The sequence below is a fragment of the Acidovorax sp. GW101-3H11 genome, from assembly GCF_001633105.1.
Lineage (GTDB): Bacteria > Pseudomonadota > Gammaproteobacteria > Burkholderiales > Burkholderiaceae_C > Acidovorax.
In genome coordinates this window covers 170,150-213,580 of record NZ_LUKZ01000013.1, presented here as the reverse complement: position 1 = coordinate 213,580, position 43,431 = coordinate 170,150, and the positions used below count along the sequence as shown (strand labels likewise).

The 43,431-nt window shown below is 68.0% G+C and carries 35 protein-coding genes (1 of these 35 running past the window's edge); 26 read left to right on the top strand and 9 right to left on the bottom strand.

The features are described from left to right. Positions 1–343 precede the first annotated feature (343 nt). The 4 genes from yajC to A1D30_RS15200 all read left to right on the top strand — a co-directional run bounded on the left by yajC (position 344) and on the right by A1D30_RS15200 (position 6,032). Entirely contained in the window at positions 344–679 is a 336-nt protein-coding gene (yajC, locus tag A1D30_RS15215; protein ID WP_063461563.1) for a preprotein translocase subunit YajC, read from the top strand. A 134-nt stretch (positions 680–813) separates the two neighbouring features. Further along, complete coding sequence (secD, locus tag A1D30_RS15210) at positions 814–2,697, top strand: protein translocase subunit SecD (protein ID WP_063461562.1); 1,884 nt, start codon at positions 814–816, stop codon at positions 2,695–2,697. 12 nt (positions 2,698–2,709) lie between these two features. After that, entirely contained in the window at positions 2,710–3,660 is a 951-nt protein-coding gene (gene secF, locus A1D30_RS15205) for a protein translocase subunit SecF (protein ID WP_063461561.1), read from the top strand. Positions 3,661–3,677: 17 nt separating this feature from the next. Beyond that, positions 3,678–6,032: a DUF1631 domain-containing protein gene (locus A1D30_RS15200; protein ID WP_063461560.1), complete on the top strand. Its 2,355-nt coding sequence runs from the start codon at positions 3,678–3,680 to the stop codon at positions 6,030–6,032. Between the two features lie 64 nt (positions 6,033–6,096). On the opposite strand, the gene dprA is transcribed toward A1D30_RS15200, so the two are convergent. Both dprA and A1D30_RS15190 read right to left on the bottom strand, forming a co-directional pair. Then, entirely contained in the window at positions 6,097–7,275 is a 1,179-nt protein-coding gene (gene dprA / locus A1D30_RS15195) for a DNA-processing protein DprA (RefSeq protein WP_063461559.1), read from the bottom strand. A gap of 84 nt (positions 7,276–7,359) precedes the next feature. Beyond that, the gene (locus tag A1D30_RS15190) at positions 7,360–8,571 is read right to left on the bottom strand and encodes a LysM domain-containing protein (protein ID WP_109790959.1); all 1,212 of its coding nucleotides are present in this window, start codon (positions 8,569–8,571) and stop codon (positions 7,360–7,362) included. 199 nt (positions 8,572–8,770) lie between these two features. On the opposite strand from A1D30_RS15190, the gene def reads away from it, so the two are divergent. From def to A1D30_RS15130, 12 genes are all read left to right on the top strand, one after another. Then, the gene (gene def / locus A1D30_RS15185; RefSeq protein ID WP_063461557.1) at positions 8,771–9,280 is read left to right on the top strand and encodes a peptide deformylase; all 510 of its coding nucleotides are present in this window, start codon (positions 8,771–8,773) and stop codon (positions 9,278–9,280) included. Between the two features lie 20 nt (positions 9,281–9,300). Continuing rightward, positions 9,301–9,795: a hypothetical protein gene (locus tag A1D30_RS15180; RefSeq protein ID WP_063461556.1), complete on the top strand. Its 495-nt coding sequence runs from the start codon at positions 9,301–9,303 to the stop codon at positions 9,793–9,795. A 47-nt stretch (positions 9,796–9,842) separates the two neighbouring features. Beyond that, positions 9,843–10,817, top strand: coding sequence for a methionyl-tRNA formyltransferase (gene fmt, locus A1D30_RS15175; RefSeq protein WP_063461555.1), 975 nt, complete (start codon positions 9,843–9,845; stop codon positions 10,815–10,817). Beyond that, positions 10,814–11,638, top strand: a complete 825-nt coding sequence (locus A1D30_RS15170; protein WP_063461554.1) for an AzlC family ABC transporter permease — start codon at positions 10,814–10,816, stop codon at positions 11,636–11,638. The genes fmt and A1D30_RS15170 overlap by 4 nt, the downstream gene beginning before the upstream one ends. Then, the gene (locus A1D30_RS15165) at positions 11,638–11,973 is read left to right on the top strand and encodes an AzlD domain-containing protein (protein ID WP_063461553.1); all 336 of its coding nucleotides are present in this window, start codon (positions 11,638–11,640) and stop codon (positions 11,971–11,973) included. Before A1D30_RS15170 ends, A1D30_RS15165 begins: the two co-directional genes overlap by 1 nt. A gap of 178 nt (positions 11,974–12,151) precedes the next feature. Continuing rightward, on the top strand, positions 12,152–13,351 hold the full coding sequence (locus A1D30_RS15160) for a phosphoglycerate kinase (protein WP_063461552.1): 1,200 nt from the start codon (positions 12,152–12,154) through the stop codon (positions 13,349–13,351). Positions 13,352–13,557: 206 nt separating this feature from the next. After that, on the top strand, positions 13,558–14,244 hold the full coding sequence (locus tag A1D30_RS15155; RefSeq protein WP_063461551.1) for a hypothetical protein: 687 nt from the start codon (positions 13,558–13,560) through the stop codon (positions 14,242–14,244). Further along, positions 14,241–14,798, top strand: a complete 558-nt coding sequence (locus tag A1D30_RS15150) for a FlgO family outer membrane protein (protein WP_063461550.1) — start codon at positions 14,241–14,243, stop codon at positions 14,796–14,798. Before A1D30_RS15155 ends, A1D30_RS15150 begins: the two co-directional genes overlap by 4 nt. A 175-nt stretch (positions 14,799–14,973) precedes the next feature. Next, complete coding sequence (pyrF, locus tag A1D30_RS15145; protein WP_063461549.1) at positions 14,974–15,801, top strand: orotidine-5'-phosphate decarboxylase; 828 nt, start codon at positions 14,974–14,976, stop codon at positions 15,799–15,801. Between the two features lie 50 nt (positions 15,802–15,851). Then, positions 15,852–16,748 carry a LysR family transcriptional regulator gene (locus A1D30_RS15140; RefSeq protein WP_063461548.1) on the top strand — a complete coding sequence of 299 codons (897 nt, stop codon included), beginning with the start codon at positions 15,852–15,854 and terminating at the stop codon, positions 16,746–16,748. Positions 16,749–16,894: 146 nt separating this feature from the next. Continuing rightward, on the top strand, positions 16,895–17,872 hold the full coding sequence (locus A1D30_RS15135) for a tripartite tricarboxylate transporter substrate-binding protein (protein ID WP_063461547.1): 978 nt from the start codon (positions 16,895–16,897) through the stop codon (positions 17,870–17,872). Beyond that, entirely contained in the window at positions 17,869–18,879 is a 1,011-nt protein-coding gene (locus tag A1D30_RS15130; protein ID WP_063461546.1) for a succinylglutamate desuccinylase/aspartoacylase family protein, read from the top strand. Before A1D30_RS15135 ends, A1D30_RS15130 begins: the two co-directional genes overlap by 4 nt. Before the next feature lie 115 nt (positions 18,880–18,994). Here the strand turns inward: A1D30_RS15130 and A1D30_RS15125 are convergent, their stop codons facing one another. Next, the gene (locus tag A1D30_RS15125) at positions 18,995–19,435 is read right to left on the bottom strand and encodes a hotdog domain-containing protein (protein ID WP_063461545.1); all 441 of its coding nucleotides are present in this window, start codon (positions 19,433–19,435) and stop codon (positions 18,995–18,997) included. A gap of 254 nt (positions 19,436–19,689) precedes the next feature. Here A1D30_RS15125 and A1D30_RS15120 point away from each other — a divergent pair, with 254 nt between their 5' ends. Then, positions 19,690–21,672 carry a methyl-accepting chemotaxis protein gene (locus A1D30_RS15120; protein WP_063461544.1) on the top strand — a complete coding sequence of 661 codons (1,983 nt, stop codon included), beginning with the start codon at positions 19,690–19,692 and terminating at the stop codon, positions 21,670–21,672. A 260-nt stretch (positions 21,673–21,932) separates the two neighbouring features. On the opposite strand, the gene A1D30_RS15115 is transcribed toward A1D30_RS15120, so the two are convergent. Together A1D30_RS15115 and A1D30_RS15110 are read right to left on the bottom strand one after the other, a co-directional pair. Next, positions 21,933–22,310 (bottom strand): DUF779 domain-containing protein, encoded by a 378-nt coding sequence (locus tag A1D30_RS15115; RefSeq protein ID WP_063461543.1) that lies wholly within the window; start codon positions 22,308–22,310, stop codon positions 21,933–21,935. A gap of 172 nt (positions 22,311–22,482) precedes the next feature. Continuing rightward, positions 22,483–24,006 carry an aldehyde dehydrogenase family protein gene (locus A1D30_RS15110; RefSeq protein ID WP_063461542.1) on the bottom strand — a complete coding sequence of 508 codons (1,524 nt, stop codon included), beginning with the start codon at positions 24,004–24,006 and terminating at the stop codon, positions 22,483–22,485. 318 nt (positions 24,007–24,324) lie between these two features. On the opposite strand from A1D30_RS15110, the gene A1D30_RS15105 reads away from it, so the two are divergent. Continuing rightward, positions 24,325–26,271, top strand: a complete 1,947-nt coding sequence (locus A1D30_RS15105) for a sigma-54-dependent Fis family transcriptional regulator (RefSeq protein WP_063461541.1) — start codon at positions 24,325–24,327, stop codon at positions 26,269–26,271. Positions 26,272–26,313: 42 nt separating this feature from the next. Here A1D30_RS15105 and A1D30_RS15100 read toward each other — a convergent pair whose 3' ends face one another. Further along, entirely contained in the window at positions 26,314–27,696 is a 1,383-nt protein-coding gene (locus A1D30_RS15100; protein WP_063461540.1) for an ATP-binding protein, read from the bottom strand. Then, the gene (ompR, locus tag A1D30_RS15095) at positions 27,693–28,436 is read right to left on the bottom strand and encodes a two-component system response regulator OmpR (protein ID WP_063461539.1); all 744 of its coding nucleotides are present in this window, start codon (positions 28,434–28,436) and stop codon (positions 27,693–27,695) included. Before ompR ends, A1D30_RS15100 begins: the two co-directional genes overlap by 4 nt. Positions 28,437–28,666: 230 nt before the next feature. Between ompR and A1D30_RS15090 the strand changes: the two genes are divergently transcribed. Continuing rightward, positions 28,667–29,656, top strand: a complete 990-nt coding sequence (locus A1D30_RS15090) for an alpha/beta hydrolase (RefSeq protein ID WP_063461538.1) — start codon at positions 28,667–28,669, stop codon at positions 29,654–29,656. A gap of 67 nt (positions 29,657–29,723) precedes the next feature. Here the strand turns inward: A1D30_RS15090 and uvrA are convergent, their stop codons facing one another. After that, positions 29,724–32,813 carry an excinuclease ABC subunit UvrA gene (uvrA, locus tag A1D30_RS15085; RefSeq protein WP_063461537.1) on the bottom strand — a complete coding sequence of 1,030 codons (3,090 nt, stop codon included), beginning with the start codon at positions 32,811–32,813 and terminating at the stop codon, positions 29,724–29,726. 48 nt (positions 32,814–32,861) lie between these two features. On the opposite strand from uvrA, the gene A1D30_RS15080 reads away from it, so the two are divergent. The 7 genes from A1D30_RS15080 (at position 32,862) to A1D30_RS15055 (ending at position 40,207) form a co-directional block, all read left to right on the top strand. Further along, on the top strand, positions 32,862–33,929 hold the full coding sequence (locus A1D30_RS15080; RefSeq protein WP_063461536.1) for a helix-turn-helix domain-containing protein: 1,068 nt from the start codon (positions 32,862–32,864) through the stop codon (positions 33,927–33,929). 131 nt (positions 33,930–34,060) lie between these two features. Then, on the top strand, positions 34,061–34,426 hold the full coding sequence (locus tag A1D30_RS25545; RefSeq protein WP_131798467.1) for a hypothetical protein: 366 nt from the start codon (positions 34,061–34,063) through the stop codon (positions 34,424–34,426). A gap of 154 nt (positions 34,427–34,580) precedes the next feature. After that, positions 34,581–35,759, top strand: coding sequence for an MFS transporter (locus tag A1D30_RS15075; protein ID WP_063461535.1), 1,179 nt, complete (start codon positions 34,581–34,583; stop codon positions 35,757–35,759). A 124-nt stretch (positions 35,760–35,883) separates the two neighbouring features. Further along, positions 35,884–36,441 carry a single-stranded DNA-binding protein gene (gene ssb, locus A1D30_RS15070; RefSeq protein ID WP_063461534.1) on the top strand — a complete coding sequence of 186 codons (558 nt, stop codon included), beginning with the start codon at positions 35,884–35,886 and terminating at the stop codon, positions 36,439–36,441. Positions 36,442–36,793: 352 nt separating this feature from the next. Further along, positions 36,794–37,369 (top strand): hypothetical protein, encoded by a 576-nt coding sequence (locus tag A1D30_RS15065; RefSeq protein WP_063461533.1) that lies wholly within the window; start codon positions 36,794–36,796, stop codon positions 37,367–37,369. Positions 37,370–37,465: 96 nt separating this feature from the next. Continuing rightward, positions 37,466–38,179: a Bax inhibitor-1 family protein gene (locus A1D30_RS15060; protein WP_082836472.1), complete on the top strand. Its 714-nt coding sequence runs from the start codon at positions 37,466–37,468 to the stop codon at positions 38,177–38,179. A gap of 381 nt (positions 38,180–38,560) precedes the next feature. Continuing rightward, on the top strand, positions 38,561–40,207 hold the full coding sequence (locus A1D30_RS15055) for a hypothetical protein (RefSeq protein WP_242421911.1): 1,647 nt from the start codon (positions 38,561–38,563) through the stop codon (positions 40,205–40,207). Positions 40,208–40,331: 124 nt separating this feature from the next. On the opposite strand, the gene A1D30_RS15050 is transcribed toward A1D30_RS15055, so the two are convergent. Then, positions 40,332–43,431, bottom strand: the 3' portion of a protein-coding gene (locus A1D30_RS15050; protein WP_242421906.1) for a cellulose biosynthesis protein BcsC. It continues 1,238 nt past the right edge of the window; the window shows 3,100 of its 4,338 coding nt (coding positions 1,239–4,338); the start codon falls outside the window, past its right edge; the stop codon is at positions 40,332–40,334.

The window sequence follows — 43,431 nt, the reverse complement described above, 5'->3', positions numbered from 1 at the left end:
ACGTCCAGTGCAACACGCTCCACAGCCCAGGGCGCGGCCAGCCCCAATGCCTGGCAGAACAACGCTTCTTGCATGGGGAGGGCTCCTGTTCGGGGGGTGTCAATGGGTTTATTTGTACTGTAGTGTTCCACCCGAAACGGAAGAGAGCCATTTTTGATGGATTTTTGCACCCTATCTGCCGCACCTGTGTGCCTGTGCAAACACCCGCCGCAGGCCTGGGTCTTACCCCTTGGGGCGCGGGCAGGGCGCCGCATACAATGTCCTGTTCCGCCCTGGCGGGCGCTTGTGCGCTGGCCGCTGGCGGTTTTTGTGTATTTTGACCATCCGTTGTGGAGTCCCGTCCGTGTTTATTTCTTCCGCTTTTGCCCAAACCGCACCTGCCGCAGCCGCTGGTGGCGGTGACATGATGTCCACGCTCACGGGCATGCTGCCCCTGGTGCTCATGTTTGTGGTGCTGTACTTCGTCATGATCCGCCCCCAGATGAAGCGCCAGAAGGAACACCGCGCCATGATCGACGCCATCGCCAAGGGCGATGAAGTGGCCACCGCTGGCGGCATCGTCGGCAAGGTCACCCGCCTGTCCGAGGGTTTCCTGCACATCGAGATCGCCAGCGGCGTGGAAGTGCAAATGCAGCGCAGCGCCGTGGTGCAGGTCCTGCCCAAGGGCTCCGTCAAGTAATCAATGAACAGCCCCTCTGGGCGCTGCACACCGCCTCCCGTCGCTCGCGCTGCGTGCAGACCGGGTGACGGGGCCAGCGCAGCGGGGCGGCCCTTGCACGGCATTGGCTGGCAGGGCGTGGAAAAGGCGTAAACATGAACCGTTATCCGGTCTGGAAGTACGCGATCCTGGTGATCGTGCTGCTGGTGGGGGCCTTGTACACCCTGCCCAATTTCTTTGGCGAAGCCCCTGCCGTGCAGGTGTCGTCGGCCAAGGCCACCGTCAAGGTGGACACCGCCGTGCAGCAGCGGGTGGAAGAGGCCCTCAAGGCGGCAGGCGTCACGCCCGATTTCGTGGCGCTGGAAGGCAACTCGGTGCGTGCGCGCTTTGACACGCCCGACACCCAGCTCAAGGCCAAGGACGCCATCCAGAAGGCCCTGGTGCCCGACGCCAACGATGCCTCGTACATCGTGGCGCTGAACCTGGTGTCGCGCTCGCCGCTGTGGCTCAAGGCCCTGCACGCCAACCCCATGTACCTGGGCCTGGACCTGCGTGGCGGTGTGCACTTCATGCTGCAGGTGGACATGCAGGCCGCGCTGACCAAGAAGGCCGAATCGTATGCCGGTGACATCCGCACCGCGCTGCGCGACAAGAGCATCCGCCACGGCGGCATCAGCCGCGAAGGCCAGAACATCGACATCAAGGTGCGCGACGAAGCCACGCTCACGGCCACCCGCAACCTGATTGCCGACCAGTTCACCGACCTGCAGGTCACCAGCACGCCCGAGGGCACCGAGTTCAAGCTGCGCGCCTCCATCAAGCCCGAGGCCACACGCCGCGTGCAGGAGCAGGCCCTCAAGCAGAACATCGTCACGCTGCACAACCGGATCAACGAGCTGGGCGTGGCCGAGCCGGTGATCCAGCAGCAGGGCCTGGACCGCATCGTGGTGCAGCTGCCCGGTGTGCAGGACACCGCCAAGGCCAAGGACATCCTGGGCCGCACCGCCACGCTGGAAGTGCGCCTGGTGGACGAAGGCACCGAAGCCCGCGCTGCCGAGACCGGCCGGGGCCCCGTGCCGTTTGGCTCCGAGCGCTACCTGGAGCGCAGCGGCCAGGCCATCATTGTGAAGAAGCAGGTCATCCTGACCGGCGAGAACCTGACCGACGCCCAGCCCGGCTTTGACGGCCAGACGCAGGAGCCCACCGTGAACCTCACGCTGGACGCCAAGGGTTCGCGCATCTTCAAGGACATCACGCGCGAGAACATCGGCAAGCGCATGGCCATCGTGCTGTTCGAAAAGGGCAAGGGCGAAGTGGTCACGGCTCCCGTGATCCGCAGCGAAATCGGCGGTGGCCGCGTGCAGATCTCTGGCCGCATGACCACGGCCGAGGCCAATGACACCTCGCTGCTGCTGCGCGCCGGTTCGCTGGCTGCGCCCATGGAAATCATTGAGGAATACACCATCGGCCCGAGCCTGGGCGCCGACAACATCGAGCGTGGCATCCACAGTGTGGTCTGGGGCATGGTGGCGATTGCCGTCTTCATGTGCATCTACTACGCGCTGTTCGGTGTGTTCTCGACCGTGGCACTGGCCGTGAACGTGCTGCTGCTGCTGGCCATCCTGTCCATGCTGCAGGCCACGCTGACCTTGCCCGGCATTGCCGCCATGGCGCTGGCGCTGGGCGTGGCCATCGACTCCAACGTGCTGATCAATGAACGCATCCGCGAGGAGCTGCGCGACGGGGTCTCGCCGCAGGCAGCCATCCACGCGGGCTACGAACGCGCCTGGGCCACCATCCTGGACTCGAACGTGACCACGCTGATCGCGGGCCTGGCGCTGCTGGCCTTCGGCTCCGGCCCGGTGCGCGGCTTTGCCGTGGTGCACTGCATCGGCATCCTGACCAGCATGTTCTCGGCCGTGTTCTTCTCGCGCGGCCTGGTGAACCTGTGGTACGGCCGCCAGAAAAAGCTCAAGAGCGTGTCGATCGGCCAGGTTTGGAAGCCTGAACCCGACAGCGCTGTGGCCAAAACGAACTAAAGGAGGAAGACCATGGAATTCTTCCGCATCCGAAAAGACATCCCCTTCATGAAGCACGCGTTGGTCTTCAACGCGATTTCCTTCATCACCTTCGCGCTGGCCGTGTTCTTCCTGGTCACGCGCGGACTGCACCTGTCGGTGGAGTTCACGGGCGGCACCGTGATGGAAGTGGCCTACAGCCAACCGGCCGAGCTGGCCAAGGTCCGCGAGACCGTCTCCGGCCTGGGCTACCCCGACGTGCAGGTGCAGAACTTCGGCACGGCCCGTGATGTGATGATCCGGCTGCCGGTGCAAAAGGGCGTGACCTCTGCGCAGCAAAGCGAACAGGTTCTTGGCGCCCTGAAAGCCGCCAACCCTGAAGTCACGCTGCGCCGCACCGAGTTTGTGGGCCCGCAGGTGGGCGAGGAGCTGGTGCATGGCGGCCTGATGGCGCTGGCCATGGTGGTCGTAGGCATCGTGATCTACCTGGCCTTCCGCTTCGAGTGGAAGTTTGGCGTGGCAGCCATCATTGCCAACCTGCACGATGTCGTGATCATCCTGGGCTTCTTCGCGTTCTTCCAGTGGGAGTTTTCGCTGGCCGTGCTGGCGGGCGTGCTGGCCGTGCTGGGCTACTCGGTCAACGAGTCGGTGGTGATCTTCGACCGGATCCGTGAGGCCTTCCGCAGGTACCGCAAGATGACCACCCACGAGGTGATCGACCACGCCATCACCAGCACGATGAGCCGCACGATCATCACCCACGCCTCGACCGAAGCGATGGTGCTGTCGATGCTCTTTTTTGGTGGCCCCAGCCTGCACTACTTCGCGATGGCGCTGACCATCGGGATTCTGTTTGGCATCTATTCCTCGGTGTTTGTGGCGGCAGCCATCGCCATGTGGCTCGGGGTCAAGCGCGAGGATCTTGTCAAGCCTGCCAAAAAGGAAGGGGATCCCAACGATCCCCACGCTGGAGCAACCGTTTGACCCGCTAATATCTGCTTATGCAGCCCACGCCCTCTTCCGTTCCACAGCGTCGCTTGGCCCGCCAGGCGCGCCAGAAGTTCGTAGAGGGCCTGTGCTCCGGACTCCCTGAGCTGGGCAAGACGGTCCAGGAGTTCCTGGCCACCTTGATGGGCCAGACGGGCACGGCACGGGAAATGCAGTCGCACCGCGACGCATGGCAACGCTACCAGCAACTGCATACCGCCTGGACCCAGCGCACCGCCAGGGCTTGGCAGGAAGCTATGGCGCCCCACGTCAGCAGCACGCGGGGGCAACTCGCCAGCAGTGCCGCTGGAAACCAGTTCGAGCTGCTCAGCGACGATGTGGTGGAGAACAAGATCCTGGCCTCGCGCATGGCCCTGACGATCACCGAACAGGTCGGCCCCCAGTTCGACACGCTGCGCCAGCGCACCCAGTCCCTGGAAGGCCAGGAACTCGACAGCAGCGACATCCTTCGGCCGGACGCCGTGTGCCTGCTGCTGGTGGAGCAGTGGGTGGAATCCGGCCTGTCCCGCACCGACCTGCAGACCGTGGTGGACCCACTGCAGCGCGACCTGGCCAATCTGCTCCAGAAGCATTACCAGGCCGTCAATGTGTTCTATGTAGAGCAGGGCATCACTCCGCAGACGGACCTGAAATCCCGTGTGCGGCGCACCAGCGGCGGGGCCGTGACGGGCCGCGGAGGTGGCGACTCCGGCTCTGGCGGCCTGGCCTCTCAGGCTCTGGCGCAGACCCATGAGGCCATGGCGGCAGCGCGTGGCTCCTCTCCTTTCCCGGCACAGATGCCGCGCCCACCCCAGTCGCCGCCCGGCTATCCCCGGCACGGCATGCATACGGCTTTTGCCACGGGCATGACCCCGTTGGCTCGCGCCCGCCAGCGGGCGCAAGGGGTCATGGGCCAGCTGCGCCGCCTGCTCACCCAGCCTGCCACGGGATTTGACATGGTCAATGCCCCGCCTGCTTCGGCGGCGCTGGCCCATGCGCTCACCGCCCACCGCGTACATGCCGATACCTACTACAGCAGTGTCGCCACGCTGATGGAAGACTACAGCCCGGCCGCTGTGGTGCAGCTGGCAGGCACAGTGCGGGAGCGGTCCACGGAACTCAAGAAAAAAGCCACCACCACGGGCGAGAAGGCCATCATCGAGGTGGTGGCGCTGATGTTCCAGAGCATCCTGGCCGAAGACCGCATTCCACCGGCGGTGCGTGTGTGGTTTGCGCGTCTGCAGGTGCCTGTGCTGCGCGTGGCGCTCGCAGAACCCGAGTTTTTCAGCAACCTCGACCATCCCGCCCGCAAGCTGATCGACCGCATGGGGGCCTGTGTGCTGGGCTTTGATTCCACCAGCATCAACGGCAGCGCCTTGGAGGCCGAAATCCGCCGCGTGGTGCAGGTGATTGAGCAGTACCCTGAAACCGGCCGGCGGGTGTTCCAGCTCGTATACGACGAGTTTGAGAAGTTTCTGTCCAAGTTCCTCACCGAAAAGCAGGCCACCTCCCGCCTCGTCAGCGTGGCGCAGCAGGTGGAGCAGCGGGAAACCCTGGCCATCCAGTACACCATCGAGCTGCGCACCATGCTGCGCGACATGCCGGTGCGCGATGAGATCCGCGAGTTCCTGTTCAAAACCTGGGCCGAGGTGCTGGCCCTGTCGGCTGTGCGCGATGGCCCGCAGCATGCGGACACGGTGGCGTTCAAACGCACGGCGGCCGATCTGGTCTGGGCCGCCAGCGCCAAACCCAACCGCAGCGACCGGGCCCAGGTAATCCAGAACCTGCCGGGCCTGCTGCAGCGCCTGCGCCAGGGCCTGGCGCTGCTCGGCGTCAATGGGCCCGAGCAGGACACACAGGTCAAGACTTTGACCGACACGCTGGCAGATGCCTTCCTGTCCAAAACCGCCTCGATCCCTCAGGCACACATCGAGGCCATGGCCAAACGCCTGGCCAACCTCGAAGACTTCATGAGCGACGCCACCCTGGGTGACATGCCGCTCAATGCCGACAACATTGAGATGATGCTGGGTATTGATGCCTCGTCCATCCATGTGGTGGCCGACAACGGCGCGCCGGTGGACGATGCCATGGTGGTGTGGGCGCAGGAGCTGCAGCCCGGCACCTGGTACACGCTGGACCACAACGGCGCGTCGGCCCAGGTGCAGTACGCCTGGCAGAGCCAGCGCAAGCAGTTGCACCTGTTCGCGGCAGTCGATGGCAGCAGCTACCTGATCCAGCTGCGTCGCCTGGCCGCTTACCTGCAGGCCGGCCTGCTCGTGGCCCAGGACGAAGAGGGCCTGACCCTGCGCGCCACCCGCGACGCCCTGGCCAAACTGGACGCCAACCCCGAACGTTTGCTGGACTGACAACCGCTGGCTGCAGGCAGCCCAGGCCCGGGCGTTGCACGCACCTGCCTTGACGATCCCAGCCTCAGCCGCGCCCCAGACGCTGGAACAGCCCCCCGGGTAGACGCGCCACGCGGCCATCCAGTTCCAGCTCCAGCAGCATCACCTGCAGGGCAGCCGTGTCCATGCCGGTGCGTGCCACCAGGGCATCCAGGCCCAAGGGATCAAACCCCAGCGCTGCGAGCACGGGGTTGCTGTCTGACCCGCTTTCCGCGCGCTCCTCCACCGCTGCACCCTCTTCAGCGTGCTCCTCTGGCAAGCCCGGCACCGTGGTGGTCGGGAGCCGCAACTCCTCCAGCACATCCTGCGCCGACTCGACCAGTTTGGCCCCCTGGCGGATCAGTGCATGGCAGCCCCGCGACTGGGGCGCATGGATGGATCCCGGGATCGCAAAAACCTCCCGCCCCTGCTCGACCGCCATCCGGGCCGTGATCAAGGAGCCCGAGGCGAGCGCGGCCTCGACAACCAGCGTCCCTTGGGACAGGCCCGAGATGATGCGGTTTCGCTTGGGGAAGTTGGCCGCGAGCGGGGGCGTTCCCAGCGGGTACTCGCTGACCAGCAGCCCCCGGGCTGCAATGCGGCGCGCCAGATCCAGGTTCTTGCGGGGATACACCCGGTCCAAGCCGGTCCCCACCACAGCAATGGTGGCCGCCGCTGGAGCGCCCGCCACAGAGGCATCCAGCGCGCCTTCATGTGCCGCAGCATCCACGCCCAGCGCCAGCCCCGACACAATGGTCAGCCCGGCACCGTGCAATGCCCGCGAGAACAAGCGGGCGTTCTCGGCGCCCTGGGCGGTCGGGTTGCGGCTGCCGACCACCGCCAGACACCGGTCGCTGGGAAAAGGCTGGTGCGCGAGCAGCTGCGCTGGACCGGTGAGGTACAGCAGCAGCGGAGGGTCTTCCGTGTCCAGCAAGGACTGCGGATAGCGGACATCGCCCAGCGTGACGATGGTACGTGCCGGGCCCTCGGGGCCCGCTCCAGACAGCCACTGGGCGGTGGTGTCCCACAAGGCCTGCCAGGCCGCAGGAATCTCACACAAAGCCCGCGCCTGGGCATTGGTCACGCATTGCTGCAGCGCCGCCTCGGGCTGCTGAAAAATCGCTTGCGGAAGCCCGAAGCGGGACAGCAGCCGCCGCGCAGTGCCGTTGCCCACGCCTGGGGACAGCGTCAAGCGCAGCCAAGCGCCCAGCTCTTCATGGTCCATGGGTTTCAGGCCCCCTGCGCACAGTCTGGTGCCGCCGCCTCATACCGAGACCAGCGACCCCATCCGCGCGAAGGCGTGCGCGACTTACTTGGGGTTGACGAGGCGATCGCCCACACGCACGCCGTTGCGGATTTCCAGCAGCAGCGCATACGAAACGCGCTCGAAGGTGCGGAACACCATGGCCGTGCCATTGATTTCGCTGGGCAGCTTGACCGTGGCCTTGGCCTTGTCGGTGGTGTCTTTGATGCGGTCACCCTTGGTCATCAGGCTAAGCACATGGCCGGGCTCCACGCCATCTTCCGAACCCATGTTGATGGCCACTACCTGATTCTGGGCGCCATAGGCCACTGCCGAGCTGCCGTAGATGGACACCACGCGCGCATCGACCTCAACCTCAGGGGCGCGCGGTGTGTAGCTCATGAATGCGCGTGCGGGTGCGGGCAGCAGACGGTCACCGGCCTGGACTTCTTCCTTGGTGGCCGACAGGTCCACGGTGGCGGGCACGTACTCGGCGTTGTAGCCGCCCTTGCCATTGGGCGTTTCCTCGAAGGATTCGCCACGCACCAGTTCGGCCTTGCCCACGTACTGGGCTTCGTAGCCCAGCACTTCGCCTGTCATCGGGTCCTTGAGGGCCACTGCGTTGCGGAAAACACGGTAGAAGCGCGGCTCCCCGGCCTCGGCCAGCATGGGCGAGGCGGTGTCCCCGCGCACATAGACGCGGTCACCCGCGCCCATCAGCACGCGCTCGTCGGTCGTCGCGATCACACGCGGGGCACGCAGCAGCGTTTGCTCGTCCACCACCAGGGGCTCAACCAGGAAAGGCTCTATCAGGTGGGGCTTGAGGGTCGGCAGTGCAGAATCAGCCAGGCTGTCGCTGCGCGTGCGCGGCGACACGCGCACGGTTTCGGGTTCGCTCGCCGCGCCGGGGCGGCTGGTGCGCAGGCGGGCATAACCACCGTCCTTTTCCAGATACAGGGTCTGGCCCGGGAAGATCAGGTGCGGGTTGGGAATGGCCTTGAGGTTCATGCCCCACAGTTCAGGCCAGCGCCAGGGGCGCTTGAGGTACATGCCCGAAATGCCCCAGAGCGTGTCACCGCGCTTGACGGTGTAGGTGTCGGGTGCGTTCGGCGCCAGCTCTTCCAGGGGCACGCCCCGCTCGGACACCTGCTGCGCGGTGGCGCGCTGGCCGCTGGAGATGGGGTAGTTCTGCGCCTGAGCCGGCATGACCAGCAAGGCGCCAGCGATGATGGTGAGCGCGCCCAGGGCGGTCCGCCGCACGCTGGTGAATGCCGTCATGTTGTTCCTTTTCTCATGCATTGTGAAACGCCCCCTCACTGGCAACCCGGCGCCTGCAGCATGCGGGCGCCCGGGTAACTACGTTACAAACCTTCTTAGATTCTCTGCTCAAGCCCTTGATTCGGCAACGATTATTGGCCAGCAACACGGCGGCAGGCCGTAAAAGTGGCGAAAATAGCGACATCTTCTACCTGTAGCCATGGCAATCCTCCCCATTCTCTGTTACCCGGACCCCCGGCTCCACAAGGTCGCACGCCCCATTGCAGTGGTGGACGACCGCATCCGGACGCTGGTGTCCGACATGCTGGCCACCATGTACGACGCCCACGGCATCGGCCTGGCCGCCACCCAGGTGGACGTGCACGAACGGCTGGTGGTGATCGATGTGTCCGAAGAACGCGACCAGCCCCTGGTGCTGATCAACCCCGAACTCGTCTGGACCAGCGCAGAAAAGCATGTGAACGACGAAGGCTGCCTGTCCGTCCCCGGCATCTACGACGGCGTGGAGCGTTTTGACGCCGTGCATGTGCAGGCGCTCGACGCCCAGGGCGAGTCGCGGGTCATCGAGGCGGACGGCCTGCTGGCGGTCTGCATCCAGCATGAGATGGACCACCTGATGGGCAAGGTGTTCGTGGAATACCTCTCGCCCCTCAAGCGCAACCGCATCAAGACCAAGATGATCAAGCAGCAGCGGGAGGCCCGCGAGTGAGGCCATCAGCGCTCTGCGCCTTGCGGGGCGGCGGAGTGCTGGCGCGGGCAGCGCTCGGGGCGCTGCTCATCCATCTTGCGGGTTGTGCGCTGCCTGCCCGCGAGCAGCCCGGCGCACTGCGTGCCGAAGTGCTGGCCCGCCTGGGCCCGCCCAGCGCGACCTTTGCGCTGGCGCAGGGCGAGCGGTGGCTCTATTCCGAACTGCCCGCAGGCTTTGAGGCCCACGCCCTCGACTTTGACGCCAGCGGCCGACTGCTGCGCAACGAACAGGTGCTGACCCAGGCAAGGTTCGAGAACCTTCCGCTGGGCACCTGGACCACCACCGATGTACAACGCAGCTTTGGCGCCCCCTTGCGGGTGGAACGCGTGGCGCGGTTTGATGGCGACATCTGGGCCTACCGCTTCCGCCAGAACTCCGACCTGCGCTTGGCCCATGTGCACCTGGACCGCCAGGGCGTGGTGCGGCAGGTGCTGTTCACCGACGAAGCCCCCCATTTCGACAATGCGCGCGACTGAGCGGTTGCGCAATTGAACGCTCCCCAGACACCCGCATGCAGCCATCCATGAGAGTCATTTTTGCCGGTACCCCCGAATTTGCCCGCGTGGCGCTGGAGCGGCTGCTGGCTGCGGGTTTCACCGTCCCGCTGGTGCTCACCCAGCCTGACCGCCCGGCGGGCCGGGGCATGAAGTTGCAGGCGTCGCCCGTCAAACAATGTGCGCTGGACCACGGTATTCCCGTCGCACAACCACGCAGCCTGCGCCTGGACGGCAAATACCCCGAAGACGCTGCCGCCGCGCGCGACGCGCTGCAGGCCGCCCAGGCCGATGTGATGGTCGTGGCCGCCTACGGGCTGATCCTGCCGCAGTGGACCCTGGACATGCCGCGCCTGGGCTGCCTAAACATCCACGCCAGCCTGCTGCCACGCTGGCGCGGCGCGGCCCCCATCCACCGCGCCATCGAGGCAGGCGACGCCGACACCGGCGTCACCATCATGCAGATGGACGCCGGGCTGGACACCGGCGACATGCTGCTCACCGAGCGCCTGGCCATCACCGCCGACGACACCACGGCCGCACTGCACGACCGGCTGGCCCTGCTGGGCGGCCGCATGATCGTGGAAGCGCTGGAGCTGGCGGCCTGCGGCGGCCTGCAGCCTGTGCCCCAGCCCGCCGAAGGCATCACCTACGCCCACAAGATCGAGAAGGCCGAAAGCAGCATCGACTGGTCGCTACCCGCCACCGTGATCGGCCAGCGCATCCGCGCGTTCGACCCGTTTCCGGGCGCCAGCACCGAGTGCAGCGGCGAGACCATCAAGATATGGAGCTATGTTATTGATAGCAATAAAGGCAATGCAGACACGCGCAAAGGCCTTGTTTTGTCTGCAAATGACACCGGTGTGCTGGTGGCCTGTGGCGCGGGCACGGTGCTGCGCCTGACCACACTGCAGCGCGCGGGGGGCAAACGGCTGCCTGCGGCCGATTTCCTGCGCGGCTTCGATCTGCAGCCCGGCATGGTGCTGGGCGCCCCCGCCGCATGAGCGTGCTCGCCTCCCTGCGCAGCACCGTGCGCCACCCTTCGTTCCGGCTCGCCGCCACCGACATGGCGGGCACCTCGCTGGGCATTGCCGCCTGGGGTTTGGTCACGGGCGTGGCCATGGTCAAGAGCGGCATGCCGGTGGGCATGGCGGTGTTCATGTCGCTGCTGGTGTATGCGGGCAGCGCGCAGCTGGCGGTCATCCCGCTGCTGTCCGTGGGCGCGCCGCTGTGGGTCATCTGGCTCACTGCCTCCTGTGTGAACCTGCGTTTTGTGATCTTCAGCAGCATGTGGCGCAGCTACTTCGCCCACCTGCCGCTGCGCCAGCGGCTGGCGCTGGGGTACTTCAGCGGCGACGTGATCTACGTGGCGTTCATGAAGCGGTTCCCCGAGCCCCGCCCCGCGCCCGAGCAGGTGCCATATTTCTGGGGCGCCGCCAGCACCAACTGGCTGGCCTGGCAGGTGCCGTCCATCGCAGGCATTTTGCTGGCCAATGCCGTGCCCCTGTCCTGGGGGCTGGGGTTTGCCGGGGTGCTGGCGCTCTTGGGCGTGCTGCTGTCGCTGCTGTTCGACCGGGCCACCTGGCTGGCCACGGGCGTGGCGGCCACGGCGGCGATTGCCGCGTTTGCGCTGCCGCTCAAGCTCAACATCCTGGTCGCCCTGGCCGCCGCCGTGGCCGCCGGGCTGCTGATGGAGGCAGTGGACCGCCGCCGCCACAAGCCCGAGCTGCTGCTGGTGCCCGCCGACAGCGTGATGCCACCCGAAGAACGCGAGCATGTCGCGGCGGGCGATGTGGTGCCGCTGCGCGAGGAGCGCCATCCATGATGAACGGATCCTGGATCGAACCGGTGCTGGCCATCGTGGGCCTGGCGGTCATCACCGTGGTGTCGCGCTCCTTCTTCATGATCCCCGAGCGCGAGCTGCCGCTGCCCGGCTGGCTCAAGCGCGGGCTCAAGTACGCCCCCCTGGCCGCCCTCACCGCCGTGATCGCGCCCGAGATCCTCATGACCCAGGGCGAACTCATCGACACCTTCATGGACGCCCGTCTGCCCGCTGTGGTGTGCGCCAGCGCCTACTATTTCTGGCGCCGGGGCATCCTGGGCACGATCCTGGTGGGCATGGCGGTGTACCTGCCGCTGCACATAGGTTGGGGCTGGTAAGAATAGGTTCGCCCTGAGTCGCCTTCGGCGCCATCCCCCCAAGGGGGACGCACCCGGTGGCCTGGCACAGCCAGTTCCACGGGTGCACTGGCACAGACAGAAGAGAAGAGAAGGGCGCCCTCTACCGCGGTTACTAAAATGGCCGCCGCGAGCCCTCCTTCCTCTTTACACCTCTGCTATGAACATCCTCCGCTTTTCCGATCTGTGCGCCCAAGGCAAGGCCCAAGGCCAGCGCGTCTTCATCCGTGCGGACATGAACGTCCCGCAGGATGACGCAGGCCAGATCACCGAAGACACCCGCATCCGCGCCTCGATCCCCTGCATCCGCATGGCGCTGGATGCCGGTGCCGCCGTGATGGTCACCAGCCACCTGGGCCGCCCGACCGAAGGCGAATTCAAGCCTGAGGATTCCCTGGCCCCCGTGGCCCAGCGTCTGTCCGAGCTGCTGGGCCGCGATGTGCCGCTGGTGGCGAACTGGGTGGATGGCGTCACCGTGGCCCCTGGCCAGGTGGTGCTGCTGGAAAACTGCCGCCTGAACGTGGGCGAAAAGAAGAACAAGGACGAACTGGCGCGCAAGCTGGCCGCGCTGTGCGACATCTTCGTGAACGACGCGTTCGGCACCGCCCACCGCGCCGAAGGCACGACCTACGGCATCGCCCAGTTTGCGCCCGTGGCCTGCGCGGGCCCGCTGCTGTCGGCCGAGATCGACGCCCTGACCAAGGCCCTGGCCCAGCCCCAGCGCCCGCTGGCCGCCATCGTGGCGGGCTCCAAGGTGTCCACCAAGCTCACCATCCTGCAAAGCCTGGCCGACAAGGTGGACCAGCTCATCGTAGGCGGCGGCATTGCCAACACCTTCATGCTGGCCGCAGGCCTGCCCATTGGCAAAAGCCTGGCCGAACCCGACCTGCTGGACGCTGCCAAGTCGGTGATGGCCGCAATGAAGGCCCGGGGCGCCGAAGTGCCGATCCCCACCGACGTGGTCGTGGCCAAGGCCTTTGCTGCGGATGCCCCCGCCACCGTGAAGGCAGCCACCGATGTGGCGCCTGACGACCTGATCCTGGACATCGGCCCCGACACCGCCGCGCGCCTGGCCGCCCAGCTCAAGTCGGCAGGCACCATCGTCTGGAACGGCCCTGTGGGCGTGTTCGAGTTCGCCGCGTTCGAAAACGGCACCCGCGCCTTGGCCGCAGCCATTGCCGAGTCGCCCGCGTTCAGCATTGCGGGGGGCGGCGACACGCTGGCCGCCATCGCCAAGTACGGCATCGAGAAACAGGTGGGTTACATCTCGACCGGCGGCGGCGCCTTCCTGGAGGTGCTGGAAGGCAAAAAACTGCCCGCTTTCGACATCCTGGAGCAGCGCGCCGCCGCCGCCGTGTAAGCAAATGCAAGGCAAACCGGGCTATTTGGCCCTGCTTGCCTTGCAGCAACACACAACTGTGACCAAAAACAACGAACTGTGTACGGCGGAGCGCAGTTAGCGTAATTTTTTCTTGTTTTTGTTGAGGAACCCGCCCAGAATTATTTTTCAATCGTGCGGGCTGTATCTGTCCAGATCCTCGCAAATCTAGTCCGTAGGAGGGAATCATGTCGTTTTCAAAGGCAATCAGCTTGGCCGTTCTGGCTGGCGCTGTAGCAACCTTGGTGGGGTGCGCACAGAAAGCGCCCATTCCCGTTGCGGAAAATTTTGAATACACCTCGCAACCCAAGGTCCGCTCCGCAGGCCACTGGGACCTGGTGTCGCGTGATGTGGTCGGCCAGACGCTGGGCACCCTGGACAAGGCCGGTGTGGCCCCAGGCACCCCGATGCATGTGTCGCTGCCCGCCAATCCCACACAGTTTGAAACCGCGTTCCGCGAGTTCCTGATCACCAAGCTGGTCCAGAACGGTGCCGTGGTGCAACAAAGCCCCGGCCAGGCGCTAGACGTCTCCTACGGCATCCAGGTCGTGCGCCACAACAGTGACCGCCCCCACTTCATTCCTGGCCAGTTCACCATGTTGGCTGCGGGCCTGTTTGCTGCGCACGGCCTGCGCCACCAGCACGTCGATGCCCAGATGGCCGCAGCCCTGGGCCTGACAATCGCCGCCGACTACGCCAACAGCATCAACTCGGGTGGCCCCACCAACACCGAGCTGATCCTGACCACCACCGTCACGCGCGGTGGCCAGTACCTGGCCCGCAAGACCGACGTGTACTACCTGGAAAACGCTGACACCCCGCTGTTCACGCGCCCCTCGTACAAGAACGTCAACATGAAGGTTGTCTCGCAATGAAAACCCCCGCACTTCTTTTGACGGTGCTGGCTGGCGCGGTGCTGGCCGGTTGCGCCAACAACTCCGCGCCGGTGCGCGTCGAGCCCACCTACCAGGAAGCCGCCAGCAGCCAGTTCATCCAGACCAGCCGCGACGCCGTCACCAAGCTGACCACCGGCTTTGACATGAACGCCCTGGGCGCAGGCCCGGTGCTCGTGGCCACCGTGGTCAACGTCAACGACCTGAGCCGCGCTGCCCCCCTGGGCCGCACGCTGTCCGAGCAGTACGCCACGAGCATGGCTGCCAGCGGTTTCAACGTGAAGGAAATCAAGCTGCGCGGCGACGTGTTCGTGCGCGAAGGCCAGGGCGAGCTGCTGCTGTCGCGCGAGATCAAGGACATTGCCCGCAACCACAACGCCTCGATGGTGCTGGTGGGCACCTACTCGGCCGCCGCCAACTACACCTACGTGAGCCTGAAGCTGGTGCGCACCGAAGACAGCCGCATCGTGCGCGGCCACGACTACGCGCTGCCCAACGACCGCGACGTGCAACGCCTGCTGGCTGTGCCACGCTGAGCCGCTGGCTGCGCCCGCAGACTCCTCTCCTCTGTCTGCAAATACAAAAGGCCGTCTCGACGGCCTTTTTTTACGCCCGCAGGATCTCTGCACCTCGCCATCGGCACGACGGCTACACGCCCCCATGGCGACCCGCAGGAGATGCGCCGGGGGCGGCCCACTAAAATCACGCCCCATGAACTTCACCGACATGCTGCGCGGCGCCACGGCGCAGAACAACTCCCTGCTGTGCGTGGGCCTGGACCCCGAACCCACCCGCTTCCCTGCGGGCATGCAGGGCGACCCGCGCAAGATCTATGACTTTTGCGCCGCCATCGTGGACGCCACGGCCGACCTGGTCTGCGCCTTCAAGCCCCAGATCGCCTACTTTGCCGCCCACAGCGCAGAAGACCAGCTGGAGCGCCTGATGCAGCACATGCGCGCCAATGCGCCCCAGGTGCCGGTGATCCTGGATGCCAAACGCGGCGACATTGGCTCCACCGCCGAGCAATACGCCAAGGAAGCCTTCGAGCGCTATGGCGCCGATGCCGTCACGCTGTCGCCCTTCATGGGCTTCGACTCCATCGAACCCTACCTGGCTTACCACGGCAAGGGCGCCTTCCTGCTGTGCCGCACCTCCAACCCGGGCGGCGACGACCTGCAGAACCAGCGCCTGGCCAGCATCGACGGCCAGCCGCTGATGTACGAACATGTGGCGCGCCTGGCGCAAGGCCCCTGGAACAAGAACGGCCAGCTCGGCCTGGTGGTGGGCGCGACCTACCCGCAGGAGATCGAACGCGTGCGCGCCATCGCCCCCACGCTGCCCCTGCTGATCCCCGGCGTGGGCGCCCAGGGGGGCGACGCGGCCGCCACGGTGCGTGCTGGGCTGCGCAACGACGGCCCCATCATCGTGAACTCCTCGCGCGCCGTGTTGTATGCCTCCCCGGGTGCGGACTTTGCGGCTGCCGCACGCACCGCCGCCCAGCACACCCGCGCGGTGCTCGAAGCCTCGCGCAGCCGCTAGAGCCCCCACGCACCGTCCTCCCAGCCCCCCGCAGCCAGCACCACACGCCCATGCAGCTCAAGTGGCTGGAGGACTTCATCGTGCTGGCGCAGGAGCGCAGCTTCACCCGCGCCGCCGAGCTGCGGCATGTGACCCACCCCGCCTTTGGCCGCCGCATCCGTGCGCTGGAGGCCTGGGCAGGCACGCCGCTGGTGGAGCGGGGCGGGGGGCCCGTCACCCTCACGCCTGCCGGGCAGAGTTTTCTGGACACCGCCGGGCAGATGGTGCGCAACCTCACGCAGTCGCACGAGGAGCTGCAAAGCCTGGCCGGGCGCCAGGCCCGCACCGTGACCCTGGCCACGGGCCGCACGCTGGCACGCACCGTGGTGGCCGACTGGCTGGTGCTCCTGCAGCCCATCCTGCAGGGCGGCGAGCTGTGCATCCGCACCCGGGCGCTGGCCGACACCGTGGCCATGCTGGAGCGCAGCGAGGCCGACTTCTCCCTCGTCTACCACCACCCCACACTCGCCGTGCGCCTGGATGCGCGCCAGTTCATGCATGTCACCGTGGCCTCGGACCGGCTGGTGCCCGTTTCGCGCGCCACCGCGCAGGGGCAGGCGCTGCACCGCTTCGGGCCCGACGCCACGCGCGTGCCCTACCTGGCCTACGCCCCGCAGCTGGCGCTGGGCCGCCTGGTGGAAGACCACCTGGCCCAGAACCCGCACGCGCCCCGGCTGCAGCGGGTGGTGGAATGCGACTCGGCCGACGCGCACTACGAATACGTGCAAAAAGGCCTGGGCGTGGCCTGGCTGCCCTGGTCCATGGTGCACGCCGACTGCCAGGCCCAGCGCATGGCCTTGGCGGGCGATGCGCGCATGGAGGTGCGGTTTGACGTGCGCCTGTACCGCCCCAAACGCCGCCTGGGCCCGCTGGCCGAGGCGCTGTGGAAGGCACTGGCGCAGCGCTGAACCTGAGCGCCCCCCCAGCGGGGCACAGGGTTTTCATCAGGGCGCCGAGCAGCATTGGCACACACTGGTGCTGTTTCGGCACCAGGCCAGCGGCTGGGGCTTCGCACAATCGGGCCACAACCCCGATCCACGACGAGGACCTCCCCATGCAACCCACCCTCCCCCTGCGCCGCGTGGCGCTCCTGTGCGGCCTGGTGCTGCTCGGCGCCGCCCCTGCGCTGGCGCAGGACGCCTACCCCAGCAAACCCATCACCATCGTCGTGGGCTACCCGCCCGGCGGTAGCACCGACCTGACCGCCCGCACCGTGGCCACCGAGCTGGGCCTCAAGCTCGGCGTGCCGGTGGTGATCGAGAACGTGGGTGGCGCGGGCGGTGCCATCGGCGCGCAGAAGGTGGCCAGCAGCGCACCCGATGGCTACACGCTGCTGGTGGGTGCCAGCAACGAGATCGCCATCAACAAGCTGGTGACCAAGAAGGTGAAGTACGACATCAAGGACTTCACCGCCATCGGCCTGATTGCCTCGCAGCCGCTGGTGCTGGTGGCCTCCACGGGCACGGGCGTGAAGACCCTGGCCGAGTTCACGCAGAAGGTGTCCAAGAACCCCGGCAAGTTCAGCTACGGCAGCTCGGGCGTGGGCACCTCGCTGCACCTGGCGGGCGAGATGGTCAAGGAGCAGGGCAAGCTGTTCATGACGCACATCCCCTACCGGGGCGTGGCGCCACTCGCCAACGACCTGGTGGGCAACAACCTCGAATACGGCGTGTTCGTGCTCTCCAGCGGCCTGCCACACATCAAGAGCGGCAAGGTGATTGCCCTGGGCACCACCGAGGCCAAACGCTCGGCCGTGACGCCCGACATCCCCGCGCTGGCCGAAACGCCCCAGTACAAGAACGTGGACATCGGCACCTGGTTTGCGCTGATGGCGCCCGCCAACCTGCCCAAGCCCGTGTTCGACAAGCTCAAGAAGGCCCTGGCCGACAGCCTGCAGTCGCCCGACTTCAAGAAAAAGATGGAAGCCAGCGGCTCCACCGTGGCCGCCCCCACCGTGAACATCGACCAGTTCCTGGCCACCGAAGTGGCCAAGTACAAGAAGATTGTTGAATTCGCCAAGATCGAAGAATGAACCCCACCGACCTCGCCCCCACCGCCGTGCCCCCCCTGGCGTTTGAACTGCCCGCCCCCGACATCAGCGCCTGGCGCGCGGGCAACACCGGCACCGAAGGCGTGTGGCATTTCGACTCGGGCCAGCCCGGCCGCCACGTGATGATCAGCGCCCTGGTGCACGGCAACGAGCTGTGCGGCGCCTGGGCGCTCAAGGGCCTGCTCGAAGCCGGTGTGCGCCCTCAGCAGGGCACGCTCACGCTGGCGTTCTGCAACCTCGACGCGTTCGACCGTTTCGACCCCGCCAACCACGATGCCTCGCGCTTCACCGACGAAGACCTCAACCGCCAGTGGCTGGACGCGCGCATCGATGCTGCCGACACCAACGAGCGCCGCCGCGCCGCCGCGCTGCGCCCCTGGGTGGCACAAGCCGACTGGCTGCTCGACATCCACTCGATGCACGAGCCCTCGGCGCCGCTGCTGCTCACCGGCATCCAGCCGCGCAACCGGCAACTAGCGCGCGCCATGCGCTCGCCCGAATACATCGTGGTGGACGCGGGCCACAAGGACGGCGTGCGCATGCGCGACTACGGCCGCTTGGGCCTGCCCGATGGCAACGGCGAAGGCCAGGGCGGCGACACCCGCTCGCTGCTCATCGAATGTGGCTTCCACGGCGACCCCGCCAGCCGCACGGTCGCGCAGGACCAGTGTGTGCGTTTCCTCGAACAGTCCGGCGTGCTGGACGCTGGCACCCTCGCGCAGCAGCTGCCCGGCTGGCGCCAGCCCGACGCCGCCCAGCAATGGGCGCTGGAGGTGACCGGCCCCGTGGTCGCCACCAGCAGCGCCTTCCGCTTTGTGGCGCCCTACACGGGGCTGGAGCTGTTTGAGCAGGCGGGCACGGTGATCGGTGACAACGATGGGGTGCCGGTGGCCACGCCTTACGACGGGTGCGTGCTGGTCATGCCCTCGGTGCGGCAGGCGCGCGCGGGCGTGACGGTGGTGCGGTTTGCACGCCGTCAGGTGCTGTAAACCGGCCCAAAGGCCCGTTCAAGGCGACACCTTGAATGCTATGTTATTGATAGCTTAAAAGGCATACTCATAGAGCGCAGAGGCCTTTTTTGGCTTCAAAGAATCACCCCAACGCTCACTGTGCGGCCCGCCCCGCGTCGATGTGGGCCTTGACCCGCTGGGCCAGCGCGATGTCGCCCGGGGTGTCGGGGCTCCAGGCGTCCACCGGGCGGGGCAGCTCCTGCGCGTCCACGGCGGTGTAGACCGCCACGCAGTGCGCCACATCCTCCAGCGGCGCGCCCTGCACGCCGCCGCTGCGCACCTCCACGGCCAGGCACATGCTGGAGTCGGAGGTGTAGGCCAGGCGCGCATGCACCTCCACCAGATCCCCCGGGCGGATGGGCCGCACAAAGTGGGCACCGCCCACAAACTCGGTGACGCACGCGCCCCGGGCCCAGGCGCTGGCACAGGCAAACCCGGCCTCGTCCACCCAGCGCAACACGGTGCCGCCCGCCACGCGGCCCGCCTGGGGCTGGGCGCCTTGCGGGGCCAAAAATCGGAGGGTGATGGACTGCATGCCGAAGCTCCCGAGGACAGGGTGAGCTGGAATTATTCCCCAGCCGCCCCGGCATGTGCACACCGCCGGTGTGGACCTGACGCGGCCGAAATTGACCTGAGTCAAAACCCTGCTGCCAGCAGAAACCTACATTGCGTTACACACCACGCGGCCTGAGAACCTGTTCTGACGGGCCGCACCCCGTCGGCGGGTGCCGACACCCCGCCCGCTGAGGGTTTCCTATTGCCGCACGGCCCGCCCGTGCGCCCACTGCCATGTCACTTCTGCACCGGTTGAACCTGCTCGAAAAGTTCCTGATCCTGGGAACGCTGGGGCTCATGATGAGCGCCCTGCCCACCTACCTCACCGTGCGCGATTCGCTGCACGCCATCGGCCACGCCCGCCAGGAGGCGCGCGGCGTGCCGCCCGCCCAGGCGCTCACCCGCCTGGTGCAGCACATGCAGGTGCACCGGGGCCTGTCGGTGGGCATGCTGGGGGGCGATGAGTCCCTGGCCGCGCGCCGCCCCGCTGCGCGCGACGCGGTGAACACGGCACTGGACGATGTCAGCACCCGCTTCGCCGCCGCCCAGGTGCCCGCAGCACAACTGGCCAACTGGACCCAGGCCCAGCAGACCTGGCGCACGCTGGAGCAGGCCGTGGGGGGGCGCAGCATCGAGCAGGCGCAAAGCACGGCGCAGCACACGCAGCTGATTGCCAGCCTGTTGCAGCTGAACGAAGCCCTGGTGCATGCGTATGGCCTGCAGATCGACCCCGAGGCCGACACGAACGCACTGATCCAGGCATCGCTCGCCCAGGCGCCCATGCTGGGCGAAAAGCTGGGCATGCTGCGCGCCCAGGGTGCCAGCGCTTTGGGCAAGCGCGAGCTGACGCCCCAGGGCAAGGGCCAGCTGCTGGTGCTGCAGCAGCGTGTGGCCGAGCTGCAGGCCGACACCTTCCGCGGCCTGGACCGCGCCCTGCAGGGCAACCCCGATCTGCAGCGCGCGCTGGGCAGCAGCGTGCAGGCGGTGCAAGGCCAGATCCAGCAGTCGCTGCAGATGGCGGAGCGCGACGTGATCAACGCCACCGAGCTGCAACTGGCGTCCAAGGACTATTTCGACGCCTTCACCCGCACCATCGAGGCGCTGAACGCGCTCAACAACCTGTCGATGGCCAGCCTGGACCAGGCGCTGCAGGCGCGCGTGGCAGGGCTGCAACGCAACCTGCTGTGGGTGGCGCTGGCCCTGGTGCTCACGATGGTGGTCACCAGCGCCACGGCCCTGGTGTTTGTGCGCTCCATGACCGGGCCGCTGTCGCAGGCCGTGGCGCTGTCGCGGGCCGTGGCGCAGGGCGACCTGAGCGGCGCGCCCATCCCCCATGGCACGAACGAGGTGGGCCAGCTGCTGCAGGCGCTGCAGCAGATGCGCAGCCAGCTCACGCAGGTGGTGCGCCAGGTGCGCAGCGGATCGGAGAGCGTGGCCACGGCCAGCGTGCAGATTGCACAGGGCAACACCGACCTCTCGGCCCGCACCGAGAGCCAGGCCAGCGCGCTGGAGCAGACCGCTGCGTCGATGGAGCAGCTCAACGCCACCGTGCGCCAGAACGCCGACAGCGCCCAGCAGGCCAGCCAGCTCGCCGCCAGCGCGAGCACCGTGGCCACCCAGGGGGGCGAGGTGGTGGCCCAGGTGGTCCACACCATGCAGGGCATCAACGCCGCGTCGCAGAAGATCTCGGACATCATCGGCGTGATCGACTCCATCGCCTTCCAGACCAACATCTTGGCGCTGAACGCGGCCGTGGAAGCCGCCCGCGCAGGCGAGCAGGGCCGGGGCTTTGCCGTGGTGGCCAGCGAGGTGCGCAGCCTGGCCGGGCGCAGTGCCGAGGCCGCGCGCGAGATCAAGACCCTCATCAGCGCCAGCGTGGAGCGCGTGGAGCAGGGCACGGCCCTGGTAGACCGCGCAGGCAGCACCATGACCGAGGTGGTCGCATCCATCCGCCGCGTGACCGACATCGTGGGCGAGATCAGCGCGGCCAGCCACGAACAGTCCCTGGGTGTGGCCCAGGTGGGCGAGGCCGTGACGCAGATGGACCAGGTCACGCAGCAGAACGCCGCCCTGGTCGAGGAGATGGCCGCCGCCGCCAGCAGCCTGCAGAACCAGGCCGAGGACCTGGTGCAGGTGGTGTCGGTGTTCCGCCTGGGGGGCGATGGCAGCCACGTCGGCAGCAGCAGTGGCGGCACCGGGATGCTACGACTTCAATAGCTGCAAAGGCATGCTGGACGAGCGCAAACGGCCATTTTGGCTTGAATAATCACATGCCACAGATGGGTCGCCAGCCCACGCACCAGCACCAGCGCCTCGGCTTCACTCCCTCTCCCCTTGTGGGAGAGGGTGGGGGAGAGGGGGCCTGTGCCAAGGGCGATGCCTCATCACCCCCTCTCCCCGGCCCTCTCCCGCGAGGGGAGAGGGAGTGAAAGCCAGCGAAGGTATCGACCTGATCCAGCCATGTGGGCCCGAATGGTTCAGGCCGCCCCGGGCGCAGCAATGCCCAGCGCATCCAGCTCCGCCGCCGTGAACACCCGCGAGCGGGTGTGGAAGGCCTTGCCCTCGGGTCCTTCGAGCGAGAACGTGCCGCCCGTGCCCTCGATCACATCGATGATGAGCTGCGTGTGCTTCCAGGTCTCGTACTGCGCGCGCCCGATGTAGAAGGGGCATCCTCCTATGTCGCCCAGGTACACGTCGCCCGCGCCCATGGTGATCTCGCCGGACAGGTAGCAGTTGGCCGCGCTGTTGTCGCAGCAGCCACCCGACTGGTGGAACATCAGATCGGGGCCGTGTTTGGATTGCAGCAAGGCCACCAGCGCCAGCGCAGCGGGGGTGGCAATGACTTTTTGGACCATGGGGTGTCTCCTTGTCTCGGCAAAAGGCAAAAAGGGGGTCTGCCGCCAGCCCCCTTTTGCCTTCCTATTTCCATCATCCCGCCCGTTCACGCTGAGCCTGTCGAAGCGCTGCGCAAGGCTTCGACAGGCTCAGCCCGAACGGTTCGGGGCTGTCAACGCGCGCAGACCTGCATCAGAAGAATCCGAGCTTGTTTTCTGAGTACGACACCAGCAGGTTCTTGGTCTGTTGGTAGTGGTCCAGCATCATCTTGTGCGTCTCGCGCCCAATGCCCGACTCCTTGTAGCCGCCAAACGCTGCGTGCGCGGGGTAGGCGTGGTAGCAGTTGGTCCACACGCGCCCGGCCTTGATGGCGCGGCCCATGCGGTAGGCGACGTTGCCGTTGCGGCTCCACACGCCGGCGCCCAGGCCGTACAGCGTGTCGTTGGCAATTGCCAGCGCTTCGGCCTCGTCCTTGAAGGTGGTCACGGCCAGCACGGGGCCGAAGATTTCTTCCTGGAAGATGCGCATCTTGTTGTGGCCCTTGAACAGCGTGGGCTGCACGTAGTAGCCGCCTTCCAGGTCGCCGCCCAGGTGGGCCTGGCCGCCACCGGCCAGCACTTCGGCGCCTTCTTGCTTGCCCAGGTCCAGGTAACTCAGGATTTTGGTGAGCTGTTCCTTGCTGGCCTGCGCGCCCATCATGCTGTCGGTGTCGAGCGGGTTCTGGTGCTTGATGGCGGCCACGCGCTTCAAGACACGCTCCATGAATTGGTCGTAGATCGATTCTTGAATGATGGCGCGGCTAGGGCAGGTGCAGACCTCGCCCTGGTTGAACGCAAACAGCACCAAGCCTTCGATGGCCTTGTCCAGAAACGCATCGTCCTTGTCCATGATGTCGGCAAAGAAGATGTTGGGGCTCTTGCCACCCAGCTCCAGCGTGGCGGGGATGAGGTTGTTGGCGGCGGCCTGCGCAATCACGCGGCCGGTGCTGGTGGAGCCGGTGAACGCTATTTTTGCAATGCGCTTGCTCTGCGCCAGCGGCATGCCGGCCTCGCGGCCAAAGCCGTTGACGATGTTGAGCACACCGGGCGGCAGCAGGTCGGCAATCAGCTCGACCAGGATCAGGATGGAGATGGGCGTGGACTCTGCAGGCTTGAGCACCACGCAGTTGCCCGCACCCAGGGCGGGCGCCAGCTTCCAGGCGGCCATCAGGATGGGGAAGTTCCACGGGATGATCTGGCCCACCACGCCCAGCGGCTCCTGGATGTGGTACGCCACGGTGTTCTCGTCGATGTTGCTCAATGCGCCTTCTTGCGCCCGCACGCAGCCCGCAAAGTAGCGGAAGTGGTCCACGGTGAGCGGAATGTCGGCGTTCAGCGTTTCGCGGATCGCCTTGCCGTTGTCCACGGTTTCGGCGTAGGCCAGGCGCTCCAGGTTTTCTTCGATGCGGTTGGCGATCTTGAGCAGGATGTTGGCGCGCGTGGCGGCGTCGGTCTTGCCCCAGCTGTCGGCGGCGGCGTGGGCGGCGTCGAGCGCCAGTTCGATGTCTTCGGCGGTGGAGCGCGCGGCGCGGGTGTAGACCTTGCCGCTCACGGGCGTGATGACGTCGAAATACTGGCCCTTGACCGGGGGCACAAATTTGCCGCCGATGAAGTTGTCGTACTGGGGCTTGTAGGTGATCTTGGCGCCTGGGGCGCCGGGGGCTGCGTACACGGTCATGGTGTTTGTCTCCTGCGGTGGTTGTGTGCATCGGGCGGACGCTGAAGGCCCGTCCGATGCACACCCCCTACTCAAAACACATGCCAGCGCGTGCCAGGGCGCGGGGCGTTGATTTCATTGGTTTTTTGGGAGTAGCCACCGTGGCACCTGTCGCAGCGGACACCCCCACGCTGTGCCGGGCCGCGACACCTGTCACGAAATGGAACAGTTGGCGCCCGGCTTGCGCCAGCGCCCTTGCTCCCCGCGTTGCAGCCCGCCATACTCGCCCCACACCCCACAAGCAGGGCGCCCTGGCGACCCTGCACGGAGACAAACAACGTGCGCCCCAACACCTCCCCCGTCGCCCTGCGACAGGCCCGCCAGCACCTGCTGGACTCCGGCCAGTGCCCCAGCGGCTTGGTGGACGAGCGCCTGGCCCGCTCCTGGTCGCGCAGCCTGGCGGCGGGCCTGGTGCCCACCGGGCGGCCCCAGGGCATCGACCACCCCAGCAGCGGCACGCTGCGCCAGGTGCTGGCCAGCAACCCCGAGCTGCTCGCGCATTCGCGGCCGGTGATGGAATACCTGTTTGAACAAGTGCGCCACAGCCAGAGCGTGGTGGTGCTGGCCGACCGGCGCGGCATGCTGATGCACACGCTGGGCGACCCGGTTTTTGTGGACAAGGCCGAGCGCGTGGCGCTGACCAGTGGGGCCTCGTGGCACGAGGCGCACCGGGGCACCAACGCCATCGGCACGGCCCTGGCCGAGGGCTGCGCGGTGGAGGTGCATGGCGGCGAGCATTACCTGGAGCGCAACGGTTTTCTCACCTGCGCGGCCTCGCCCATCCTGTCGGCCACCGGTGACTTGCTGGGCATCCTTGACATCTCGGGCGACTATCGCAACGGCCACGCGCACGCACTGGGCCTGGTCAGCACCGCCGCCCGCATGATCGAAAACCGCCTGCTGGCCGCCACCTGCAAACGCAACATCCGCCTGCACCTGCACAGCGCGCCCGAGGGCATCGGCAGCGTGGCCGAAGGCATCGTGGCGGTGTCGGGCGATGGCTGGATCGTGGGCGCCAACCGCATGGCCCTGGCCCAGCTGGGCCTGCGTGCGGGCGATGTGGGCGCCACCTTGCTGGAGCGGGTGCTGCAGGTGCGGCTGGATGACCTGCTCTCGCACCACAAGCGCCGCCCCCAGCAGCCCCAGGCGGTGCGTGTGCTGGGCGGGGCCCTGCTGTTTGCCCAGGTGCAGATGGATGCCGCCGCGTGGGTGACGGCCCCGGCCCGGGCCAGTGCTGCGGCAGCGCCTGTGGTGGACGCACTGGCCCAGCTCGATACGGGCGACACGCGCTGGCGCGCCGCCGCCGACAAGGCCCGCCGCGTGGTGGGCAAGCCGATTGCGGTGCTGGTGCAGGGCGAATCGGGCGTCGGCAAGGAGGTGTTTGCGCGCGCGCTGCACGCCAGCGGCCCGCGCCGCGATGCGCCGTTTGTGGCCATCAACTGCGCGGCGATTCCCGAGCACCTGATCGAATCCGAACTCTTCGGCCATGTGGCGGGTGCCTTCACCGGCGCGCGCAAGGAAGGCCACCTGGGCCGCCTGCGCGAGGCCCAGGGCGGCACACTGTTCCTCGACGAAATCGGCGACATGCCGCTGGCCCTGCAGACCCGCCTGCTGCGTGTGCTGCAAGAGCGCAGCGTGACGCCCGTGGGCGCCAGCAAGGCCGTGCCAGTGGACTTTGCACTGGTTTGCGCCACACACCAGCAACTGCTGCAGGCGGCGGAGTTGGGGCGCTTTCGGCAAGACCTGTACTACCGCATCAACGGCCTCACCGTGCAGCTGCCCGCACTGCGCGAGCGCAGCGACTTCGTGGCACTGGCCCAGCGCCTGCTGGCCGACCTGGCGGCGGAACAGGGCCTGGGTTTTGAGGTGCAGGTGGCGCCCGATTTGCTGGCCCGCCTGGCCGCGTACCCCTGGCCCGGCAACCTGCGCCAGCTGGCCAACGTGCTGCGCACGGCCTGCGCCATGCTGGCCGAGGGCGAAGACACCCTGGGCTGGGAGCACATGCCGGACGACCTGGTGCAGGCGCTCACGGCCGCCCCGACGCCGACGCCTGCACACAGCGAAGCCACCGCGCCCCCGACCGCGCTGAACCTGCAGCAACTCTCCCAGGCCGCCATCGACCAGGCCCTGCAGGCCGCGCGCGGCAACATGTCGCAGGCGGCGCGCCAGCTGGGCATCAGCCGCCAGACGCTGTACCGCAAGCTGGGCGGGCGCGCCACGCCATAGCCGTCAACAGCTATTTATTTGATAGCTATCGAGGCAATACCATCAGGCGGTAGCGGCCATTTTTGCTTGAAACGGCAGCACCAGCCGTGCGCGCAGCCCCGCGCCCGGCGCGCTGTGCAGCTCCAGCCGCCCGCCGTGGCTGCGTGCGACGCGCTCCACGATGGCCAGGCCCAGGCCCGCACCCGGCGGGCCGGTGCGCGCCGTGCCACCGCCGCGTGCAAAGGGTTGGCGCATGCGGTCCATGTCGTCGGCGCGGATGCCGGGGCCCTGGTCCTGCACCTCCAGCCACACGCTGTTGGCATCGGCCCCGGTGCGCAGCACCACGGGCGGCTGGCCGTGGCGCCAGGCGTTTTCCACCAGGTTGTCCAGCGCGCGGCGCAGGGCCTGGGGGCGCACGGGCACTTCGGGCAAGGCACCCAGCTCCAGCCGCACGGTGCGCCCATGGTCGGCCTGCGCCTCGGCCACGGCCTGGGCCAGGTCGTTGAGCGATGCGGGGGTGGGCGCCTCGGCCTCACCGCTGCGCGCGAACTGCAGGAACTGGCCCACGATGCCGTCCATCTCGTCGATGCTGCGCGCCATGCTCGCGGCCAGCGGTGCATCAACCTGCGCACCGGCAATCTCGACACCCAGGCGCAGCTTGGTCAGCGGCGTGCGCAGGTCATGCGACACGCCCGCCAGCATCAGCGCGCGCTCGTGGTCGGCGGCGGCCAGGCTCTGCGCCATGTGGTTGAAGCTGCGGGCCACGGTGGCGATTTCCTCCGGCCCGGCCTCGGGCAGCACGGCGGGGGCCTGGCCCTGCGCCAGCTGGCGCGCGGCCCCCACCACCTGCGCCAGCGGGCGGTGGATGTGGCGCTGCAGCCACCACGCGCCCAGCAGCGCGAGCAGCATGCTGGCCAGCGTGGCGGCCAGCCAGGCGCCGGTGAAGGTGCGTGTGGGGAACACGCTGGGCAGGTGGAGCCAGTAGCTCTCGGGGCCATCGGCACCCGGGTGGTCCACCCGCAGGGCCAGCATGCCGGTGCTGTCGCGGCGCCACAGGGGCTGGGGGGAGGTGGCGGCATCGTCTACGCCCAGGCGGCGCGCCACGGCCAACACAAACTGCCGCTCCATGGGCGACAGCAGTGCACGCCGCGCAGCGCTCTGCGGCGCCACGGGCGGGGTGGCCGCCACGGCCTGCTGGTTGAACGCATCGACAAACGCCGCCCGCTGCGCCGGGGGCAGCGCCTGCAGCCCCGCACGCAGCGCGGCCACGTTGCGGGCCACGCCATCGGCCACCACCGCCACGCGGGGCTGGAAGATCATCTGCCGCACCAGCACGGCGGCCAGCAGCTGCCCCAGCACGATGAGCGCGGCCATCAGCAGCAGGTTGCGCCCGAGCAGGCTGCGCGGCCAGAGCCCCCGGCGGGCGGTGGCGATGGGCGCCGTCATGGCTTGCCTCCGCCCCCCGGCGCGGCGCCGTCGGGCACAAACACATAGCCCACGCCCCACACGGTGCGGATGTGGCGCGGCTGGGCCGGATCGGCCTCGATGAGCTTGCGCAGCCGCATGATCTGCACGTCGATGCTGCGGTCGGTGGCGGCATGCTCGGGCCCATAGGCCAGGGCCAGCAGCCGGTCGCGGCCCAGGGGGCGGTGGGGGTTCTGCGCCAGGGCCAGCAGCAGCGCGAATTCGCCGGTGGTCAGGGGCATGTCCTCGCCCCGGCGCTCCAGCCGCCGCTCGGCAGGCCACAGCACAAAGTCGCCAAACGCCAGCCGCTCGTGCGCGCCCTGCGGCCCGGTGTGCGCACCCAGCAGGCGCTGGCGCCGCACCATGGCCTGGATGCGCGCCAGCAGCTCGCGCGGGTTGAAGGGCTTGGGCAGGTAGTCGTCCGCGCCCATCTCCAGGCCCACGATGCGGTCCACCGGGTCGCCGCGCGCGGTGAGCATGAGGATGGGGATGGTCTCGCCCTGCGCACGCAAGCGGCGGCAGATGGCCAGGCCATCCTCGCCCGGCATCATCACGTCGAGCACCAGCACATCGAAGCGCTCGCGCTGCAGCAGCACATCGAGCGGGCCTGCGCCCTCGACGGTGCGCACGGTGTAGCCCTGGTCGCTCAGGTAGCGCTGCAGCAGCGCACGCAGCTCGGGCTCGTCGTCGGCGACCAGGATCTTGGCGAGGGTGGCGGTCATGGGCAGGCAGGGTGGGGGCCAGGCAAGGCGCTGGCCGTGTTCCGATAGTACGGCACCCCCCGCCGGGTCCACGCGCGCCACCCGGGGCCGAGGTGATGACAGCCTGTGACAGCCCCCTGCGCGTTTGTCATGCTTTGTCATGACTGGGCGCCAGGCTGCAACCATTGGCGGGTCTGTGGGTGCGACAGTCAGTCATCGGCAGCCCCGCCATGATCGCAGGAGTCTTTCCCATGCCCTCAACTGTCCATCACACGCTCACCCCTTTCACCCGCTACACCCTCACGGCCGTCGCCACCCTCGCCCTGGCCGCCCCGGCCTGGGCCCAGGCCCCTGCGCCCGATGGCGCCCAAGGCGGCGGGCGCCTGCGCGCACTCATCGCCCAAAAACAGGCCCAGACACAAGTCGCCGCCCTGCCCACCGGCGTGCAGCGCATTGCCGATGTGCCTTACGGCAGCGACCCGCGCCAGCGCATGGACGTGTACCTGCCCACCCCTTCCTCCTCCACCGCCAGCGCCGTGCGCGCGCCGGTGGTCTTCATGGTGCATGGCGGTGGCTGGCGCCATGGCGACAAGGCCATGGGCCGCGTGGTGCAGGAGAAGGTGGCGCGCTGGGTGCCCCGGGGTTTTGTGCTGATCTCGGTGAACTACCGGCTTTTGCCCGATACCCCCGTGGACCAGCAGGAGCGCGACGTGCAGGCCGCCCTCATGGCCGCGCAGCAGCGTGCCACCACCTGGGGCGCCGACCCCAGCCGCTTCATCCTCATGGGCCACTCGGCCGGCGCCCACTTGGTGGCGCTGCTCAACGCCCGCGCGCCGCAGGCCCTGCGCGAGGGCGCCTGGCCCTGGCTGGGCACGGTGGTGCTCGACAGCGCGGTGATGAATGTGCCCGCCTACATGCGCGCCCCCCACATGCCGCTGTACGACGACGCGTTTGGCGCCGACCCGGCCTACTGGCGGTTGCTGTCGCCCCTGCACCAGTGGACGGCGGGCGCCCCGCCGGTGCAGATGGTGTGCTCCACCGAACGCGCCGACCAGCCCTGCCACCAGGCCGACGCCCTGGCCCGCCATGTGCACGGCCTGGGCGGCCGCGCCGAGGTGCTGCCGCAGGACCTGAGCCACGGCGAAATCAACGCCCAGCTGGGGCTGGAGAGCCCCTACACCCGGGCCGTGGAGGCCTTCATGGGATCGCTGGACGCCGAGGTGGCGCGGCGCCTGCCCTAAGGGCCTGCGCAATTACTATTATTTTAATAGCTTAAAAGGCAAGCCCATTGCGCGCAAACGGCCATTTTTACTTCAATTTTGACTGCAGGTAGGGCGCCAGATACCGCCCCGTGTGGCTGGCCGGGTTGGCCGCCAGTTCCTCCGGCGTGCCCACACCCACCACGGTGCCCCCGCCCGCACCGCCCTCGGGGCCCATGTCGATGAGCCAGTCCGCGGTTTTGATCACGTCGAGGTTGTGCTCGATGATGACGATGGTGTTGCCCGCGTCGCGCAACTGGTGCAGCACCTTGAGCAGCAAGTCGATGTCGGCAAAGTGCAGGCCGGTGGTGGGTTCGTCCAGGATGTAGAGCGTGCGGCCCGTGTCGCGCTTGCTCAGCTCCTGCGCCAGCTTCACGCGCTGGGCCTCGCCGCCCGAGAGCGTGGTGGCCGCCTGGCCCAGGCGGATATAGCTCAAGCCCACATCCAGCAGTGTCTGCAGCTTGCGCGCAATGGTCGGCACGTCCTTGAAGTACGCCGCAGCGTCCTCCACCGTCAGCTCCAGGATCTGCGCGATGTTCTTGCCCTTCCACTGCACTTCCAGCGTCTCGCGGTTGTAGCGCTGGCCGTGGCACACGTCGCAGGGCACGTACACGTCGGGCAAGAAGTGCATCTCCACCTTCACCACACCATCGCCCTGGCAGGCCTCGCAGCGGCCGCCACCGGAGGACTGCGACACGTTGAAGCTGAAGCGCCCGGGGCCGTAGCCGCGTTCCTTGGCGGTGTTGGTCTCGGCCATCAGCTCGCGGATGGGCGTGAACAGGCCGGTGTAAGTCGCTGGGTTGCTGCGCGGCGTGCGGCCAATGGGGCTCTGGTCTACGTTGATGACCTTGTCGAAATACTCGATGCCCACGATCTCTTCGTGCTCGGCCGGCTCTTCGTGCGCACGGTGCACCTGCCGCGCCACGGCGGCATAGAGCGTGTCGTTGACCAAGGTGCTTTTGCCCGAGCCCGAAACCCCCGTCACGCAGGTGAGCAGGCCCACCGGGAAGTCCACCGTCACTCCCTTCAAATTGTTGCCCGTGGCACCCACCACGCGCAGCGCCTGCACAGCGCCCTGGCGCGCATGGTGCTCGGCCATGCGCTCGGCGCGGCGCTTGCTCGCCTCGGTCTGCGGAAAGCGTGATTTGGCTTTGGTCTCGACAACCGGCGCAGGCTGGTCCAGCACCGGCAGCCAAGGCGTGCGGCGCTGGGGCACGGCAATGGTGCGGGTGCCCGACAGGTACTGGCCCGTGAGCGACTGCGCATTGGCGCGCACTTCGTCGTACGTGCCCTGTGCCATCACGCGCCCGCCGTGCACGCCCGCGCCGGGTCCCATGTCGATCACATGGTCGGCGGCGCGCATCATGTCTTCGTCGTGCTCGACCACGATCACGCTGTTGCCAATGTCGCGCAGGTGCTGCAGCGTGGCAATCAGCCGGTCGTTGTCGCGCTGGTGCAGGCCAATGCTGGGCTCGTCCAGCACATACATCACGCCCGTCAGGCCCGAGCCGATTTGCGACGCCAGGCGAATGCGCTGTGCCTCGCCACCGCTGAGCGTTTCAGCGCTGCGGTCCAGGCTCAGGTAGCTCAGGCCCACATCGTTCAAGAACTGCAAGCGCGTGGCGATCTCGCGCACCACCTTGTCGGCAATCTCGGCCTTGGCACCGGTGAGCTGCAGGGCGCTGAACCATGCGTGCGCGTCGCTCAGCGTGGCGTGGCTCACTTCGTAGATGGCGCGGGCCTGTGTGCCTTCGCCCACCTTCACATGGCGGGCCTCGCGGCGCAGGCGCACGCCGTGGCATTCGGGGCAGGGCTGGGTGCTGCGAAAGCGTGCCAGGTCTTCGCGCACCACCACCGAATCGGTCTCGCGGTAGCGGCGCGCCATGTTGGGGATGATGCCTTCAAACGGGTGCTTTTTGGTGTGCACCTTGCCCTTGGAGGCCCCGCTGTCCATGATGTAGCTGAAGGCGATTTCTTCATCGCCCGAGCCGTGCAGGATGGCGTGCTGTACCGGCGCAGGCAGCGACTCAAACGGCGCCTCGATGTCGAACGTGTAGTGCCGCGCCAGGCTCTCCAGCATCGCAAAGTAGTAGCCATTGCGCCGGTCCCAGCCCTTGATGGCGCCGCTGGCCAGGCTGAGCGACGGGAAGGCCACCACGCGCGCCGGGTCGAACACCTCGCGCTGGCCCATGCCGTCGCACGCCGGGCAGGCGCCCATCGGCGAGTTGAACGAGAACAGGCGCGGCTCCAGCTCGGCCAGCGAGTAGCTGCACACGGGGCACGCAAACTTGCTGCTGAACAGGTGCTCCAGCCCCGTGTCCATTTCCAGCGCCAGCACGCGGCCATTGCCCTCGTTGCCGCCCACGCGCAGGGCCGCCTCAATGCTCTCGGCTAGGCGCTGCTGCAGGTCGGCGCGCACCTTCACCCGGTCGATCACCACGTCAATGTCGTGCTTTTCGGTCTTCTTGAGCGCAGGCAGGTTCTCGTGCTCGTAGATCTGCCCATCCACGCGAAAGCGGATGTAGCCCAGCGCCTGCATCTGCGCAAACAGCTCGGTGAACTCGCCCTTTTTCTCGCGCGCCACGGGGGCCATGACCATGAGTTTGGTGTCTTCAGGCAGGGCCAGTACGGCATCCACCATCTGGCTCACCGTCTGCGCCGCCAGCGGCAGGCCGTGGTCGGGGCAGAACGGTGTGCCCGCGCGGGCATACAGCAGGCGCAGGTAGTCGTGAATCTCCGTCACCGTGCCCACGGTGGAGCGCGGGTTGTGGCTGGTCGCCTTCTGCTCGATGCTGATGGCGGGCGACAGGCCCTCGATCAGGTCCACATCGGGCTTGTCCAGCCGCCCCAGAAACTGCCGCGCATAGGCCGACAGACTCTCCACATAGCGCCGCTGGCCTTCGGCATACAGCGTGTCGAACGCCAGGCTGGATTTGCCCGAGCCCGACAGCCCCGTGATCACCACCAGCTGGTTGCGCGGAATGTCCAGGTCGATGTTCTTGAGGTTGTGCGTGCGCGCCCCCCGGATGCTGATGCGCTGCTCGCGCAGGGCGCGGGCGAGGTACACACCATCGGCGGATCGGTCGTCGGCAACGGGGGGAGGGGTCACGGGCGGGCTCGGTGCAGGAAAACCCACCATGATAGGTCACCCGCCCTTTGCGCGCAGCCCCCACATAATGGGCGCGCCATGACCACCCCCCAGCCCCTGCCCTCCACCCTGTTCACCACCGACCAGCAGGCCGGAGAAGCACGGTTTGAGGCCTGGCGCCAGAGCATCTCGGTGGTGTTTGACGTGGCGCCGCTCGTGCCGCAAGGCATCGCGGCGTTCCAGGCCACCGTGCATGCCACCCATCTGGGGCATTTGCTGGTGGGCGACCTGCACTTTGCGGAGCAGCAGTTCCTGCGTGCGCAACCCCGGGTGGTGCGCGACGGGCTCGACCATTACCTGGTGCAGTGGTACCGCACCGGCGGCTTTGTGGGGCAGCGCGATGGGGACACGGACATCGAGGTACGCCCTGGCGACATTGCCATCCTGGACCTGGGCCGCACCCTGCGCACTTTTGCGCGCGCCTCGCATGTGATGACCCTGATCGTGCCGCGCGAGCTGCTCCACGAGGCCCTGGGGGTGCGCGACTCCGACCTGCACGGCACGGTGCTGCGCGGTGGCTCCGCACTGGGTGGCCTGCTGAGCGATCACCTGCTGTCGCTGCAGCGCCGCCTGCCCGGCGTTGCGCTGGACGATGCGCCTGCTGTTGCGCGGGCCAGCGTGCAGATGCTGGCGGCCTGCGTGCGGCCCAGCGCCCGCACGCTGCAAGGCGCCCAGGGAGCCATCGAGGGCGTGACGCTGCAGCGCATCCAGCAGCACATCCACCGCCACCTGGGTGCCGACCTGAGTGCCGACGCCCTGTGCCACGCCTTTGGCCTCTCGCGCAGTGCGCTGTACCGCCTGTTTGAACCCCTGGGCGGGGTGGCCCACCATGTACAGCAGCGCCGGTTGCTGGCGGCCTACCATGCGCTCGCCAACCCGGCCAACCAGCGCCTGCGCGTGGCCGAGGTGGCTGCCCGGGTGGGCTTTGCCAGCAATGCGCATTTCAGCCGGGCCTTCCGCTCGGCGTTCGGCATCGCGCCCTCGGACGTGCGGGCGCCCAGCGGCACGGGTGCCGGGGGGCCGCACCTGCCCACGGCGCAGGGCAGCTCTGCCGAGTACGCCGCCTGGGTGCGGGGCCTGCAAGGGGCGGGTGCCACTGCCTGCTGATCCTCCTTCCGCGCCCACAGAGGCGGAAAGGCGCGTGGGACACAAGGTCAACAAAACGCAAACACAGAGGCAAGCCACGGCCGGGGGGCGCCCCTAGCATCGGTCCAGCCCTGTTCCGCTGACCTGCCGCCATGCCTCCCGCCATTGCCCCACTGCCCCGATCACGCTCTGCGCGCCACACCACGCCCGTCCGCCTCCGGGGCTGGGCAGCGGCGGTGGCCTTGGGCGTGGCGGTGTCGGCAGGGGCCCGGGCCGAAGCCCCGCCACCACCGCCTGAAAGCACCACCGTGGCCTTGCTGACTGCCCCAGGTAGTGCGGCGACCAGGGAGCCCCGCGCCACCCCGGTGCCAAAGCCCCACGCCAGCGGCAGCCCCACATCCCACGACGGCTCCCACATCCCCACCCCCATCGACAACCCCTGGGCGCTGGGCCTGCTCGCCGCCCTGGTGGCCCGGATGGTGTGGATGGACCGCTCCCCGAGGCGGGATAAAAGCTGAAAGCCCGGGCCGCCGGGTCGGCTCCGGTCAGCAGCCCGGGGGCCAATGGGCGAAAATCCCGCTTTTGCTTTTTTGGGCCATAGCGCACACCGTGCCGGATTCTTCCTCCCTGCCAGCCGCAGCTGCCCCGCAGCCCTCTGCACCTGCCACCCCCATGACCGCGCTGGAGCGCCGCTCCAGCGTGAGCCTGGCCCTCATTTTTGCGCTGCGCATGCTGGGCCTGTTCCTGGTGTTGCCCGTGTTTGCGCTCGAAGCCCGCAAGTACCCCGGGGGCGACGACCCTGCGCTGGTGGGCCTGGCCATGGGCATTTACGGCCTCACGCAGGCAGTGCTGCAGCTGCCACTGGGCATCGCGTCGGACCGGTTTGGCCGCAAGCGGGTGATCGTGCTGGGCCTGCTGGTGTTTGCGGCGGGCAGCCTGCTGGCCGCGCTGGCCGATTCGCTCACCGGGCTGCTGCTGGGCCGCGCGCTGCAGGGCGCGGGGGCCGTGTCGGCCGCCGTGACGGCCCTGCTGGCCGACCAGACCCGCGATGCCGTGCGCACCAAGGCCATGGCGCTGGTGGGTGGCAGCATTGGCCTGATGTTTGCCGTGGCGCTGGTGCTGGCGCCCGTGCTCACGGCCCAGATCGGGCTGGCCGGGCTGTTTGGCCTGACCTGCGCGCTGGCGCTGGCGGGTGTGGCGGTGGTGGTGTGGTGGGTGCCCCCCGAACCGGCCCGGCACCAGAACGCCCCCCGGGGGCGGCTGGCCGAGGTGTGGACGCAGCCCGACCTGCTGCGCCTGAACCTGGGCGTGTTTGTGCTGCACACGGTGCAGCTGTCCATGTGGGTGGCCGTGCCTGCGATGCTGGTGCAGGCGGGCCTGGCCAAGGACCAGCATTGGCAGGTGTACCTGCCTGCGGTGGTGCTGTCGTTTGTGGCCATGGGCGGCCTGTTTGCGCTGGAGCGTGCGGGCAGGCTGCGCGCTGCCCTGCTGGGCGCCATCGCCCTGGTGCTGGTGGTGCAGGCGGGGCTGGGGCTGCTGGCGGCCAGCGGCCAGCCTGCCACGCTGTGGGTGCTGGGGCCGCTGCTCTTCCTGTTCTTCTGCGGCTTCAATGCACTGGAGGCCAGCCAGCCGAGCCTGGTGTCGCGCATGGCGCCGCCGCAGCTGCGCGGCGCGGCGCTGGGCACCTACAACACCTTGCAGTCGCTGGGCCTGTTTGCAGGGGGTGCGCTGGGCGGCGCCTTGGTGAAATGGGCTGGGGCTCCGGGGCTGTTTGTGGCCACCGCCGCCCTCACGGCCCTGTGGCTGGTGCTGACCTGGCCCCTGCGCCCCGTGGGGCGCGGCGGGCACTGAACCGGGGGCGCAACCGTGCCCCAGGGGCTTCCCTTGCCCCCCGGTTGCGGCACAATGGCGCGTTTGGCGCCCGGAATCCTCTCCAAATCCGGCGCTTTCCTCCCTTTAAGGCAAAGACAGCACCATGGCATCCGTAAACAAAGTCATCATCGTCGGCAACCTGGGCCGCGACCCTGAAATGCGCACTTTCCCCAGTGGCGACCAGGTGGCCAACGTGACGATTGCCACCACCGACAAGTGGAAAGACAAACAGTCCGGCGAAATGAAGGAAGCCACCGAGTGGCACCGCGTGGTCTTCAATGGCCGCCTGGCCGAAATCGCTGGCCAGTACCTGCGCAAGGGCTCGCAGGTGTATGTGGAAGGCAGTCTGCGCACCCGCAAGTGGACCGACCAGAGCGGCGTGGAAAAGTACAGCACCGAAATCCGTGCCGACCAGATGCAGATGCTGGGCAGCCGCCAGGGCATGGGCGGCGGCGGCCAGGGTGGCGGTGGCCAGCAAGGCGGCGGCTACGACGACGGCTACGGCGGCGACCAGGGCGGATACGACCAGGCCCCGCGCCGTGCGGCCCCTGCACCCCGGCCCATGGCAGCGCCCGCACCACGCCCCGCCCCTGCACCCGTGGCGCAAGCCCCGCGCGCGGCGTCCGGCTTTGATGACATGGACGACGACATTCCGTTCTGATCCCCCGGCAACGCGTCGAACCCCAGGCCCACACCCGCAAGGTGTGGGCCTTTTTCTTTGGGCGCTGCACTTCAAAACGTAGCAACTCGCAACAAGAATCCCTTCGCAGGGCACGGAAAAACAGCGTGCAAAACAGCGCGCTCCATGCGCCGCCCGCGTGCTTTTACAACGGGGCACAGGCGCGCCACTTCTCCAATGTGTCCAGTGCGGCAGCGCCGCCACGGATCAACAACTTCTTACATTCGATACGGAAATTTCGCAGATCATCGCGGCCTTGCTCGCAAAGAGGCGCAAAGCCCGGCGGCAAGCAGTTACCAAAAATCAATATTCCAACTGAAGAGAGAGGGTTGCCATGCCTGGATTCGTCCGCAAGATTCTGATTTTCATCACCGGCTACGCCTGGCTGCTGCTGCTGGCCGGGCCCGGCCTGATCGGGCTGTCGGTGTACAGCGGCTGGAAGGCCGAGGGGGACCACGCCTACGTGGCGCGCGAAAGCCTGCAGACCGTGTCGGGCACTGTGACGCAGGCCTCCGAAGTCACCGTCAAGCGCAAGCGCCGCGCCACCAAGAAGTACTACGAAATCAGCGTGCAACCCGACACCGCCGGTGCCGAGGTGCGCAAGCTGCGCATCGACTACAGCACGCCGCAGCAGCTGGTGGGCAACCTGATCGACGAAAAGGTCACCGCCCTGGTGGACAGCAGCGACAACGACCTGGTCTATGAAGTCTCGGCAGGCGGCGCACCCGTGATCAGCTACGACACCACCAAACAGCGCCTGCAGGCCGAGGCCACGTCGTCGGCCCAGTCCTTCAGCGGCGCGGGCACCTGGATCCTGGCGATCCTGCTGACGCTGGTGGGCGCCGCTGGCGTCTGGTCCAACCGCAAGCTGCGCGCGGCCGATGAGGCCCAGCAGCTGGCCGCCGCCTGACGGCCCCATTCCATAACAAAGAGAGGGAGGGAGGGGCGCCCATGTGGAGCTCCTCCTGAGTTTTTTGCACACGCAGATCCAAAGGAGGACATCACCATGAACCCCAACGCACTTTCCCCGCAGACCCCGTCCGGCGCGCCCATGGAGCGCCGCGACTTCATCGTCTCGACCTACAAGCACCTGGGCGTGGCCATGCTGGCTTTTGTCGTGCTGTCGGCCGTGCTGATGGCCAGCGGCTTTTCGAACACCACGGCCAAGATGCTGATGGCCAGCGGCAACAAGTTCATCTGGCTGGGCGTGATGGGCGCCTTCATGCTGGTGGGCTGGCTGGCCTCCCACCTGGCCGACAACGCCGAGAACCCGCAGACCCAGCTCATGGGCCTGGGCATCTACGTGCTGGCCGAGGGCCTGATCTTCGCGCCCATGTTCGGCATCGCCCAGCTGGTGGCACCCGGCGCCATTGGTGCAGCGGGCTTCATCACGCTGCTGCTGGTGGGCGCACTCACCTGGACGGCGTTCAGCACCAAGACGGACTTCTCCTTTTTGGGCGGCATCCTGAAGGTGGGTGGCCTGGTGGCACTGGGCACCATCGTTGCGGGCGCGATCTTCGGCTTCAAGCTGGGCATCTGGTTCTCGGGGATCATGGTGCTGTTTGCAGGCGCCTGCGTGCTGTACGACACCTCGTGCATCATCCACGACTMCCCCGCCGMCCGCCCCGCCGGTGCCGCGCTGCACCTGTTTGCGTCGATTGCGCTGATGCTCTGGTATGTGCTGCGCATCCTGATCAGCCTGGCCACGAACGACGATTGAAGCCACGGCTGCGCCCGCGCCGGGTGCATGCAGAAAAAGAGCCGGAGCCCACCATGGGCTCCGGCTCTTTTGCGTGTGGGCAAGAAAATATGAAGAAAATCGGCCTCTGCGCGCTACCTATCTCATTTTTTAGCCATCAAATATATAGCAATTCGATTCCCTCTGACTGCGGTGCCTCCGGCTGCGTGCCACGCCCCAGGCCACGCCACCCACTGCTGGCACAATTCGATACAGCCAAGCGCCCCCTGCGCCCCTACGGGCTGTGGCCCGGTGCCAATGGCAGCAGGCACGCAGCGTGCATGGCCTGCTTCATGGGCCCCGCCCTGGCGGGGGCTGGCGCCCTCTTCTTTTCACCACCTACTGACCCTGTCCTTGTCCAACATGCGTAGTCAATACTTCTGGTTTCCCTTGGCCTGTGCCGCGCTGCTTGCCAGTTGCGGCGGGGGTTCGTCCGATGGCGAAGACGTGGGCCCCGCCCCGGGCGTGCAGCAGTACCCCGGCGGTGTGTGGGAAGGCACGGTGGGCACGGGCGCAGCGCAGCGCCAGGTGGTGGGCTACATCGACCCCGGCCCACAAGGGACAGGCGGCGAGTTCTATCTGGCCCGCGAGGCCCCGGGTGCAGCGGGTTTTGATGCGCTGTACGGGCGGCTGAATGTGAGCGTCACCTCGGTGCTGGCCACGGGCGTCACGTATTTCTCGGTGCAGGACGGCAAGTTCGCCACCGGCCTGACCTTGCGCGGCACGGCCTCGAACAGCGGCAAGATCGGCCGCACCGATGCCATCAGCGGCAACTACAGCGACCCGGTGCAGACGGCCGCCGCCTCGGGCGCCACCGTGCCGCTGAAGCTGGCGTACAGCAGCCTCAACTTCCACACCGCCAGCCCCAGCCTGATCGAGGGCACCTACCGGGGCACGGGCCTGTTTGGCGGCGGCTGGGTGCTCACCGTCACGCCCCAAGGCCAGCTCTCGGGCCGCATCGGCGGCTGCCTGGCCACGGGCTCGGCCACGCCGCGCGCGGGCGCTTCTTCGCCCCTGTACTCGCTCACCATCAACCTCTCTGGTGACCCCACCTCCTGCAGCGCCACGGGCACGCAGCAGTCGGGCATTGCGGTGCTGCGTTTCGACGCAGCCGGTGAGCCCAACGGCATCTGGGCCTTCACGCGCAACGCCACCGGCACCGACAACACCTACACCCTCAACGGTATTGCCGACCCGCGCACCCCGGTGCCGCCGTCGGCCACGCCGCTATCGGTGGCAGGCAACTGGCAGGGTTCGTTCACGCTGCCCACGGGCGTGATTGGCGACACCACGGTGTGGGGCAGCGTGCTGCCGGACGGCGGCCTGTTCTTCTATACCAACAGCAGCCTGGACCACAACGCGCTGTATGGCCGCCTGATCCGCTACGAGAACAACGCCACGAACAACCGCTTCGTGACCGCCAACGACGGCGTGTTCTTCAACCGCCTGCTGGGCAACACCGGCACCTACAACGAGGCGGTGCTGATCGATGGCACGCTGCAAAGCAGCAATGGCTCCGGCAACGCCAGCCTGTTCAGCGGCAGCTTCAGCTACCCCACGCAGCCGGGCGGCTTCCCCACACGCTTCAGCGTGACGCCCGACCCCTTGTACGCACTGCCTGCAGGCAAGGTCGCCACCACGGCCATGATCGTGGGCACCTTCAAGATGGCGGGCACCGGTTTTGGCGGGGACACCACCACGCTGAAGGTGTTTGCCGACGGTGCGATCACCGGCCTCACCACCAGTGGCTGCGAGGTGGCGGGCAAGCTGCTGGGCGAACTGGGCAGCGGGCTGAACCTGTACCGCGTGGAGGCGTTTGGCTACCTCAAGAGCCCCAACGGCCCCATCACCTGCGAGCTGGCATCGGGCCCGCCACAGTCTGGCTCGGCATCGGCACAGTTTGATGCCAACGGCAATGTGATCGGCCTGCGCATCCTGACCGCCGGGTTGTCGGTGGCGGGCACCCGTGCACGCACCGTGTTTGTGGGCGCCAAGCAGCTCACGCCGTAAACACCAGGTGCAGCCCCTCGCCCCGGTGGCGAGGGAATGAAGCCAAAAAAAGGCCCGTTGCGCGGTGTGCGCAACGGGCCTTTTTGCTGGGGCGTAGACTGCCGGGCCACCGCCCGGCACGGGCTCAGTTGGCGTAGGGCGAGCGCAGCGGGTTGACCGGGAACACCTGCAGGCCGTTGTAGGGCTGGAAGGCATAGCGCACATACAGCCCACCCGCAAACTCGCGGTAGTTGCGGGCATTGTTGAGCGCCAGGTGGCCCCCCAGGAACACCTGCGGGTGCATCTGGTACTCCATGGCAGCGCCCAGGTTGTAGCCCAGGCCGGTGCGCGACTGACCGGGGTAGATGGCCGTGGCGCCGGTTTCGCCAAACGCCAGGGCGTCGCTGGCGGCCAGCACGGCTGCGGCCTGGCGCGACGGGCTGTTGGGGAAATACGGTGCCGCGTCTTCCTTGAAATACTGCACGCCCACCGAGCCCTTGAGCTGGTAGGACAGGCGGCCATTGCGCTGGGCCCATTCCACCGGGAGCCCGAACGAGACAAACTGCTGCGGGCTGAAGTAGCCCCCATGGCCCACGGTGAAGTAGCGCAGGTTGCGCTGGTAGGACAGCCCGGAGAAGCTCATCCCGGCAGTAAGGTCGGCGTTGGACGTGCGGTGCACATGCCAGTACATGCCGCCGCCCAGCTCGGCGCGCGCATTGCTGCGCACCCGCGTGCCGGTGATGCCGTGCAGGGAGCCATAGCCGTACAGGCCCAGCTCGCCGTCGTCCCAGGTCATGTCAATGCGGCCCCCTGTGGCCGACACGCCGCCCCAGCGGTCGCCGGTGCGGGCGTCGCGGGCACCCGCAAACGACAGCAGGCTGTCGTTCACGGGGCGGCGCGACAGGTCCACCGCCATGGTCAGCTGGTCATTGAGGGCCATGCGGTAGCGCACACCGCCCGTGACATCCGACTGGCCAAAGCCAAGCGGCGTGGTGCCAATGTCGGCCTTGAGCCCGCCGGACTCGTAGCCCACGCTCACACCGATGCCGCTGTCGCTTTGCGAACCGGGTGCGCGCAGCGGCATGTCGAGCGCCGTGGCGGGGCCGCCGCCAAACCGGCTCTGGGTGCCATAGGGCGTGCCGGGGGCCCCGGCGCTGGCCCCGGTGGGGGTCACGCCCAGGATCAGGTGGCCGTCGCCCACGCTCATCTTGAGCTGCACAGGGGCTTCGATCTCGGACAGCTGGCTCATGCCCGCCTCACCCTGGCGCGCACGCGCGGTGGCACCCACCGAGAACGAGGAGATCTGGCTTTGCTGCACCTCCCGCAGCTCGTCGCGCACCGAGCGCGGGCGCGTGGGATCGGGCACCGTGCCCAGGGTGCCTGCGGTGGCCCAGGCGGATGGCTGGGGTGCCACGGCAGCACGCTGGGCCGCCGTGGAGGCAGGCAGCGGCAGGCTGCCATAGCTGGCTACCGAGGCCTGTGCCGGGGCGATGTAGCCTGCAGAGGCGGCAGGTGCCATGGGCGCCATAGGCACCATGGGCGCCACCGGCGCAGCCGCCAACGGGGCTGGCGACGCAGGCACCACGCGCCCGGTGGGCTGGGGGGCCGCCCGGGAAACCGTCCCGGCGCTGCGCTGGCCGTTGGCAGCAGGCAATGGCACTGCGGCTGCGCCCACGGCCGGGCTGGCGGCTTCCGGGTAGTAGCTCGCCGGGGTCATGGGGGGGGCCTGCAAAGGCAGGGGCAGCGCCTGGGCAAACCGGCTGGCCCCGGCCGGATCGGGGATGTAGAGCCCCGCCGGTGCATTGCTGCGCGCCACGGGCTGCGGCGCGTACTGCATGGGCGTGTAGCCCACGGGGGAGCGCGCCACGGCGGCAGCGCCCGGCACGGCCAGCCCGCCACCCGCGCGCTGAGGCTGCAGCCCGGCACGCTGGGCAAAGGGGTTGCCCGAGCGCCCGGGCCCGGCTGCCACGCCGCTGGCGGCCAACACGGCGTCGCGCTGGGCGTTTTCGGCGGCCACGGCGGCGGTGAAGAATTCGGTGGCCTTGGTGTTCTTGCCCTGGGCGCGGTAAAGGCGCCCGGCTGCCGTCAGCACCTCGGGGTCGCGCGGTGCGCGTGCCAACGCCACGGACAGCAGCGACTCGGCATAGGCATAGTCCTTGGCCCCTGTGGCCATGGCCGCTGTCTGCAGCAGCAGGGGCACGTCGGTGGGCGAGCGCTCCAGCAGCCGCGCGTACAGCGCCTGGGCGGGCGCGTAGTCGTTGTTGGCCGCATACATGCGGGCCAGGGCCGCCATGGCCAGGGGCTCGTCGGCCTGCTCGGCCAGCAGCGGGGCGAGGGTGTCATACGCGGCCACCAGATCGCCCGCCTCGCGCAGGCCATCGGCCTGGCGCACGATGTAAGCGCGGCGGATGTCGGCGAAACTGCGGCGCTCGCGCTCGCTCATGGGGGCGTTCTGCAGTTGGCGCAGGATGCCTGACAGCTCCACGTCCTGCTGCGTCTTGAGCAGCGTGGCGGCGTACTGCAAGCGCAGCCCCACATCGGGGCGGGGCGTGCGCGCCAGCACCTGGCGCACCATGCCCAGCGCACGCTGGGGATCACCTGCATCGGCGTAGGCCAGGGCCAGCGCACCCAGCAGCTCGGTGTCTTGCGTGGCAAAGGATTCGGCCTGGGCCAGGGTGGCCAGCGCTTCGGACTGCCGACCCTCGGCCGACAGCGCCGATGCGGCAGCCGCCTGCACATGCACCCAGACCCGCTTTTGCAGCGCAGCGATGTCGCGCGTGCGGTGTTTTTCGGGAATGCGGTCGAGCAGCGCCAGCGCTCCCGGCCAGTCGCTGGCTTCGGAGGCGAGCAGCGCACCGGCATACAGCGCCTCGGGCATGTTGGGGTTGGACAGCAGCAAGCCGTCCATCACGCCCCGGGCCTCGGCCACGGCGCCCAGGCGCAGGTACAGGCGGGCAAGGTCCAGGCGCACCCAGGGGCTGGCCGGGTCGTTCAGCAGCGCGTCTTCCAGCGCCGCACGCGCGGCGGCCATGTCGCCACGCTCCGTGGCCGCCCGGGCCTGGCCCAGGGCCTGCGCAGCGCGCAGCCGCCCCAGGGCACCGACCTTTTCCTGCTGCGAGGGCGAGAGCTTCTCGACCAGAGCCAGCGCCTCGGCGGCCTTGTTGTTCTGGGCCAGCACGCCCACCAGGCCGCGCACGGCGTCGGGGTTGTCGGCCTGCCGCGCGAGCACCCGGCGGTAAGCAGCC

Excerpts from the sequence above, each read along its gene's own strand:
- A1D30_RS15135 (WP_063461547.1), top strand. The coding sequence starts at position 16,895 with ATGCAACCCACCCTCCCCCTGCGCCGCGTGGCGCTCCTGTGCGGCCTG.
- uvrA (WP_063461537.1), bottom strand. The coding sequence starts at position 32,813 with ATGGTGGGTTTTCCTGCACCGAGCCCGCCCGTGACCCCTCCCCCCGTT.
- secD (WP_063461562.1), top strand. The coding sequence starts at position 814 with ATGAACCGTTATCCGGTCTGGAAGTACGCGATCCTGGTGATCGTGCTG.
- A1D30_RS25545 (WP_131798467.1), top strand. The coding sequence starts at position 34,061 with ATGCCTCCCGCCATTGCCCCACTGCCCCGATCACGCTCTGCGCGCCAC.
- A1D30_RS15125 (WP_063461545.1), bottom strand. The coding sequence starts at position 19,435 with ATGCAGTCCATCACCCTCCGATTTTTGGCCCCGCAAGGCGCCCAGCCC.
- fmt (WP_063461555.1), top strand. The coding sequence starts at position 9,843 with ATGAGAGTCATTTTTGCCGGTACCCCCGAATTTGCCCGCGTGGCGCTG.
- pyrF (WP_063461549.1), top strand. The coding sequence starts at position 14,974 with ATGAACTTCACCGACATGCTGCGCGGCGCCACGGCGCAGAACAACTCC.
- A1D30_RS15130 (WP_063461546.1), top strand. The coding sequence starts at position 17,869 with ATGAACCCCACCGACCTCGCCCCCACCGCCGTGCCCCCCCTGGCGTTT.
- A1D30_RS15065 (WP_063461533.1), top strand. The coding sequence starts at position 36,794 with ATGCCTGGATTCGTCCGCAAGATTCTGATTTTCATCACCGGCTACGCC.
- A1D30_RS15170 (WP_063461554.1), top strand. The coding sequence starts at position 10,814 with ATGAGCGTGCTCGCCTCCCTGCGCAGCACCGTGCGCCACCCTTCGTTC.
- A1D30_RS15200 (WP_063461560.1), top strand. The coding sequence starts at position 3,678 with ATGCAGCCCACGCCCTCTTCCGTTCCACAGCGTCGCTTGGCCCGCCAG.
- A1D30_RS15080 (WP_063461536.1), top strand. The coding sequence starts at position 32,862 with ATGACCACCCCCCAGCCCCTGCCCTCCACCCTGTTCACCACCGACCAG.
- ompR (WP_063461539.1), bottom strand. The coding sequence starts at position 28,436 with ATGACCGCCACCCTCGCCAAGATCCTGGTCGCCGACGACGAGCCCGAG.
- A1D30_RS15150 (WP_063461550.1), top strand. The coding sequence starts at position 14,241 with ATGAAAACCCCCGCACTTCTTTTGACGGTGCTGGCTGGCGCGGTGCTG.
- A1D30_RS15115 (WP_063461543.1), bottom strand. The coding sequence starts at position 22,310 with ATGGTCCAAAAAGTCATTGCCACCCCCGCTGCGCTGGCGCTGGTGGCC.
- secF (WP_063461561.1), top strand. The coding sequence starts at position 2,710 with ATGGAATTCTTCCGCATCCGAAAAGACATCCCCTTCATGAAGCACGCG.
- A1D30_RS15190 (WP_109790959.1), bottom strand. The coding sequence starts at position 8,571 with ATGACGGCATTCACCAGCGTGCGGCGGACCGCCCTGGGCGCGCTCACC.
- A1D30_RS15075 (WP_063461535.1), top strand. The coding sequence starts at position 34,581 with ATGACCGCGCTGGAGCGCCGCTCCAGCGTGAGCCTGGCCCTCATTTTT.
- ssb (WP_063461534.1), top strand. The coding sequence starts at position 35,884 with ATGGCATCCGTAAACAAAGTCATCATCGTCGGCAACCTGGGCCGCGAC.
- A1D30_RS15100 (WP_063461540.1), bottom strand. The coding sequence starts at position 27,696 with ATGACGGCGCCCATCGCCACCGCCCGCCGGGGGCTCTGGCCGCGCAGC.
- A1D30_RS15165 (WP_063461553.1), top strand. The coding sequence starts at position 11,638 with ATGAACGGATCCTGGATCGAACCGGTGCTGGCCATCGTGGGCCTGGCG.
- A1D30_RS15055 (WP_242421911.1), top strand. The coding sequence starts at position 38,561 with ATGCGTAGTCAATACTTCTGGTTTCCCTTGGCCTGTGCCGCGCTGCTT.
- def (WP_063461557.1), top strand. The coding sequence starts at position 8,771 with ATGGCAATCCTCCCCATTCTCTGTTACCCGGACCCCCGGCTCCACAAG.
- A1D30_RS15140 (WP_063461548.1), top strand. The coding sequence starts at position 15,852 with ATGCAGCTCAAGTGGCTGGAGGACTTCATCGTGCTGGCGCAGGAGCGC.
- dprA (WP_063461559.1), bottom strand. The coding sequence starts at position 7,275 with ATGGACCATGAAGAGCTGGGCGCTTGGCTGCGCTTGACGCTGTCCCCA.
- A1D30_RS15155 (WP_063461551.1), top strand. The coding sequence starts at position 13,558 with ATGTCGTTTTCAAAGGCAATCAGCTTGGCCGTTCTGGCTGGCGCTGTA.
- A1D30_RS15160 (WP_063461552.1), top strand. The coding sequence starts at position 12,152 with ATGAACATCCTCCGCTTTTCCGATCTGTGCGCCCAAGGCAAGGCCCAA.
- A1D30_RS15120 (WP_063461544.1), top strand. The coding sequence starts at position 19,690 with ATGTCACTTCTGCACCGGTTGAACCTGCTCGAAAAGTTCCTGATCCTG.
- A1D30_RS15110 (WP_063461542.1), bottom strand. The coding sequence starts at position 24,006 with ATGACCGTGTACGCAGCCCCCGGCGCCCCAGGCGCCAAGATCACCTAC.
- A1D30_RS15090 (WP_063461538.1), top strand. The coding sequence starts at position 28,667 with ATGCCCTCAACTGTCCATCACACGCTCACCCCTTTCACCCGCTACACC.